Origin of the sequence: Actinomadura craniellae (assembly GCF_003289645.1) — a bacterium.
In the GTDB taxonomy this organism is placed as follows: Bacteria; Actinomycetota; Actinomycetes; order Streptosporangiales; family Streptosporangiaceae; genus Actinomadura_D; species Actinomadura_D craniellae.
Genome location: NZ_QLYX01000020.1, coordinates 1 through 55,170, shown reverse-complemented (window position 1 = coordinate 55,170; position 55,170 = coordinate 1). Strand labels below are relative to the sequence as shown.

Annotated in this window: 53 protein-coding genes and 1 pseudogene (1 of these 54 only partly in view); 22 read left to right on the top strand and 32 right to left on the bottom strand. The window is 73.3% G+C overall.

The genetic code is table 11. The annotated features are described in order from the left end of the window. Positions 1-2,650: the 5' portion of an ATP-binding protein gene (locus DPM19_RS31275; protein ID WP_146779069.1), read on the bottom strand. Its footprint begins 134 nt before the window's first position; the window shows 2,650 of its 2,784 coding nt (coding positions 1-2,650); it begins with the start codon at positions 2,648-2,650; its stop codon lies off the left edge, out of view. Positions 2,651-2,834: 184 nt separating this feature from the next. On the opposite strand from DPM19_RS31275, the gene DPM19_RS31270 reads away from it, so the two are divergent. Further along, a complete protein-coding gene (locus tag DPM19_RS31270) occupies positions 2,835-4,736 on the top strand; it encodes a substrate-binding domain-containing protein (RefSeq protein WP_111871690.1) in 1,902 nt (633 codons plus the stop codon). Positions 4,737-4,862: 126 nt separating this feature from the next. Next, positions 4,863-6,482 carry a long-chain fatty acid--CoA ligase gene (locus DPM19_RS31265; protein ID WP_111871689.1) on the top strand — a complete coding sequence of 540 codons (1,620 nt, stop codon included), beginning with the start codon at positions 4,863-4,865 and terminating at the stop codon, positions 6,480-6,482. Here DPM19_RS31265 and DPM19_RS31260 read toward each other — a convergent pair. The 3 genes from DPM19_RS31260 to DPM19_RS31250 all read right to left on the bottom strand — a co-directional run bounded on the left by DPM19_RS31260 (position 6,466) and on the right by DPM19_RS31250 (position 9,247). Further along, on the bottom strand, positions 6,466-7,389 hold the full coding sequence (locus DPM19_RS31260) for a DMT family transporter (protein ID WP_111871688.1): 924 nt from the start codon (positions 7,387-7,389) through the stop codon (positions 6,466-6,468). The two genes, DPM19_RS31265 and DPM19_RS31260, sit on opposite strands and share 17 nt — an antisense overlap. Positions 7,390-7,636: 247 nt before the next feature. Continuing rightward, positions 7,637-8,908, bottom strand: a complete 1,272-nt coding sequence (locus DPM19_RS31255; RefSeq protein WP_199485378.1) for an acyltransferase family protein — start codon at positions 8,906-8,908, stop codon at positions 7,637-7,639. Between the two features lie 120 nt (positions 8,909-9,028). Continuing rightward, a complete protein-coding gene (locus DPM19_RS31250; RefSeq protein WP_111871687.1) occupies positions 9,029-9,247 on the bottom strand; it encodes an EF-hand domain-containing protein in 219 nt (72 codons plus the stop codon). Between the two features lie 191 nt (positions 9,248-9,438). Here DPM19_RS31250 and DPM19_RS31245 point away from each other — a divergent pair, with 191 nt between their 5' ends. After that, positions 9,439-10,077, top strand: a complete 639-nt coding sequence (locus DPM19_RS31245) for an HD domain-containing protein (protein WP_111871686.1) — start codon at positions 9,439-9,441, stop codon at positions 10,075-10,077. Here the strand turns inward: DPM19_RS31245 and DPM19_RS31240 are convergent. The 4 genes from DPM19_RS31240 to DPM19_RS31225 form a co-directional block, all read right to left on the bottom strand. Beyond that, positions 10,074-10,319, bottom strand: a complete 246-nt coding sequence (locus DPM19_RS31240; protein ID WP_111871685.1) for a hypothetical protein — start codon at positions 10,317-10,319, stop codon at positions 10,074-10,076. The two genes, DPM19_RS31245 and DPM19_RS31240, sit on opposite strands and share 4 nt — an antisense overlap. Positions 10,320-10,471: 152 nt before the next feature. Further along, complete coding sequence (locus DPM19_RS31235; RefSeq protein ID WP_111871684.1) at positions 10,472-11,020, bottom strand: hemerythrin domain-containing protein; 549 nt, start codon at positions 11,018-11,020, stop codon at positions 10,472-10,474. Continuing rightward, positions 11,017-12,231: a hypothetical protein gene (locus DPM19_RS31230; protein WP_111871683.1), complete on the bottom strand. Its 1,215-nt coding sequence runs from the start codon at positions 12,229-12,231 to the stop codon at positions 11,017-11,019. Before DPM19_RS31230 ends, DPM19_RS31235 begins: the two co-directional genes overlap by 4 nt. A 135-nt stretch (positions 12,232-12,366) precedes the next feature. After that, the gene (locus tag DPM19_RS31225) at positions 12,367-13,389 is read right to left on the bottom strand and encodes an aldo/keto reductase (protein ID WP_111871682.1); all 1,023 of its coding nucleotides are present in this window, start codon (positions 13,387-13,389) and stop codon (positions 12,367-12,369) included. Positions 13,390-13,595: 206 nt separating this feature from the next. On the opposite strand from DPM19_RS31225, the gene DPM19_RS31220 reads away from it, so the two are divergent. Continuing rightward, on the top strand, positions 13,596-14,474 hold the full coding sequence (locus tag DPM19_RS31220; protein WP_146779068.1) for a YwqG family protein: 879 nt from the start codon (positions 13,596-13,598) through the stop codon (positions 14,472-14,474). Between the two features lie 9 nt (positions 14,475-14,483). On the opposite strand, the gene DPM19_RS35935 is transcribed toward DPM19_RS31220, so the two are convergent. From DPM19_RS35935 to DPM19_RS31200, 3 genes are all read right to left on the bottom strand, one after another. Then, positions 14,484-15,575 carry a phosphatase domain-containing protein gene (locus DPM19_RS35935; RefSeq protein WP_199485389.1) on the bottom strand — a complete coding sequence of 364 codons (1,092 nt, stop codon included), beginning with the start codon at positions 15,573-15,575 and terminating at the stop codon, positions 14,484-14,486. A gap of 219 nt (positions 15,576-15,794) precedes the next feature. Next, complete coding sequence (locus DPM19_RS31205) at positions 15,795-16,898, bottom strand: helix-turn-helix domain-containing protein (RefSeq protein ID WP_111871680.1); 1,104 nt, start codon at positions 16,896-16,898, stop codon at positions 15,795-15,797. Next, complete coding sequence (locus DPM19_RS31200) at positions 16,895-17,560, bottom strand: hypothetical protein (RefSeq protein ID WP_111871679.1); 666 nt, start codon at positions 17,558-17,560, stop codon at positions 16,895-16,897. The genes DPM19_RS31205 and DPM19_RS31200 overlap by 4 nt, the downstream gene beginning before the upstream one ends. A 99-nt stretch (positions 17,561-17,659) precedes the next feature. On the opposite strand from DPM19_RS31200, the gene DPM19_RS31195 reads away from it, so the two are divergent. Beyond that, positions 17,660-18,166: a YbaK/EbsC family protein gene (locus DPM19_RS31195; protein ID WP_111871678.1), complete on the top strand. Its 507-nt coding sequence runs from the start codon at positions 17,660-17,662 to the stop codon at positions 18,164-18,166. 92 nt (positions 18,167-18,258) lie between these two features. Here DPM19_RS31195 and DPM19_RS31190 read toward each other — a convergent pair whose 3' ends face one another. The 7 genes from DPM19_RS31190 to DPM19_RS31160 all read right to left on the bottom strand — a co-directional run bounded on the left by DPM19_RS31190 (position 18,259) and on the right by DPM19_RS31160 (position 23,714). Continuing rightward, complete coding sequence (locus tag DPM19_RS31190) at positions 18,259-19,146, bottom strand: hypothetical protein (RefSeq protein WP_111871677.1); 888 nt, start codon at positions 19,144-19,146, stop codon at positions 18,259-18,261. A gap of 4 nt (positions 19,147-19,150) precedes the next feature. Then, positions 19,151-19,807 carry a hypothetical protein gene (locus tag DPM19_RS31185; RefSeq protein WP_146779067.1) on the bottom strand — a complete coding sequence of 219 codons (657 nt, stop codon included), beginning with the start codon at positions 19,805-19,807 and terminating at the stop codon, positions 19,151-19,153. Positions 19,808-19,843: 36 nt separating this feature from the next. Then, positions 19,844-20,356, bottom strand: a complete 513-nt coding sequence (locus tag DPM19_RS31180) for a hypothetical protein (protein ID WP_111871675.1) — start codon at positions 20,354-20,356, stop codon at positions 19,844-19,846. A gap of 478 nt (positions 20,357-20,834) precedes the next feature. Then, on the bottom strand, positions 20,835-21,911 hold the full coding sequence (locus DPM19_RS31175; protein ID WP_111871674.1) for a PQQ-dependent sugar dehydrogenase: 1,077 nt from the start codon (positions 21,909-21,911) through the stop codon (positions 20,835-20,837). A 165-nt stretch (positions 21,912-22,076) separates the two neighbouring features. Further along, entirely contained in the window at positions 22,077-22,631 is a 555-nt protein-coding gene (locus tag DPM19_RS36985; protein ID WP_111871673.1) for a Clp protease N-terminal domain-containing protein, read from the bottom strand. A 2-nt stretch (positions 22,632-22,633) separates the two neighbouring features. Next, positions 22,634-22,867, bottom strand: coding sequence for a helix-turn-helix domain-containing protein (locus DPM19_RS31165; RefSeq protein WP_111871672.1), 234 nt, complete (start codon positions 22,865-22,867; stop codon positions 22,634-22,636). Between the two features lie 97 nt (positions 22,868-22,964). Further along, positions 22,965-23,714, bottom strand: coding sequence for an SDR family NAD(P)-dependent oxidoreductase (locus tag DPM19_RS31160; protein WP_199485377.1), 750 nt, complete (start codon positions 23,712-23,714; stop codon positions 22,965-22,967). 123 nt (positions 23,715-23,837) lie between these two features. Between DPM19_RS31160 and DPM19_RS31155 the strand changes: the two genes are divergently transcribed. Beyond that, positions 23,838-24,224: an MmcQ/YjbR family DNA-binding protein gene (locus tag DPM19_RS31155; RefSeq protein ID WP_111871670.1), complete on the top strand. Its 387-nt coding sequence runs from the start codon at positions 23,838-23,840 to the stop codon at positions 24,222-24,224. Positions 24,225-24,231: 7 nt separating this feature from the next. Here the strand turns inward: DPM19_RS31155 and DPM19_RS31150 are convergent, their stop codons facing one another. From DPM19_RS31150 to DPM19_RS31140, 3 genes are all read right to left on the bottom strand, one after another. Next, complete coding sequence (locus tag DPM19_RS31150) at positions 24,232-24,975, bottom strand: VOC family protein (protein WP_111871669.1); 744 nt, start codon at positions 24,973-24,975, stop codon at positions 24,232-24,234. Between the two features lie 17 nt (positions 24,976-24,992). Continuing rightward, positions 24,993-25,535: a GNAT family N-acetyltransferase gene (locus tag DPM19_RS31145; protein WP_199485376.1), complete on the bottom strand. Its 543-nt coding sequence runs from the start codon at positions 25,533-25,535 to the stop codon at positions 24,993-24,995. A gap of 63 nt (positions 25,536-25,598) precedes the next feature. Then, the gene (locus DPM19_RS31140) at positions 25,599-26,198 is read right to left on the bottom strand and encodes a DUF4232 domain-containing protein (RefSeq protein ID WP_199485375.1); all 600 of its coding nucleotides are present in this window, start codon (positions 26,196-26,198) and stop codon (positions 25,599-25,601) included. Between the two features lie 362 nt (positions 26,199-26,560). Between DPM19_RS31140 and DPM19_RS31135 the strand changes: the two genes are divergently transcribed. Genes DPM19_RS31135 through DPM19_RS31125 form a run of 3 tightly spaced genes read left to right on the top strand, consistent with a single transcriptional unit; the run spans position 26,561 to position 28,042 of the window. Then, positions 26,561-26,848 carry a hypothetical protein gene (locus DPM19_RS31135; protein WP_111871667.1) on the top strand — a complete coding sequence of 96 codons (288 nt, stop codon included), beginning with the start codon at positions 26,561-26,563 and terminating at the stop codon, positions 26,846-26,848. A 38-nt stretch (positions 26,849-26,886) separates the two neighbouring features. Next, complete coding sequence (locus DPM19_RS31130; RefSeq protein WP_146779066.1) at positions 26,887-27,492, top strand: hypothetical protein; 606 nt, start codon at positions 26,887-26,889, stop codon at positions 27,490-27,492. 55 nt (positions 27,493-27,547) lie between these two features. Then, positions 27,548-28,042, top strand: a complete 495-nt coding sequence (locus DPM19_RS31125; protein ID WP_111871665.1) for a nucleoside deaminase — start codon at positions 27,548-27,550, stop codon at positions 28,040-28,042. 198 nt (positions 28,043-28,240) lie between these two features. Here the strand turns inward: DPM19_RS31125 and DPM19_RS31120 are convergent, their stop codons facing one another. The 3 genes from DPM19_RS31120 to DPM19_RS31105 form a co-directional block, all read right to left on the bottom strand. Beyond that, positions 28,241-28,831 (bottom strand): GNAT family N-acetyltransferase, encoded by a 591-nt coding sequence (locus DPM19_RS31120; RefSeq protein ID WP_111871664.1) that lies wholly within the window; start codon positions 28,829-28,831, stop codon positions 28,241-28,243. 210 nt (positions 28,832-29,041) lie between these two features. Next, positions 29,042-30,439, bottom strand: coding sequence for an HNH endonuclease signature motif containing protein (locus DPM19_RS31115; RefSeq protein ID WP_111871663.1), 1,398 nt, complete (start codon positions 30,437-30,439; stop codon positions 29,042-29,044). A 748-nt stretch (positions 30,440-31,187) separates the two neighbouring features. Continuing rightward, the gene (locus tag DPM19_RS31105) at positions 31,188-31,874 is read right to left on the bottom strand and encodes a hypothetical protein (protein ID WP_111871661.1); all 687 of its coding nucleotides are present in this window, start codon (positions 31,872-31,874) and stop codon (positions 31,188-31,190) included. On the opposite strand from DPM19_RS31105, the gene DPM19_RS31100 reads away from it, so the two are divergent. Together DPM19_RS31100 and DPM19_RS31095 are read left to right on the top strand one after the other, a co-directional pair. Beyond that, the gene (locus DPM19_RS31100; protein ID WP_407642577.1) at positions 31,863-32,840 is read left to right on the top strand and encodes an SCO6745 family protein; all 978 of its coding nucleotides are present in this window, start codon (positions 31,863-31,865) and stop codon (positions 32,838-32,840) included. The genes DPM19_RS31105 and DPM19_RS31100 overlap by 12 nt on opposite strands. 217 nt (positions 32,841-33,057) lie before the next feature. Beyond that, positions 33,058-33,621, top strand: coding sequence for a dihydrofolate reductase family protein (locus DPM19_RS31095; protein ID WP_111871659.1), 564 nt, complete (start codon positions 33,058-33,060; stop codon positions 33,619-33,621). Here the strand turns inward: DPM19_RS31095 and DPM19_RS31090 are convergent. Next, positions 33,590-34,642, bottom strand: a complete 1,053-nt coding sequence (locus tag DPM19_RS31090) for a GlxA family transcriptional regulator (protein WP_111871658.1) — start codon at positions 34,640-34,642, stop codon at positions 33,590-33,592. The two genes, DPM19_RS31095 and DPM19_RS31090, sit on opposite strands and share 32 nt — an antisense overlap. 52 nt (positions 34,643-34,694) lie before the next feature. On the opposite strand from DPM19_RS31090, the gene DPM19_RS31085 reads away from it, so the two are divergent. The 4 genes from DPM19_RS31085 (at position 34,695) to DPM19_RS31070 (ending at position 37,596) form a co-directional block, all read left to right on the top strand. Then, a complete protein-coding gene (locus tag DPM19_RS31085) occupies positions 34,695-35,120 on the top strand; it encodes a cupin domain-containing protein (RefSeq protein WP_111871657.1) in 426 nt (141 codons plus the stop codon). Between the two features lie 298 nt (positions 35,121-35,418). Next, positions 35,419-36,039 carry an HNH endonuclease family protein gene (locus DPM19_RS31080; RefSeq protein WP_111871656.1) on the top strand — a complete coding sequence of 207 codons (621 nt, stop codon included), beginning with the start codon at positions 35,419-35,421 and terminating at the stop codon, positions 36,037-36,039. 195 nt (positions 36,040-36,234) lie between these two features. Continuing rightward, positions 36,235-36,792: a DUF4240 domain-containing protein gene (locus tag DPM19_RS31075; protein ID WP_111871655.1), complete on the top strand. Its 558-nt coding sequence runs from the start codon at positions 36,235-36,237 to the stop codon at positions 36,790-36,792. Positions 36,793-36,945: 153 nt separating this feature from the next. Next, positions 36,946-37,596 (top strand): alpha/beta fold hydrolase, encoded by a 651-nt coding sequence (locus DPM19_RS31070; protein ID WP_111871654.1) that lies wholly within the window; start codon positions 36,946-36,948, stop codon positions 37,594-37,596. 34 nt (positions 37,597-37,630) lie between these two features. Here DPM19_RS31070 and DPM19_RS31065 read toward each other — a convergent pair whose 3' ends face one another. Further along, a complete protein-coding gene (locus DPM19_RS31065; RefSeq protein ID WP_111871653.1) occupies positions 37,631-38,347 on the bottom strand; it encodes a hypothetical protein in 717 nt (238 codons plus the stop codon). A gap of 246 nt (positions 38,348-38,593) precedes the next feature. Here DPM19_RS31065 and DPM19_RS31060 point away from each other — a divergent pair, with 246 nt between their 5' ends. From DPM19_RS31060 to DPM19_RS31050, 3 genes are all read left to right on the top strand, one after another. After that, positions 38,594-39,280: a YqeB family protein gene (locus DPM19_RS31060; protein WP_111871652.1), complete on the top strand. Its 687-nt coding sequence runs from the start codon at positions 38,594-38,596 to the stop codon at positions 39,278-39,280. Between the two features lie 118 nt (positions 39,281-39,398). Further along, positions 39,399-40,160 carry a class I SAM-dependent methyltransferase gene (locus tag DPM19_RS31055; RefSeq protein WP_111871651.1) on the top strand — a complete coding sequence of 254 codons (762 nt, stop codon included), beginning with the start codon at positions 39,399-39,401 and terminating at the stop codon, positions 40,158-40,160. Positions 40,161-40,284: 124 nt separating this feature from the next. Then, the gene (locus DPM19_RS31050; protein ID WP_158566956.1) at positions 40,285-40,656 is read left to right on the top strand and encodes an STAS domain-containing protein; all 372 of its coding nucleotides are present in this window, start codon (positions 40,285-40,287) and stop codon (positions 40,654-40,656) included. Between the two features lie 276 nt (positions 40,657-40,932). On the opposite strand, the gene DPM19_RS31045 is transcribed toward DPM19_RS31050, so the two are convergent. The 3 genes from DPM19_RS31045 to DPM19_RS31035 all read right to left on the bottom strand — a co-directional run bounded on the left by DPM19_RS31045 (position 40,933) and on the right by DPM19_RS31035 (position 46,422). Then, a complete protein-coding gene (locus tag DPM19_RS31045) occupies positions 40,933-45,303 on the bottom strand; it encodes a cation-translocating P-type ATPase (RefSeq protein ID WP_111871649.1) in 4,371 nt (1,456 codons plus the stop codon). A gap of 18 nt (positions 45,304-45,321) precedes the next feature. Beyond that, positions 45,322-45,714, bottom strand: coding sequence for a hypothetical protein (locus DPM19_RS35930; RefSeq protein ID WP_199485373.1), 393 nt, complete (start codon positions 45,712-45,714; stop codon positions 45,322-45,324). Positions 45,715-45,795: 81 nt separating this feature from the next. Next, the gene (locus tag DPM19_RS31035) at positions 45,796-46,422 is read right to left on the bottom strand and encodes a class F sortase (protein ID WP_233510967.1); all 627 of its coding nucleotides are present in this window, start codon (positions 46,420-46,422) and stop codon (positions 45,796-45,798) included. 183 nt (positions 46,423-46,605) lie between these two features. Here DPM19_RS31035 and DPM19_RS31030 point away from each other — a divergent pair, with 183 nt between their 5' ends. The 4 genes from DPM19_RS31030 (at position 46,606) to DPM19_RS31015 (ending at position 49,971) form a co-directional block, all read left to right on the top strand. After that, positions 46,606-47,169: a carboxymuconolactone decarboxylase family protein gene (locus DPM19_RS31030; protein ID WP_158566955.1), complete on the top strand. Its 564-nt coding sequence runs from the start codon at positions 46,606-46,608 to the stop codon at positions 47,167-47,169. Continuing rightward, on the top strand, positions 47,166-47,969 hold the full coding sequence (locus tag DPM19_RS31025) for an SDR family NAD(P)-dependent oxidoreductase (protein ID WP_111871647.1): 804 nt from the start codon (positions 47,166-47,168) through the stop codon (positions 47,967-47,969). The genes DPM19_RS31030 and DPM19_RS31025 overlap by 4 nt, the downstream gene beginning before the upstream one ends. Before the next feature lie 161 nt (positions 47,970-48,130). Then, complete coding sequence (locus DPM19_RS31020) at positions 48,131-49,126, top strand: ATP-binding cassette domain-containing protein (RefSeq protein ID WP_111871646.1); 996 nt, start codon at positions 48,131-48,133, stop codon at positions 49,124-49,126. Next, positions 49,123-49,971, top strand: coding sequence for an ABC transporter permease (locus tag DPM19_RS31015; protein WP_111871645.1), 849 nt, complete (start codon positions 49,123-49,125; stop codon positions 49,969-49,971). The genes DPM19_RS31020 and DPM19_RS31015 overlap by 4 nt, the downstream gene beginning before the upstream one ends. 2 nt (positions 49,972-49,973) lie before the next feature. On the opposite strand, the gene DPM19_RS31010 is transcribed toward DPM19_RS31015, so the two are convergent. The 3 genes and pseudogenes from DPM19_RS31010 to DPM19_RS31000 all read right to left on the bottom strand — a co-directional run. Beyond that, positions 49,974-53,075: an ATP-binding protein gene (locus DPM19_RS31010; protein ID WP_111871644.1), complete on the bottom strand. Its 3,102-nt coding sequence runs from the start codon at positions 53,073-53,075 to the stop codon at positions 49,974-49,976. A 106-nt stretch (positions 53,076-53,181) separates the two neighbouring features. After that, on the bottom strand, positions 53,182-54,639 hold the full coding sequence (locus DPM19_RS31005) for an MFS transporter (protein ID WP_111871643.1): 1,458 nt from the start codon (positions 54,637-54,639) through the stop codon (positions 53,182-53,184). A 399-nt stretch (positions 54,640-55,038) separates the two neighbouring features. After that, positions 55,039-55,170 (bottom strand): annotated as a pseudogene (locus DPM19_RS31000) (integrase core domain-containing protein); the annotation flags it as partial.

Genomic DNA, 55,170 nt, shown 5'->3' with positions numbered 1-55,170 from the left:
ACACCAGCCGGGAGATCTGCAACTGCTGCGGGGTCAGCGTGTCGAGCGCGGGCTCGGCCTCGCTCTGCACCGACTCGCCGGCCGCGCGCAGTTCGGAGCGGGCCCGGTCGGCCCAGTGGTCGGCGTCGTGCTGCTCGAAGGTGCGCAGCGCGTTGCGCAGGTGGCCGCGGGCGTCCTTGGGCCGCCGGCCGCGGCGCAGCCGGTGGCCGTACAGCAGCTCGGTCTTGGCCAGTTCGAAGGCGGCTTCGGTCCGGTGGTGCAACCGCAGCGCCTCCTGGAAGTGCCGTTCGGCGTCGGTGTCGTCGCCGGCCAGCAGCGCCCGGCACCGCTCCGCCAGCGCCTGCCGGACGAGGCAGCCGGTGCTCCGCGCCCAGCGCTCGTAGATGCGCAGCACGCGGCCGGCCGGCTCCTCCCGGCCGCAGTGCACCGCCGCTTCGACGAAGTGCGGGACGGCCATCATGCCCACCGTCGGGTGGACCTGCCGCACGCCGAGCAGCGGGCGCAGCCGGACGGCGGCGTCGGAATGCCGGTCTTCGATGAGGTCCAGGCAGGCCAGCGCCCAGGCGGAGAGCCCGTCGGCCCGGACCAGGCCGCGCGCCGTCGGCTGGTCGCCGACCGCCCGCAGCCGTAGCAGGGCGGTCTCCCGGTCGCCGAGCATCGCGGCCACCACGGCCAGCCGGGCCAGGTGGTCGATCGCGGAGTTGCGCTGGCCGGCCGCCCGCGCCAGCCGTAGCCCGTCCAGGGAGGTGGCCACGGCCGCCGGGTAGTGGCCCTGCCCGAACTGGACCAGGCTCAGGAAGTCCAGCGCGTTGGGCAGCAGTGCGGGGGAGCCCAGCTCGCGGGCCGCGGTGACCGCCCGGGTGGCGAGGTCCCGCGCCCGGGGGTTGTCGCCCAGCCCCAGCGCGGCGACGCACCCCCAGACCAGGGACGGGCAGTCGTCGAGTTCCCCGGCGAGCTCGATCACCCGCCGGAGCGGGCCGGCCGCCTCGTCGTGCCGTCCCCGGAAACCGGCGCTGAGCCCGGCGAAGTGCTCGAACATCAGCTCCACGGCCGGCGGTTCGGCCGGCCCGCGCAGGGCCAGCACCCGGTCGGCGATCTCGCAGTAGCCGACGTGGTCGCCCGCGGAGCAGGCGGCTTCGCCGGCGCGCGTCAGCGCGGTCAGGGCGAGGGTGCGGTCGCTTTCCAGCAGGTGGCCGGCGGCGGACAGCAGCGCCTGCCGGCCGGCGGCGGGCGTTCCGTCGCGCAGCTCGATCGTGCCGTGGAGCAGGTCGGCCAGCCCGCGCAGCGCCGGGCCGGTGGCCAGCGGCCGGACCTGGCGGAGCAGGGTGCGGGACCGGCGTGGCCGGCCGGCCAGCCAGGCGTCGGTGGCGGCGGCGACCAGCCGCTCGGCCCGGCGCTCGGGTGCGGGGGTCAGCGCCGCGGCCCGCCGCCCGGCCCGGGACGCGTCGGCGTAGTCGCCCGTCCGCCGGGCCCGGGACGCGGCCCGGTCGAGCTCGCCGGCGAGCCCCTCGTCCTCCTCGGCGGTCGCGGACCGGTGCAGCGCCCGGCGCAGCCGGTGCCGTTCGCCGTCCAGGACCAGGGCGAGCAGTTCGTGGGCGGCGCGCCGCTCGGCCAGCGGCGCCTCCGCGTACAGGGAGGAGCGGATCAGCCGGTGGGGGACGGTGACGGCATCGCCGTCCAGGACGATCAGCCCGGCGGTCCGTGCCGCCTCCAGGGCGTCCAGGTCGGCGCCGGTTTCGGCGGCGGCCAGGGTCAGCGTCTCGACGGTGAGCCGCTCGTCGGCCGCCGCCAGCAGCGTCAGCCATCGGGCGTCGGCCGGCAGCCGCCGGTAACGGCGCGCGTACAGGGCCCGCAGCCTGCTCCGCGGCGGCAGTGCCGCGGGCGGGGGGTCCTCGCCGGAGAGCTGGCGGGGGGTCAGCGCCCGGGCGAGGTCGATCAGGGCGAGCGGGTTGCCGCCGGCCAGGTCGGTCAGCTCTCCGGCGGTCTCCTCGGCGACGCCGCCGTCGAGGTGGTCCTCCAGCAGCCGGCGGGCGACCTCGTCGTCGAGACCGGCGGGACGCAGCCGGGGGATCTCGGCCAGCGGATCGCCGCCCAGGTGGCCCACCCGGTCGTCGCGCGCGGCGAACAGCATGACGACCGGTTCGCCGCCGAGCCGCCGGGCGGCGAAGGTCAGCGCCTCCAGGGTGGCCGGGTCGAGGTACTGGACGTCGTCCATCCAGCACAGCACCGGGCGGTCGGCCGCGATGACGGTGAGCATCCGGTGCACGGCGACGTTCACGGCGAAGGCGTCGGTGTCGCGCGGGTCCCCGGTGCCCACGACGGGGGCGAGCGTCACGGCCTGCTGCGAGGTCAGGTCGCCGATGCGCCGGGCCACCGGCTGGAGCAGGCGGTGCAGGCCCGCGAACGGCATCGACCGTTCGGGCGGGTTGCCCCGGGTGCCGAGGACCTCGAAGCCGGAGGCCGTGCGGACGGCGTGTTCCAGCAGCGCGCTCTTGCCCATGCCGGGGCCGCCCACGACGGCCAGCGCGCCGCCCCTGCCGCCGCGGGCCCGGTCGAGCAGGGCGCCTAGCGTCTCCACCTCGTGATCACGGCCCCGCAGCATGACCGCGGAGCCCGCAGTGCCCGGTATGTCCTTTGTTTCCGCGAACACCGGGTCAGTGTTACGCGGTTGTTGCGTAAGGGGAAGGAGAACCGGTGATTTCGCCGATGCGAGACAACGGCGACGCGCAGAGACTTCCGAGACCCCCCATGCCCGTTTACCAGGGGCTATGGGAATCGTGCACTCCGTGCCGCCGCAGGATCTGGGCGCGGGAACAACGAGGATCGAGGAAGCAGTGAGCGGGCGCCACCGTAACGAAGGCCAGGACGACCTGTTCGGGGAGTCCGGCCCCTACCGTCCTCGTCCGGGCCCGCCCGCGGACCCCTACGGCTCGTCCGGCCACCGGCGGGCGTCCGCGCGCTCCTCGCCGCCCGGCGTCTGGGGGGCGCCCCCGCCGCCCCCGCCCGCGGAGGGGCCGCCGAGCGGCGAGGAGTGGCAGAGCCGGAGCCGGCGCCGCCGCGAGCTGTTCCGGCCGCTGGCCGGTGCCGTCGTGCTGGTGGTGCTGCTCGGGGCCGGCGTCTACACCTTCGCCGCCAACTACGGCTGCTCCGGCGAGACGGTCACCTACCAGGTGGCCGTCGCCCCGGACGTCGCCCCGGCGGTCACGGCGGCGGCCACCCGGTTCAACGAGCAGCACAACGAGGTCGGCGGCCACTGCGTGCGCGCCGAGGTGAAGGCCGTCGAGCCCGCGGCGGTGTCGACGCTGCTGTCGGGCCGGGGCGTCTCGCCCGGGGTGGGCGGCCGGCCGGACATCTGGATCCCGGACTCCACCGTGTGGACCACGATGGTCAACGGCTCGGAGGAGGGCACCGGGATCCTCAAGGTCACCGGCACGTCGGTGGCGGTCTCGCCGGTGGTCGTCTCGGTGTCGCAGCAGGTGGCGACCGGTTTCGGCGGCGGCGCGCCGAACTGGAACGCCCTGCTGCAGTCGGCGGGCGCCCTGCCCGGCGGCAAGCCCCGGGGCCGGCTCCAGGTACCCGACCCGAACCGGAACGCCGCGGGTATGAACCAGCTGCTGATCATGTACTCCCTGCTGTCCCCCCAGCCCAAGGGGATGGACCTGTTCGCCGGAGCCGCGCGGGCCGTGCGGGAAGGCATCGGGCCCGACGTCAAGACGCAGCTCGCGGGCGTGGGCCGGGCCGCGGCCGGCCGGTCCCCGATGGTCGTCGCCTCGGAGCAGGCGGTCTGGCGGCACAACCAGAGCAAGCCCGCCACGCCCGCGGTGGCGCTCTACCCGGCCGAGGGGACGCTGAGCCTGGACTACCCGTTCACGGTGGTCGGCGGCGGCGCCGACCGGCTGAAGGCCGCGGAGCTGCTGGAGCGGGCGCTGAAGACGGAGACCACCCAGCGCGAGGTGCGGGCGCTGGGCCTGCGCAGCGCCGACGGCGTGGCGCCACCGTCGTTCGGCGCCGCCACGGGGGTGCGCAAGGACCGGCCGAAGTCGCTGGCCGTGCCCAAGCAGGACCAGGTCGTCGACATCATGCAGGCCTGGTACCGGCTGTCGCTGAGCGCCCGGATGCTCTCCCTGGTCGACGTCTCGGGCTCGATGCTGGAGAAGGTGCCGGGCTCGACCATGACCCGGATGGAGGCGATCGCCCGGGTCTCCGGGGCCGGGCTGGAACTGCAACCCGACGACACCGAGCTCGGGCAGTGGCTGTTCTCGACGAACCTGCAGGGCGACCGGGACTGGCGGCAGACCATCTCGCTCGGCCCCCTCGGCGAGCGCATCGGCTCGACCACCCGGCGGCAGCTCATCCTCAGCTCGCTGGCCTCGATCCGGCCCAAACCGAACGGCGACACGGCCCTGTTCGTCACGCTGCTGGCGGCCTTCCGGCACATGAAGAGCACCTACAAGCCGGAGATGATCAACACGATCCTGCTGCTGACGGACGGGAAGAACGACGACCCCGACGGGCCCACGCTGGCGCAGACGCTGGCGGCCTTCAAGCGGGAGTACGACCCGAAGCGGCCGGTGCAGATCGTCATGATCGGCTTCGGCCCGGGGGTCGACCGCAACGAGCTGCAGCAGCTCGCCAACGTGACCAAGGGGAGCGTCTACGTCGCCCAGACCGTCCCGGACATCGTGAAGATCTTCCAGACGGCGATGGCCCGCCGGATCTGCGCGCCCAACTGCTGATCCGGCCGTCCGAGCAGCCCTGCCCGCGGAGCCCCGCCGCGGGCAGGGCTTCTCTCATGCCGCGCGCCAGCACATCATTACCCGAGGAACCCGAAGGCCCCGCCCGACCCGCTGGAGGCAGCCGCAATGTTGAGCACCATGCAGGACGTCCCGCTGCAGATCCGCCGGATCCTGGACCACGGCTCGACCTTCCACGCCGCGGCCACGGTGTCCACCGCCGTGCCCGGCGGGCTCCGCGTCGGGACGTACGCCGAGGTGGGGGCGAACGCCGCCCGGCTGGCGCACGCGCTCCGCGAACTGGGGGTGGGCGCAGGCGACCGGGTCGGCACCTTCATGTGGAACAACCAGGAGCACCTGGAGACCTACTTCGCGGTGCCCTGCATGGGGGCCGTGCTGCACCCGCTGAACATCCGGCTGCACGGCGACCAGGTGGTGTTCATCGCCAACCACGCCGCCGACGACGTGGTGATCGTCGACAACACCCTGCTGCCGCTGTTCGCGCCCCTGCTGCCCCGGCTCACGACCGTCCGGCACGTGATCGTCAACGGCCCGGGCGAGCTCGCGGCGCCTGAGGGCGTCACCGTGCACGACTACGCCACCCTGCTGGACGGCCGGCCCGGCGCGTACCCCTGGCCCGACGTGGACGAGCGGCAGGCCGCCGCGATGTGCTACACCTCCGGGACCACCGGGGACCCCAAGGGTGTCGTCTACAGCCACCGCTCGATCTACCTGCACGCGATGGCCCTGGGGATGACCGGGACGTTCGCCATGGAGCCCGGCGACAAATTCCTGGCCATCGTGCCGCAGTTCCACGTGCTGGCCTGGTGCGCGCCGTACGGGGCGATGTTCGGCGGCGCGTCGCTGGCCATGCCCGACCGGTTCCTGGCACCCGAGCCGCTGGCCGCGTTCATCGCCGCCGCCCGCCCGAACAAGGGCGCCGGGGTGCCGACCGTCTGGCAGGGGCTGCTCCAGCACGTCCAGGCCGACCCGTCCGCCGACATCTCCTCGCTGCGGGAGTGCGTCGTGGGAGGCTCGGCCTGCCCCGAGTCGCTGATGCGGGCCTACGACGAGATCGGCATCACGCTGCTGCACGCCTGGGGCATGACCGAGATGTCCCCGCTGGGCACCGTCGCCCGGACGCCGGCCGGCCTCGCCCCCGGCCAGGACACCCGGCGCCGGCTCAGCCAGGGCCGGTTCATCCCGACCGTCGAGGCCCGGCTGGTCGGCCCGGACGGCACGGTGCTGCCCAACGACGGCGAGAGCGTCGGTGAGCTGCAGGTCCGCGGGCCCTGGGTCACCGGCTCCTACTACGGGGCGGACGACCCGGAGAAGTTCGACGACGGCTGGCTGCGCACCGGCGACGTCGGCTTCATCACCCCCGACGGGTACCTCACCCTGACCGACCGGGCCAAGGACGTCATCAAGTCGGGCGGCGAGTGGATCTCCTCGGTGGAGCTGGAGAACCACCTGATGGGTCACCCGGCGGTCGCCGAGGCGGCGGTGGTGGGCGTCCCGGACGAGAAGTGGGGCGAGCGCCCGCTGGCCACCGTGGTCGTCCGCGAGGGCCACCAGGTCGCCTTCGCGGAACTGCGCGACTTCCTCGCCGAGCGGGTGGCCAGGTGGCAGTTGCCCGAGCGCTGGACGCTCATCACCGAGGTACCCAAGACCTCGGTCGGCAAGTTCTCGAAGGCGACCTTGCGGCGGCAGGTCGCCGCCGGGGAGTTCGAGATCACGAAGCTGGACTGACCGGGCCGGGGGCGGGCTGGGAACGGTGCCGCCGGGTCAGCGCCGGGTCCTCCTGCCGGGGGAACAGCAGGACGGCCGCGACGGCCGTAGCCAGGGCCAGCACCCGGAGTACGGCCGCCCCGGGGTCCCGCGGCAGGGCCTCGCCGTACAGCAGCGTTCCGGTGAGCAGCAGGTGCCCCTGCGCGATGACCGTCCCGACCGAGATGACCACCGCCATCCGGTAACGCTGCAACGCGACCTGGATCATCATGAAGGCGGTGATCGCGGTGACCAGCAGGGCGTGCGGGTAGGGCGTGGCGGCGATGTCGGCGACGCCCTCGCCGTCGCGGTACAGGTCCGCGATGCCCTTGATCATCAGCTCGGCGGTGCCGTTGAGCACGCCGGTGCCGATGCCGTAGACGACGCCCGCGATCGGCCGGGCGTGCCGCCCTTCGGGGGAGCGGCCGTCGAGGACGAACAGCAGCACCGGGATCGCCACCGCCGGGACGACGACGGCCAGTACCGGCAGGACGGAGACCGACGTGCCGGAGAGCCGGGGGACCTCCTCCACCGACAGCACCACCAGCAGCACCGCCCCGGCGAACAGGCCCAGGCAGAGCCATTCCCGGGAGTTCAGCCGCTCCCCGAAGCCCACCATGGCCAGGATCAGCAGGCAGACGAGGCTGGCCACGAAGATCGGGACTGCCACGGCGAGCGGCAGCGTCCGCAGCGCGGCGATCTGGAGGGCGACCCCGCCGAGGGTGACCATCAGGCCGAGCCACCACCAGGCGCTGGTGACGCCCTGCCAGGCCAGGTGGAAGGGCCTGGTCCCGCGCAGCGGGGGCATCCGCTCGGCCGCGATCTTCCAGATCGCGTAGCTCAGGTAGTAGCAGGCGGTCGCGCAGAAGGCGAGGAGTTCGGCTCTCATGGAGTTCCTTTCCCGCGCGGCTCTCACCGGGTGCCGTGCACGGTAGACCACGCCGGTTCGCGTTGATAGAGAGCCAGATGCAGGCCGGAAGAGCCGAATCCACCAGCGGGAACCGGAGGCCGCACAGTCAAGGTAAAAGTAAGGCAAAGGATTTTGCCGTGATCCGTGAACGCCCGGACCTCCCGGTGCGTCTCATGGAACGAGGCGCGCGATCGCCGCCCCCAAATACCGCTGCGGGGGGCGGCGGTCAGCGTGCCCGTACGGGGCGGGCCGGACCGGGCGCGGGGGACCGGCCCGCTTCACCCGTCCGGCGCCGGGAGGCCCGGGCCGCCCGGCGGCCGAGGTCCTGCATGGGCCGCTCCACCAGGCGGTAGGACGCCGCGCCGACCCCGAGGACGGCGGCGAGCACCACCACCCCCCAGCCCAGCCGCTCCCAGCCCGAGAGCGCCGCCGGATCGCCGATCATCCGCCGGATCACCTGGAGCACCACCTGGTGCAGCAGGTAGACGGAGTAGCTGATCAGCCCCAGCCAGGGCAGCAGCCGGGGCAGGCGCCGCCCGCGCAGCGCCCGGCCGGCCCCGAAGGTCAGCCAGGCCGCGGTGATCGCGGCGCACCAGCCCACCGGGCGGCCGGCCAGCACACCGGCGGCGACCGACAGCACGGGGACCAGCCCGACCGCCCACCAGGCCCACGGGCCGAGCGTCCCGCGCTCGATCCGGTACACGGCCGTCCCCGCGAACATGGTGGCCACGATCGCCAGGCTCTCGGCCGCGCCGATCCGGCTGTTCAGCACCAGCAGCACCAGTGGCACCGCGGCCAGCACCGCCGCGCCGCCCCGCCGCAGCAGCGGGTCGCGGGTGAGCACGGCCGCCAGCCCGGCGACCAGCAGCGCCGCCACGGCGTACACGGTGCCGACGCCGGCGGGCAGGGCCAGCGGGAACAGCGGGGCCAGCGCCACCACCGCGACCGCCCCGGCGCCGAAGCCGAGCGCGGTGTGCGCGCTGGCCCGGTGCACCCCGGCGACGTACATCGCGGTCACCAGCAGGTAGAACGCCATCTCGTAGGAGAGCGTCCAGAACACGTTGAGCACGTTGGGTGTCTGGAGCAGGTCCTGGAGCATCAGCAGGTGCGCCAGCGCGGAGGTCCACGGCCGCTCGGCGAGCCGCTGGTTCAGCCCCCAGTACACCTCGGCCAGCGCGAAGGCCAGGCCGATCGCCGCCGCCACCGCCCAGAGCGGGTAGATGCGGAACAGCCGGCCGATCCAGAATTCGCGCACGCTGCCGCGCCGTTCCAGCGAGGCCGGCACCACGTAGCCGCTGACCAGGAAGAAGACGAAGACGCCGTATCTGCCGAAGTCGAAGGAGGGGCTGACGGCCTGGCGCAGTTCCGGCAGCAGGGCGTCCAGCGAGTGCTCGAACACCACGGCCAGCGCGGCCAGCCCGCGCAGCGCGTCGAGCCAGACCAGCCGGCCCTGGGCAGGGCGAAGCGTTCCGGATGGGCGGGGGGTAACGATGTCCACACTCTCCATCCGGACGCACGGGCAACGTGAGCCCCACCCGCCTCTGGCGGCTGATGGGACTCACTGAGAACGCGGCAGCCTTCATGCCCGTTCCCGGCCGGTAAAACCCGTATGCGCCGGTTAAATCCCGTATGACGCTACGAACTGGGCGAACTCCTCCAGAGAAAGCTTCCCGTCCCGGGAGCGGTCGCCCTCCACGATCACCTCGACCGCCCGGCTGTCGGTGATCTCCTGGCCCAGCGCGCTCATCAGGTTCTTCAGCTCCGCCGCCGAGATGTAGCCGTCGCCGTCGACGTCGACCATCTCGAACGTCGCGCGGTAGTCCTCAACATTCGCCATGCCGCCATACCCTGCCAGGTTCCCGATCCCGGTGTTCTGTCGGTGGCGGATGTGAGGCTCGGCACGGCGGCGAAACGTCCTGTCGGTGCTCCAGGAGTCCTGAGCCGTTTTCGGCCGATCCCGTGCCGACCCGGCATTTCCGGGAAGGGGAACAGCCAGGTCAGAGTGCATCCGGCTGAGGGGGTACGGGCATGGCCGAGACGATCGCGGGTATCGGGGTTCCCGATTCGGCGCTGGCCGCGGAGGCCACCGAACTCGTCCGGGCGGCGGCTTCGCCGCTGCTGTTCCACCACTCCCGCCGGGTGTTCCTCTTCGGCTCGCTGCAGGGCAGGCGGCTCGGCCTGTCGGCCGACCCCGAACTGCTCTACGTCGGCGCGATGTTCCACGACCTGGGGCTGACCGAGACCTACCGGCGCACCGACCAGCGGTTCGAGATCGACGGGGCCGACGAGGCACGGCGGTTCCTGACCGCGCACGGCCTGCCGGAATCCGCCGTCCGGCTGGTGTGGGAGGGGATCGCGCTGCACACCACCCCGGAGATCCCGTACCGGCTGGAGCCGGAGGTGGCGCTGGTCACGGCGGGGGTGGAGACCGACGTGCTCGGCATCGGCTACCGCGACCTGAACCCCGACGACATCGCCGCCGTCACCGCCGCGCACCCGCGCCCCGACTTCAAGCGCCAGATCCTCGCCGCCTTCACCGAGGGCTTCAAGGACCGCCCCGACACCACCTTCGGGACGGTCAACGCCGACGTCCTCGAACACTTCGTGCCCGGCTTCCGGCACATCGACTTCGTCGAGGTGATCCAGGGGTCGGACTGGCCCGCCTAGGGGCCCTGGTCGTCGAGGGCGCCGCCCTCGCCGTCCTCCTCCACGGCCGGCGGCGGCGCCTGGTGCGGGATGCTGGGCAGGCCGAGCGACCCCGCGGCGCCGTCCTCGGCCAGGGCGAGGTCGAGCAACTGCTCGATCAGCCACTCGGGCGACCGCTCGTACAGCCGGCCCCGGACGCGGTCGCGCAACTCCGCGGCCAGTTCCGCGCGCACCGCCGCCACAATGTGCAGGACCTCGCTCATCCGCTACTCGCTCCCGCTCGACAGAACCGGCACCACCGGACGGCGCCGCACCTTCGGTGACGATGCTATGACCGTGAGTGACGTCCGGGGTGGTGAACGGGAAATCCCGGCCGGGCGGGCCCGCGCGTCGCACGGGCCCGCGGCGGATCGGTTCAGGAGTTGCGGATGGCGTCGCGAAGCCGGTCGACGAGAGCGACCAGCGGCCCCGCGGCGAGGTTCTTCTTCGCGCTCTCCGTCCCGGGGTGCGGGTGGGTGGGCGCGGTGGCCTCGGCGGCCTTGAGCGCGGCGGCCATGCCGCGGCGCTGGGTCTCGCTGAACGTGCCGCGCAGCCGGTAGAACTCGTACCGCTCCTCGGCGCGGGCGTGGTCGAGCACCGCGACGCGCAGCTCGTTGAGCTTGGGCATGAACTCCGGGTCGTCGGTGTCCATGCCGTCGAGTTCGGCGAGCATGTGCTTGGCGTCGCGCTCCTCGCGCAACCGGTCGGCGATCAGCCCCTCGCCGCCGACCAGGGTGCGCCGCGCGATCGGGTGGACGATCTCCTCCTCGGCGGTCTCGTGCACGGCGAGCAGCCGGGTGAGCCGCTGGAACGCGGTCCGGCGGCCCTCCCCGGAGCTCGACTCGACCTCGCTGAAGAGGTCGCGGATCCGGGCGTGCTGCTCGATCAGCAGATCGACGATGTCGAGTTCCTGTTTGGTCTTCATCGTGCACTCCCCACCGGCTCGCGCAGGCTCCTGATCGGGTGCGGTCCCTCGGTCTGCAGCCGGTACTCGTCGGAGAACATGTCGCGGTGCTCGTCGATGACCCGCTCGCTGGACGGCTTCTCGCCGGCGTTCAGGCGCTCCTGCATCTTCTCGAAGCGCTCGTGCGCCTCCCGGACGTAGCCGGCGCCCAGCGTCGTCAGGTCGATCTGGGTGGCGAGCAGGTTCCGCACGTACTCCTTGTTGGGTTCGAAGGTGACCGGAGTCGGCAGTTCGGGCGCGAGGATGCTCTCCGGGTCGCGGCCGTCGTGCCGGCGCATCAGCTCGCAGGCGATGCGCAGGTGCTCCAGTTCCATGTTCAGGTGCAGCTCCCAGATCGCCTTGACCCGGCGGTCCGACTCGGTCTGCATCATGGAGTGGTACATGTAGCACTCGTTGTACTCGTGGTTGACGAGCCGTTCCCACCAGGTCTCGCCCGGGTCGAGCAGCGACTCGTAGTGCGTGACGTGTTCCTCCTCGACGAGCCCGATCTCCTGGTAGAGCTGCCGGGCGATCGGCTCCATGTACTCCGGGCCGACGTTCATGTAGAAGTTCATGGTCTGCTGCTCGGCGGCCATGACCGTCAGCGCGTGCAGCTTGGAGATCGGCGCGGCCTTGGTGCGGTCGTAGGGGTCCCGGACGTTGTCGTAGGGGTGCCGGTGGTGCAGCTTGGTGGGCCGCCCCGGCATGACCTCGGTGACCTGGTCGACGACCTTCTCCGCCTTGCGGTGCTCGATCATCTCGTAGAGGTTGGCGTACCGGTACAGGTGGTCGAAGTCCTCCAGCACGCCGAACTCGTACGCCTGGGTGAGGTACGGGTCGGGCTCCATCCGGGCGACCCAGGCGGTGAGGTCCACCGCGACCTGCTCGTAGGAGAGCGTCGTCTCCAGCACCGACGCCTGGCCGGGAAGCAGCCAGTTGACGGTCTTCTGCTGCTGTTGCTCGATGTACCGGACTTCGGCCAGTTGCCGCCGCACGTCCATGTCGGGGCAGAACCGGCTGAAGTGGTGGCTGAAGAAGATGGCCTCGGTCTCGATGCCGTTCATCGTGATGATGCGGCACTTGGTGTAGGAGTCGGTGTGGTCGGGATCGACGGGCGTGACGTCCAGCTCACGCCAGCTGCGCACCTGGTCCTCCAGCGGGATCCCGCGATGCTCCAGCGGGTTGAACGACATAGGGCGAACCTCCTTGTGGATGCGGGATCGCCCTGCCCGTGAGCTGCCGCGGTTCACCACGAGGGCCAACCTTTTGCGCAAATCGCACACCGGCCGGGTGAACGCCGACAGCCCGGCCGTACCGTTCGTCTGGCCTCAGCGGCGGCGGTTGTACGGGAGGAGGCCCGGCGGCGCGTAGCTGTTGTCGGCCTGGCTGAGGGTGGTGCCCGGTGGGACGATCTCGTCGATCTTGTCCAGCAGCTCCGCGGACAGCGTGACGTCCGGCGCGCTGAGCTGGGACTCCAGCTGCTCCATGGTGCGCGGGCCGATGATCGCCGAGGTGACGGCCGGATGGTTGAGGACGAAGGCCAGCGCCATCTCGATCACGGTCAGGTCGTGCGCCTCGGCCAGCTCGCCCAGCTCCTCGGCGGCGGCCCGCTTGGCGTCCTGCCCGGGCCCGGCGGCGTCACGCCCGGTCGCGCGGTTGATCATGTCGCGGTGGGTCGGCTCGGGCTCGACGCCCTTGCGGAACCGGCCCGACAGGTAGCCCCCCGCCAGCGGGCTCCACGGGATCACACCCATCCCGTACCTGCGCGCGACGGGCAGCATGTCGGCCTCGATCCCCCGGCTCAGGATGGAGTACGGGGGCTGCTCGCAGACGAACCGCACCGTGGTGCGCCGCTCGGCCGCCCACTGCGCCTCGACGATCTCGTGCGCGGGGAACGTGGAGCTGCCCACGTACAGCACCTTGCCCGCACGGACGAGGTCGTCCAGCGCCGCCAGGGTCTCCTCGACGTCGCACCGCGGGTCGGGCCGGTGCGCCTGGTACAGGTCGATGCGGTCGGTGCCGAGCCGGCGCAGGCTCTCCTCCACCGCGGTGACGATCCAGCGGCGCGAGCTGCCCTGCCGGTTGGGGTCCTCGCCCATCGGCACGTGGAACTTGGTGGCGAGCACGACCTCGTCGCGCCGGCCCTTGATCGCCGCGCCGACGATCTCCTCGGACTCCCCGCCGGAGTAGACGTCGGCGGTGTCGATGAAGTTGATGCCCGCGTCCAGCGCCCGGTGGATGATCCGCGCGCAGTCGTCATGGTCGCGGTTGCCCCAGGCGCCGAACATCATCGCGCCCAGGCAGAGGGGGCTGACTCGCACTCCGGTACGGCCGAGGGTCCGGTACTTCATGACTTCGCCCTTCCTCGTTATGGCACGGGGTGCCGAGATTACACCGGGCATCCCGCTCCGGAATGTGCGGTGAGTTGACAAACAGTCACCCCCGGAGGCCGGGAAATGTGCCGCATTGGGCGCCGCGACCAGCGGCGGAGGTGGACCTGCACATGTTTCACCTCGGGGTCTGGGGAACGGGCTCCGGGTGCCGTGAGAATGGCGCGGTGATCCGTACGACGAAGACCTCACCGGTGGACGTGGCCCGGGAGGTCCCGGGGATGGGGGCGTACGCGCGGACCGTGGTGCGCCTGCACCCGCGGCCCGGCTCGCCAGGAGTCCGCGACAGCCATATCGGCGGACCGTTCCTGTGGCCCGCCGGCGAGGAGTGGCCGCACTGCGCCGAGCCCAAATACGCGGTGGGCTCCGGCCGGAACGTGGCACCCGAGCGGCCGGTGGCGATGACCGCGGTCGCCCAGCTGTACGCGGCGGACCTCCCGGAACTGGCCTTCCCGCCCGGCAAGGACCTGTTCCAGCTGCTGTGGTGCCCCGGCCACCACCCCGCGACGTCGTACAACCCGGCGTTCCGCCTGATCTGGCGGCGCGCGGACGAGGTCACGGAGGTGCTGGCGGAGCCACCCGTCCCGCACCTGGTGGCCGACACCAGCTACGTCCCCCGGCCGTGCGCGCTCCACCCCGAGCGGGTGACCGAGTACCCCTGGCACGAGGAACTGCCCCCCGAGCTCCAGGTGCGGCTGAAGGGGTGGGACGCGGGCGAGCCCCTCTACCAGGACTGGCTGTCGGTGGTGCCCGGCTGCAAGGTCGGCGGTGGCATGTCGTGGGAGGTCACCGACATGCCACCGACCGAGTGCGGGACCTGCGGGGCGCCGGCCGGGCTGCTGCTCCAGCTCGACAGCACCGAGTGGTACGGCCGCCCGGGCGAGACCCGCTGGCAGCCCCTGGAGGAGGAACACCTGGCACCGGGCACCGCCGAGTACCGCGACGCCCACGAGCCCACCGGACTGAAGATCAGCCAGTTCAGCCACGGCGGCTTCTTCCAGTGCACGGCCTCCTTCGACCACCCGCCGTTCTACCTGGCCCAGTAGGGCGGGGGATCAGAAGTCGCCCTCGGCCACCTGGAGGACGGTCAGGCCGAGGGCCCGCCACATGGCGACGACCTTCGCACGGTCGTCCAGCACGGCGGTGACCTCGTGCACCGGGGCCACCCAGCGCTCGTACAGCTCGCGCTTGACCACCTCGTCGGGCCGGTTGTCGCGGGCCCGCCGCATGTACAGGGCCTCGCCCGGGACGCCGATGTGCTGGGCGATCCACACGCCCGTCGCCGCCCGGCACTCCTCGGAGCGGCCCGACATGTAGATGATCCGGTGGCCCGCCGCGGCCAGCGCCCGGACCACCGAGACGACCGGGACGTTCGGCGCGTCCTCGCCGACCCGGTGCCACTCGAACGGGCTGCGGTCGTCCATCAGCGCCACGGTGCCGTCGATGTCGACCAGGAACACCTCGCCGGTCGGCGGGCGCTCGTAGTGGGCGGAGCGGACCTTGCGCAGCCAGCGTTCGACCGCCGGCTCGTCCGGTCGGTCCGGCAGCGGGGTGTGGATCCGGGCGAAGTCCGCCTCGACCGCCGCGAGCATCTCCCGGGCGACGTCGAGGTTCCCGGCGGCGACCTTCTCGCCGAAGTCGTGGAACCACTGCGGGTCGGCCAGCCGGACCGTCAGCTCGCCGGTGGCGTACAGGTCGCGGCCCTGGTGGACGAGCCGGGCCAGGTGCCGGGCGTGCTTGGCGGTGCGCCTGCGGGTGTCGGCGGAGAACGAGCCGTCGCCGCGGGCCGCCAGCCGGTTGAACTGCTGGGTGGCGTAGCCGAGGTAGGCGTCCCGTACCCGCCGCGCCGACAGGAACGCCCGGCGCAGCTCGATCAGCTCGTCGCCGAGCGGGGAACCGACCTCGTACAGTTCCTCGGGCAGCCAGACCAGCTCCGTCACGGTGGGGTTGCAGGCCAATGCCAGCGAGCACCACTTGCCCACCTCGTGGATGGTCCGGTCCGGCGCGGTGGTGACGATCGACTGCTGCGGCGGGTGCAGCCCGTGCAGTTCGGCCGTGGGCGCGGCGAACACCCCCAGCCGGTCGATGTCCGAGCCGGTCGTGGCCAGCCCGTAGGCGGTGGATCCCACGATTCCGGACAGCAGCATGCGCACCCGCCCAGTGTTCCGCGTGCCGGCGGGGAAGTCGCCCGGTTTTCGTCGGGTCCGGTCGGGTGCAGCCGGGCTCAGTCCAGTACCGGTCGGGTGCAGCCGGGTGCAGCCGAGTGCGGCCGGGTCCAGCCGGATGCGGCCGAGCTCAGTCCAGTACCGGTCGGGTGCAGCCGAGTGCGGTCGCGTGCGGCCGGGTTCGGTCGGGCGCGGTCGAGCTCAGTCCAGTACCGGTCGGGTGCGGTCGGGCACCAGCAGGTCCAGGTCGCCGCGCGTCACCCGGGCGCGCTCGGCGATCGCGTCGCGGTCGGTGCCGGTCACGGCGGCGAGCTCGCACGCCCGGGCGAGCATCGAGGGCGTCTCCAGCGCGCGGGCGGGGCCGGGCTCCCGGCGCCGCCAGCCGCGCGAGCTCATGGCCGCCATCGCGTTGCGGTAGGTGACCTCTTTCATGACGCCCAGGGTGCGGGCCCGGTACAGCAGCGCCGCCATGCTGACCCCCCACTCGGCCTTGAGCGCGGCCAGCCGAGACCAGTCGGCGGTGCGGGGGAGCCGGTCGGCGACCTCGGCCTCCGGCAGCAGGAACTCGGCGGCGAACCGGTGCGCCTGGTCTTCGACCACCTTGGCGCCGGGCTCCGCGTCCGCGTGCATGACCAGGTGCCCCAGCTCGTGGGCGGCGTCGAACCGGTTGCGCCAGTAGTCGCCCTTGGCCGGGTTGAACAGCACCATCGGGCGGGGGTGGGCGCCGACGCTGAACGCGTCCACCCGTTCGGTGCACGGCGGCAGCACGATGACGACGACGCCGTGCGTCTCCAGCAGGCGCACCAGGTGCGGGACCGGCCCGGGCGCCGCGGCCAGCGCCCGCCGGGCCAGCCGGGCCGCCGCCACCGGCCCCGGCCCGGCGATCTCGTCGGGCGGCACGGGGTGCTCGGGCACGGCGACGGGCGGGAACTCGACCAGGCCCTCCAGGACGGCCGCGATGTCGGCGGCGATCCGGCCGTACGCCAGGGCCTGGTCGCGTTCGATCTGGGTGGTGGAGCGCAGCGACCGAAAGTGCGCGTCGCCGGGTGCCGGGGCGCCGTGCCCGGCGTGGAAGAACTCCACCGGGACGCCCAGCGCCAGGGCCAGCCGGGCCAGCGTCCGCTCCGACGGGCGGTGCACGCCGGCCTCGTACTGGCCGATCGCGGTCGGCGTGGTGCCCACCGCCTCGGCGAGCTGGTTCTTGCGCAGCCCGCGCAGCCGGCGGGCCAGGGTCAGCCGCCCGCAGTCGAACAGCAGCCGGGCCTCGGCCACCCGTCCGGAGGCCGGCTCGTCACCGTCGTTCACGCTGTTTCCGCGCTCCCGGCCGCGCGGTCGCGCAGCCGCAGCGGGACGGGGATCTCCTCGTCGCTCCACAGCGGCTCGGTGGGTTCGACGGCGCGCCGCGGGTCGGGGCCGAGGGCGGCGCGGTCGACCTGCGACCGCCAGTGCCACGGCCGGCCGCCGTCGTCGTTGAACCGGGGACGGCCCAGGAACAGCTCCAGCTCCAGTGGCTCCTCGCTGGCGCTGTGCGCGAGCACCAGCGTGACCGGGTCGGGCGTGGCGGGGCGCAGCGGGGTGCCCAGGTCCAGCGCGAGCTGCGGGTCCTCGGCGAACTGCTGTTTGGCGACGGCCTGCTTGGTCGGGCTGGCCTTGTCCCACCGGATCTCGTCGATCGCGCCGAGGTCGTAGCGCCGCAGCAGGAGGCGGTACGGCCCGTGCCGCCACCCCGGCGACCCGTTCAGGTCGTCGCGGACCGCCAGCGGCTCGGCCGTCCCCACCCCGAACACCTGGTCGAGCCGGGACTCCAGCACGTCGAAGGCGGTGTAGCCGAACGACCGCTCCTTGAACCCCTCGGCCCGGCTCAGCGCACCGAACACGGTGCGGGTCGTCGCCTCGTGCGCCTCCCACACGGCGTGCAGGATTCCCGCCGCGTGCAGCGTGTTCCATGCTTCCCGGGCCTCGATCATTGGGGAACTCTAGCCGTCCCCAGCATCTCCCGCGCCGAAATGAAGTCCGTGTCGCGGGTCCGGTGAAAGTGGTGCGCACGGGTCTCTACGATCGGCGGCATGGACCTGAACTGGGTGCCGGCTGCGGACCGGCCCGACCTGGTGGCGGAGCCGGTGCGGCCCGCGCTGCGCGACGACGTCCGGGTGGCGGAGATCGATCCGGCGCTGGCGGACACGGCGGAGTTCTGCGAGCGCTACGGGATGCCCCTGGACACCAGCGCCAACTGCGTGATCGTCGCGGCGAAGCGGGGCGGCGAGGTCCGGTACGCGGCGTGCATGGTGCTCGCCACCTCCCGGGCGGACGTGAACGGGGTGGTGCGGCGGCACCTGGAGGCGCGCAAGGCGTCGTTCGCGCCGATGGACCAGGCGACCTCGCTGACCGGCATGGAGTACGGCGGCATCACGCCGCTCGGCCTGCCGGCGGGCTGGCCGATCCTGGTGGACGCGGCGGTGATCGAGCGGTCCGAGGTGGTGGTCGGCTCCGGCCTGCGCCGCTCCAAGCTGCTGCTCCCCGGCAAGGCCCTGGCCGAGTTGCCCGGCGCCGAGGTGCTGCCGCTCGCGCAGTAGCCCGTCGCCCCGTGGTCGAGGGCGCCGTCCAGGAGTGGATCATCGCCGAGCTCGCCGCCTTCGTCCAGTCCCTTCAAGCCGGCGGCTGAGGCTCAGGGGGCCAGGTCCACCCGGATGTCGCGCTGCGCGTCGGGCAGCATCACGACCGACGCCCCGTTGTGCCTCGTCCAGCCGGCCGGCAGCAGGAACCAGTGGTCCCTGGTGTGCACGAGTGTGCGCAGGCCGTTGTACCGGTAGCGGAAGGCCGAATCCCGGCCACCGACCTCGGTGCGCACCACCCCCGGGCCGGCGATCTGCAGGCGGTCGCGGCTGTACACGATCGCCTGCGACCGGATGGGCAGCGTCACCTCGACCGCGCGGGCGGACTCGATCCCGTGCCGGTGCGCGATGGTGGCGGTGGCCCAGAAGGCGGCGATCAGGGCGAGACCGACGGACAGGGCGCGGCGGACGTTCCGGGTCGAGGTGAGGATCGCCGCCCACCTCTCGGGGACCGCCTCGTGGGTCCGTGCGCTCTCCGTGACGTACTCCAGCAGCAGGGCGCCGCCGCCGAGCGCCGTCGCCGCGACGAGGGCGTCCCCGAGCAGGGGGGTGGGGACCACCTGTCCGCGGTGCCGCAGCCCGACCACTCCGGCCACCAGCAGGACGAGTGCCAGCACGGCGAGGGACACCCACACGGTCCGCCGCCAGGTGGCGCTCAGCTGGTCCAGCAGGAAGGCGAGCAGGTGGTGGGCGATGACGGCCAGCGATCCGGCGACGACCACCGTCGCCAGCGGGGAGAACAGCGAACCGGCACCGCGCAGCAGGTAGTCCGTTGTCGAGAAGCCGATGCTGCCGAGGTCCACGCCGAAGTACTCGAAGAACTGCTTCTCGTGCAGGTAGCCGAAGTAGTACAGGACCGCCGTCAGGACGCCGGTCGGCGCCAGCACGTGGCCGGCGAAGCCGACCAGCCGGTCCAGGCCGCTCTGACCGTCGCCGGGCACGCGCTCAGGGACTCGCCGGATTCGTCGGTTCCCCGTCCGGGGGGCTCTCCGGCCCCTCGTCCGGAGGTTCCTCGTCCGGCGGCTCCTCGGGTTCGGTCACCGGCGCGCTCGGCGCGGGGGCCGGCTCCGTGGTCCGGGCCGGCGGGGTCCCGTTCCGGGGTGCCGAAGGCCGTGCCGGTGCGGTGATCTGTTCGAGCACCTTCCGGTTCTTCCACCCGACTCGGATGCACACGCGACCGGGTCCCGAGTCGCACTGCGACTCGCCCCCCGGCCGCTCGTCGACGACCTCGAAGTAGCCGGGCGGGCCCGGGCTCCCCTTTGGGCTGGTGTAGAACTTCAAGCACACGTCGGATGGCCCGCACGGCTGCTTGCCCGATGAGTCCAGGGTCTTCTGGACGGTGCGCGCGCAGGTGTCCTGGCTCGCGTTGGTGATCTCCACCGTTCTGCCGCACGCCTCGGATATCTCCTGCAGCTGTTGCTCGGTGAGGCGGGTCTCGGTCACGTCCGTGGCCCGGGCCCGGGCGTCACCGCCGATGGGCAGGCCACTCGACTGCAAGGGCAGGGGCACGCTTTTCGAGGGCGGGTCCTCGCCGCCCCCGCACGACGTGGTGAAGAGGACGGAGGCCCCGATCATGAGCACGACCAGCAATCGAAGATCCATGGTTCGCCCCCTCCCAGGTCGTTGCCGGGCACGCGCTCAGGTGTTCGCCGGAGGCGCCGGTTCTCCGCCTTCATCCTCGTCCGGTTCCCCGCTCGGGTCGCCGTTCGGCTCCTCGCTCGGGTCGCCGTCCGGGCCCTCGCTCGGGTCGCCGCTCGGGTCGCCGTTCGGCGGCGTTTCGGGGCCGTTGCTCGGGGTGGCCGGCGGCGATCCGGTCGGTGAGGCGGTCGGCGGCGGGGCGGTGGTCGGCGGTTTCGGTACGGGAGTCGGGTCCGGTGGCCGGACCGGCGAGCCACTGGCGGACCGGACCGCTTCGGTGATCTTCTGGAGCGCTCCCGTGGTCTTCAGCCCGATCCGCATGCACACGTGGTCGGGTCCCGAACCGCACCGTGACTCGCCCTCCGGCCGGCTGTCGGTGATCTCTACGTATCCGGCCTGGCCCACGCCCAGGCCGGCGGCGTTGTAGATCTTCAGGCACGGGGCGGACGGCCTGCACCGCCAGGCGCCGGGAGCGGTCGTGCTCGTGGGACCGGGCTGGGGGAACGAGCGCATGACCCGCTCGATGGAGCGCGCGCAGGAGCCCCGGTCCGCACTGGTGATTTCGACTGTTCGCCCGCAGGCCTTGGCTATTTCCTGCAGTTGTTGCAAGGTGATTTGGGTTTCGGCCACGTCCGTGGCCTGGGACCGGGCGGCACCGCCGACGGGCAGCCCGCTCGACTGCAGGGGCAGTGAGACGCTCCTGGTCAGCTGGGTTTTCTCGCCTCCGCCGCAGGATGCGGCGAAGAGGAGGGCGAGTCCGACCGCAAGTATGCTCAGCCGCCGGAAATTCATGCTTCGCCCCCCTGACCGCCATTATGGATGCCCCAAGACGATTGCTAGATATCCGCTGCGCTTGATCGGAAACTTCCGGGGTGCTGATCCGTGTCCTAATTGGGGGTATTTGCCGGGGCAGGGCAATTAATGTGAATGCTAATTATTCATCCAGGGAGGCTTGTCCCCGATCGGGGCGAATCGTCGACCCGGCGCGCGGCTACGGGGCGACCGGGGAGTACCGGACGACGCGGTCGTCGCCGGTCGCCGGGGTGCCGCGGCCGTCGCGGTTGCTCGACGTCACCCACAGCCGGCCCGCCGGGTCGACGGCGACCGTGCGCAGCCGGCCGAAGGCACCCTGGAGGACCGCCGTGGGGGCGCCGGCGGTGCCGCCCGCGCCGTCGAGCGGGACCGTCCACAGCCGCCGGCCGCGCAGCCCGGCCGCGTAGAGGGTGTCGCCCGCGACGGCGATGCCGCTCGGGGACGCCTCCGCGGGAGTCCACGTGACGATGGGGTCGCGGTACTGGGGCGCGCCGCCGGTGCCCTCGACCTGGGGCCAGCCGTAGTTCCCGCCGGGCACGATGTGGTTGATCTCGTCCCAGGTGTTCTGGCCGAACTCGGCGGCGTACAGGTTCCCCGCCGCGTCCCAGGCCAGACCCTGCACGTTGCGGTGGCCCAGGGAGTAGACCCGGGAGCCCGGGGTGGGGTTGCCCGGGGCGGGGGCCCCGGTCGGGGTCATCCGCAGGATCTTCCCGCCCAGGCTCTGCGGGTTCTGCGCGTTGCCGCCCGTGGAGGCGTCGCCGGTGGCGGCATAGAGCATCCCGTCCGGGCCGAAATGGATGCGGCCGCCGTTGTGGATGGAGGACTTCGGGATGCCCGAAACGACGACCGTGCGCAGCCCGGGGCTGGACAGCCTGAACCGCACGATCCGGTTGTCGAAGGTGGCGGTGTAGTAGGCGTAGACGTACTGGTCGGTGGCGTAGTCGGGGGAGACGGCCAGCCCCAGCAGGCCGCCCTCCCCGGACGCCCGGACACCGGTCAGCCGGGCCGCCTGCACCGGGGCCGCGCCGGGGCGCAGCCGCATGATCCGGCCGCTGTTCCGTTCCGCCGCCAGGGCGTCGCCGCCTGGCAGGAAGGCCAGCCCCCAGGGCACCTCCAGCCCGGTGGCGACGGTCTCGGGCCGGGTGAAGTCGAACTCGGGGGTGGCGGCGTGCGCCGGCGCCGTGCCGGACCACGCCAGGACGGCGGCGAGGGCGGGCGCGGCGACGCGGCGGGCTCTTCGTGCGGCGGGGGTCATGGTCTTCTCCGGGGGGTGGGGGACGGCCGGGTGCCCGGGTCCTTCCCGCGGCCGTCCCGGACGAACGGGGGGAGGGGTTCATCGCCCGAAACGTGGATCCGGCCCCATGCCCGGACCGGGAAAGGATGTTCGCCCGCCCAGTGTCCCCGGGCGCCGGGCCCCGGGTTACGCGGCCTCGGTGAGCAGGCGGGTGACGTCGGCGCGGAGGGTGTCGGGCTCCACGCCGGAGTCCCGCAGCAGGCGGGTCACCAGGGCGTTGTCCACCTGGAGGAGGCCGAGCAGGAGGTGGCCGGAGTCGATGCTCCGGTGCTTGAGCCGGATCGCCTGCCGGAGGGACAGTTCGAGCACCTTCTTAGCCTCCCGGCTGAACGGGAGGTGCCCCTTGCGGTCGCGTGGGGCGGCGCGCGGCCCGTCCAGCGCGCCCGCGCCGAAGCTCTCTTCGGTGATGCGGCGCACCTCGTCCAGGTCGATGCCGAGGGTGGCCAGCGCCCCGGGGTCGAGGGGGTCCAGGGAGGGGTCGGTGAGCCAGGAGACCCGGCTGCGCAGCCCGGTCACGTCGAGCCCGCGGTTGTGCAACGCCCGGGGGCCCGGGCCGGTGTCGAGGGAGGCCAGTGCGAGCAGCAGGTGCTCGCTGCCGATGTGGTCCCGGCGCAGCGCGCGGGCCTCCTGCTGGGCGAGGACGACCGCCTGCCGCGCGTCGTGGTGGAATCGCTCGAACACCGTTACCGCTCCTTCCTGATGATGCGCCGGCTCGCGCTGTGCTTCTTGTGGACGGCCTGCCTGCTCACGCCCAGGCAGGCCGCGATGTCCTGCCAGGACCAGCCCAGCTCCCGGGCGTTGTCCACCTGGAGGGCTTCCAGCCGCTCGGACAGTTCGCGCAGTGCCCGCACCGCCCGCAGCCCCACCGCGGGGTCTCTGCTGCTCGCCTCCTGGGCGAGCTGTACTCCGTCGCTCATGTTGTCAAACTAGGTTGACAACGGGGTGTTTGTCAACCCTGGTTTACACAAGGGGCGGGGCCCGTCCACATCCTGTGGACGGGCCCCGGTTCGGCGGTCAGACCGTGAAACCGCCGTCGACGTGGATCGTCGCGCCGGTGATGTACCGGCCGCCGGCCCCGGCGAGATGGGCGACGGTGGCGGCGATCTCCTCCGGCTCGGCATAGCGGCCCAGGGCGGTGAAGCTCCGGATCATGTCGGCGTTCGGGCCGTCGGCGGGATTCATGTCCGTGTCCGTCGGCCCGGGGCTGACCAGGTTGGCGGTGATGCCACGCGGCCCCAGCTCGCGAGCCAACCCCTTGGTCATCCCGATCAGCGCGGTCTTGCTCAGCGCGTACAGGGTGAACCCGGGGAAGGCCGTCCGCTCGGCGATGTTGCTGCCCACGCTGATGATCCGGCCGCCGCCGGTCATGTGCCGCGCCGCCGCCCGGGCCGCCGTGTAGGGTGCCCGGACGTTCACCGCCAGGGTGCGATCGACCTCCGCGGGCCCCAGATCCTCGATCGGCGCGACATGGAAGACCGCCGCGTTGTTCACCAGGATGTCGAGCCGGCCGAACGCCGCGACGGCCTCGTCCACCGCACCGGTCACCGCGTCGGTGTCGGCGCTGTCGGCCCGGATCGCCAGCGCCTTCCGGCCGAGTGCCTCGATCCGGTCGGTCACCGAACGGGCCCGCTCGGCGTCACGCTCGTAGGTCAGCACCACCTGGGCCCCGCCCGCGGCCAGCCGCACCGCGACCGCCGCACCGATGCCCCGGCCGCCGCCGGTCACCAGGGCCACCTTGTCCTCGAAGTCCTCGAATTCGTTCATGAAGTCGAGCATCGCGGTCCGCCGGCGGCCGGTCCGGCGGGAATCCGACCTGGCGTTCGGCCGCCGACCGGCCGTTCCGGCACGGCATGGCGGCCGGCGGACCTGGCCGCCTAGGGTGACGGGATGGCGAACTGGGACGCGGCCGACGCCGAGCGGGCCGGGGAACGGCTGGCGGAGCTCGCGGCCGGGCTGCCCGGCCTGGTGATCGAGGAGTCCGGCGGTCACACCGGCTACCTGCTGCGCGGGCGGCGGATCGCCTGGCTGCTGGTCGACCACCACGGCGACGACCGGCTGGGGCTCTGCGTGAAGGCGCCGCCGGGGGAACAGGAGACGCTGATCGCCGCCGGCCCCGGCCGCTACTACTCACCCGCCTACCTCGGCGCCAAAGGCTGGGTGGGCGTCGACCTCTCCGGCGGGCCCGACTGGGACCAGATCACCGGCCTTCTGGAGCAGGCCTGGCGGATGTCGGCCACCAAGCGAGCCCTCGCCGCCTACGACGCCGCGCGCTGAGCGCCGTTCAGCCGGCCGGTGAGCCGGCTTGCGGCTTGCGGGCCGTCAGGCAGTAGGTGCCGCCGGCCGGGTCCCGCATGACGGTCCAGTTCGGCCACCGGCCGACGAACCGGGCGCCGTGCTCCTCGTGCAGAGCCTGCAACGCCGCCACGTCTGAGCAGGCCAGGTCGAGGTGGGCGGACACGGGCCGGTCCTCGCCGAGCCGTTGCAGCAGGAGGTGGACGGGCAACTCCGGGGGCGGCAGCAGCCGGTGGAACTCCGGCCGGCTGGTGGGGCGCGGCTCCCAGCCGGTCAGCGCCGTCCAGAACGCCACCTCGGTCTCGTGCGCGGCGGGCCCGATGTCGATGCACACCTGGTCGGCCCGGCTGGCGGCGCCGCCCGGATGCGCCGTCACGGGCGGCCGTTCGGTGTTCCCCTCCCAGGGCCGCAGGCAGAAGGGCTGGCCGCCCGGCGACCGCAGCACGGCCAGGTCCGGGTCCTCGGCGACGACCGCGGCGCCCAGGTCGCGGGCCCGCCGCACGGCCGCCGGGAAGTCATCGACGTCCAGGTCCAGGTGGATCCCGCCCGGGCCGTCGAGCACGCCCTGGAGCTTCAGGCACGGGTCGCCCGTCTTCGGCAGCAGCGTGGCGAACTCCCCGGCGTCGCCGCGCCGGGCCGACAGGTGCGTTCCGGTCACCGCGGTCCAGAACCGCGCGCCCTCCTCGAACCGTTCCAGCGGACGGTCGATGAACGCCCATGCCCAGCGGATCAACGCTGCCTCCTTCGCGCCTACCAGACGTCGCCGTCCCGCCAGTCGCAGATGATCTCGCCGGACGTGTCCAGCGAGGCTGCCACCGGCAGGACGAAGATGCAATCGTCGTCCTCCTCCGTCCGCTCGACCCCGCCCGGCGCGAGCACCGAGGACGGCCCCCGCCACGGCAGCCAGCCGCGCGCCGCGTAGAAGCCCATCGCGCTCTCGCTGGACGCCAGCGCCCCCACCTCGTACGCGTTGCGCACCACCCGTTCCAGGGCGTCCATCAGGGCCGCGCCGTACCCGGACCCCTGGCGGTCCGCCCGCACCGCGACGGCCTCGACATAGCCCGCCCGCAGCGCCCGTCCCCCGTGCAGCAGCCGCCGTTGCACCACGGACGCGTGCCCGATCAGCTCCGCGTTCTCCCACGCCAGCGCGTGCACCCCGCCCAGCGCGTGCTCCCAGTCGTGGTCGCCGAAGTCGCCCTCGAACACCTCGTGCAGCAGCTTCCGCGCCGTCCCGAGCGTGGCGGCGTCCAACTCGGCGGTGTGCGCGGTGCGTATGTCCACCATGCCGGCCATACTGCCCGTCCGCCGGCCTCGGGACGTACCTCGCCGTGCCCGTGTTCCGGCGCCGATCCGAGGTCAGCGGGGCGGGCGGACGCTCCACGCGGTGACGCCCAGCCTTCCGGTGCTCCCCAGGTCGAGGCCGCCGTCCACGCGCACGGTCTGTGACTTCGCCCCGGCGGCCGGCGCGACCGCCAGGTACGGGGCCCGGACCGCCGGGACGTCCGTGCGGGTCACCGTGTTGCGCCAGGACAGGACCGACCGGGCGGTGTCGCCGGGCCGCAGCGTCAGGGGCCGGGGCCCCGGGTCCTTGTCTCCGAACGTGAACCCGCGATCGAGCCTGATGCCGCCGAGGGGTTCGAAGTCCTCGTCCAGCACGCGGATCGCCGGGTAGCCGTTCACCCGGTGGGTCCGCCCGTCGCAGCTGACCATCGTGATTTCCATGGCGCGGATGCCCATGGCGGCGTCGGCGATCCCCGACTTGATGGAGACGCCCTCCTCGGGGCAGGCGGGCGGGACGCTGACCTGGGACGACGGCGTGGCCGAGTCCGGCGCGGGCCGCTGCCCGGTCCGCGCGGACCCGACGGCCTGGGCGGACCCGCACGCCGCCGAAGCCGCTAGGACCACCAGGCCGAGCCCGCCCATCCCCAACCGGCGCACCACACCGCCGTCACCCATCGCCGCCCCCAGCCATGCCGTATAACCCCAAAGTGGAATGAAACGGTAAATCAAACCCGCGGCGAGCCTATCCCCCCTCCGGCGGGAAGCCCTTCTCCACGTCGACCCTTCAGCTTTCGGGGTGCTCTGGCGCACCGGATGCTGAACGGCCAGCCGGTGAAAGCGCATGCTTAGGCTTCCGCGGCGTTGTGGGGCTGCTGCTAAATCCTTGGGTGCCGGGTGCCGGGTGCCGGGTGCCGGGTGCCGGGTGCCGGGTGCCGGGTGCGGACCCTGAAGATCAGCCGTGTGCGGATGCGGGCCGGAGCGTCGGTTCGGTGTGATGCCGGCTGTTCGGGTGGCTTCGGGCGCGGGAGAATCGCGCCATGACGGAGCGGCTGGAGCGACGGGTTCGGCGGGACTTCTCCGAGCCGGGGTCGGCAGAGGAGGTCCTCCGGACCCTTGCCGAGCTGCCGGGGCGGGCCGGGTACGACGCGGCGCACTTCGCGAGCGAGCGCGTCCAGGCCGCGGTCGTCCTGCTGGCCGGTGGTGACTTCCGGCGGTTGCGCGCGGCGCTCGACCTGGCCGTGACGGACTGGCGGGACGTGCTCGTCGCCGCCGAACTGGCCGAGGGGGACTGGCCGGCCAGGCTGGACGAGCGGCTCGGTCCCTAGCGCGCCGGGCCGTCACCGGGCGCTGGCATCCTCTCGGCATGGGTTTGTTCCTCGCAGTCTCCGCGTTCCAGGTTGAATCGTCCGAAACGGTGGAGGCCGCATTGCGGAAGCACGCGGCGCCGGCCGGGGAGCCGGGCGAGGACGCCGAGATCTACGCGGCGGTGAACGGCTGGTCGGTGGTGCTCTGGCCGGTGTACTTCTTCGGGGTCGGTGCCGCGACGCGCAACCTCGCCACCGAGATCGGCGGGCTGGCCGGCGCGGTCTTCGTCCACGACGACGACTACTGGCTGCACGCCCTGACCCGCGGCGGTGAGGTCATCGACCGGTCGTGCTCGGTGCCGGAGGCCATGTTCGAGTACCTGGAGCCGCCCGGCTGGTGTGCGGGTGATCCGGCCGCGCTCGCCGCCGCCGTCGGCGCCGACCCGGAGGTGGTCGGCCGCTACCTGGCGGTCGGCGAGGAGCGGAACCGTAAGGCGCATCCGGACGACGATCACGAGCTGTGGGAGTGCCGGGTCTTCATCGACTTCTGGCGGCGCCTGGGCATCACCTGGCCCGCCCGCGCGAGCGACCCCGCCGCGACGGTGCCGATGGCTGCGGGCTGGACGAAGGACCTGCCGTTCGGTGACCCCTGGACGGTGGGCTGACCGGGCCCGTCCCCGGGGCTAGCATGCGCTGAAGATCGCACCTGGGGAGGTCCCGATGGTGGATGACGCCGAACTGCGCCACCTGCGCCGCTGCGTGGAACTGGCGACCGAGGCCCTGGCGGCGGGCGAGGAACCGTTCGGCTCCGTGCTCGTCGCCGCGGACGGGACCGTCCTCGGCGAGGACCACAACCGGGTGGTCTCCGGCGACGAGACCCGGCACCCGGAATTCGAACTGGCGCGCTGGGCCGCGATGAACATGACCCCCGAGGCGCGGGCGGCGGCGACCGTCTACACCTCGGGCGAGCACTGCCCGATGTGCGCCGCCGCACACGGCTGGGCCGGGCTGGGCCGCATCGTCTACGTGAGCTCCGCCGCGCAGACGGCGGCCTGGCGCGCCGAACTCGGCGCCCCACCGGCCCCGGTACGCGGCCTGCCGGTCCAGGAGATCGTCCCCGGTGTGGTGGTGGAGGGCCCGATCCCGGACCTTGCCGAGCAGGTCCGCGACCTGCACCAGCGCTTCCACGCCAGGGCCGGAGGGGCCTCTTCCTGACGGCGTGGCTTTCTGCTGAGCGTGGCTTTCTGAGGAGCACGGTTTCTGGAGGACGCGGTTTCCTAATGTGCACGGCTTTCGGCTGGGCACGGTCTTCGGCCGGGCACGGCTTTCTGAGGAGCCTTTCTGAGGAGCAAGGTTTTCTGGGAAGTACGGTTTCCTGACGGGTATGGCATGTACCCAGCCGGTCGGGTCGCATCATCGGCCAGTCGGCGTCTCGGGCTCGACGATGGTTTGGTGATCGGCCAGGGCCCGCCACCGACCGGCGGTGATCCGCCACAGGACGTGCCGGCGCAGCGGGCTGTCCACGGGCACCTGCGGGTGGTCGAAGTCGCCGGATTCGTCGCGCGCCATGTGGATGCGACGCATCACGGCCTGGGAGCGGACGTTCGCGGGGGTGGTGAAGGAGACGATCTCGTCCAGTCCCAGTCGGGTGAACCCGATCTCCAGCGCGGCGCGAGCCGCCTCGGTGGCGTAACCCCGGCCCCAGGCGGCCCGGGAGAGCCGCCAGCCGATCTCGACCGCCGGGGTGAAGTGCGCCTGGAATCTCGGGACCGACAAGCCCGTGAACCCGATGAACTCCCCGGTGCCCGCCATTTCCAGCGCGTAGAGGCCGAACCCGCGCGTCTCGATGTCCGCCTCGATCCGCTCGATCAAGGCGTTGCTCTCGTCGCGCGTCAACGGGGCCGGGAAGTGCTTCATCACCTCCGGATCGGCGTTCATCGCCGCGAACGGCGCGCGGTCGGAGTCGTGCCAGCGGCGCAGCAACAGCCGAGGGGTCCGGAACATGCTCCCAGTGTCCTTCCACTGAGGTGTCCTTCCACCTAGGTGTATTCCACCGAGCCGTGCCCCGGTGCCTTCATCAGACCGGAAGAACAGACGCCTTCACCAGGCAGGGAGGATCCACCTAGGCAGGAAGGATCCACCAAGGGGAGGAATTCGCCAAAGGTAGGAATTCACCAAGGTGGGAGGAGCCGGCATCATCCACCGGCCGGTGGATCAAGGGGGCCGATCAGCCTGGTCGGCAAGCCGCTGTTCAGCCGGGGAGAGATCGATGGGCCGGGTGATGGCCTCGGGCGGTTTGCGATAGGTGCGGCCCAGCGGGCTCACCCAGAGGGTGTTCCCTCGCGGATCGCGGCTGGTCCGCCACCCGCCGTCCTTCAGATCATGGCATCGGGTGCACTTGGCATCGGCGTTGGACGGCGTGCTGGGCCCACCCTGGGCATGCGGGATGATGTGGTCGATCTCGGCCCGGCGGGCCGGTACCCGGCAACCGGGCCCGCGGCAGGTGCGGTCGCGGGCGATGACGTGGGCGCGGTCGCTCGGGGTGAGGAAGCGGCGCGGATCGCGCCGATCGGCGCCGGACGGCTCGGGAAGGCTCGGGCGGAGCGTGCGCCCGTGGTACAGCAGCCGCCCGGTGACCGGCTCGGTGACCGAGTACCGCCAGATCGTGTCGCCGGCCCCGGCCTCCCGGCGGACGACCTGTCGGGCGATGTCGCCGATGACCGGCCCCCACCCGTCCAACTCGGCCGGGTTCTCGGCCAGGCCGAGCAGGGTGGGCAGATCGACGGTCAATTCCACCACCCCGCGCCGGTGCACCGGCGCGGGGCCGTCCCAGGACCCGTTCAGCAGGCCGAGGAGGACGTCGGCGCGGATCTGGTCCATCGACCGGTCGTCTCCCGCCCGCTTGGCCGCCCGGGCCATCGCGTCCACCCGCTCGTACGCGGCGGCCGCCGACGCGACGGGCAGCGCGTGCCCGGCCAGGTAGGCGGTGCCGTCGGGGTTGGTGGCGTGGATGACCCGCCGCTCGGCCACCCCGAGTTCGTAGTTCGCGCGGGCGGCCCCGGGGTCGGCCTCCAGCACCAGCCGGCGCAGGCGGTGGGCCAGTTGCCCCGTGGTCAGCTCGGGAGCCCGGGAGAGCAGCCGGTCGGCGACGCCCCGGGCGAGGGGCATGGTCAGCGCCCGGGTCTCGGCCACGAAGACCCTCGCCCGGGGCAGGTCGATCGCCCCTTCGCGCAGCGCCCGCCAGACCGCCGGCAGGCGCCCGGTCAGCAGCCAGGCGTCCTCCAGCGCGTTGCCCGCGGCCCGCCTCGTCAGCGCCAGGGCGGCGGCGATCTCGGCGGTGGCGAGCTTGGGGATGTCGCTGTCCCACACCGTGGACATGTTCGCGGTCTCGTCCCGTACCCGGTCGGCGACCGCGACCATGTCGGCGCACAGTTCGGCCTGGTCGTACGCGATCTGCCGGGCCCGGGCCCGCAGCACCGTCACCGTGTCGTACCCCGACAACCGTGACCGGTCGATCCCGGCCAGCACGGCCGCCAGCTCGGGCCCCGGCGGCATCTCCTCCAGCCCCTCGGGCAGGCGGGTGCCCCCCTCCGGAACAGCCTCCGACAGCATGGACCCACCCCCAAAATTCGAACTCCAGTTCGAATAGTAATCGAACCTTCACGCAGGGTCAACGGCGAGGTTTGGCTCGGCCACCCAGAAAGATCATCTTTATATGGTTCGGAGAGGGCGTGCTGACAGCCCGCGAGGGCGGAACGCCGATGCCCGCCAGGAGCCTGGCCACCGTCTTCGGCTGAAGCCCTCGGCATCGCGGCCCGGGCCCACCCTGTGGAGATGCCCTGACCGTCAACGACCACGCCGATGGCCAGCGGGGGCTTGGGATATTTTCACGTGGTGGGCCGTGCCTCCCGGATGCCCGCGGGGATGTACGCCGTCGGCACCTTTGCTCGTGTGAACGGCCCCAGTAGCAGGGTGGTTCCCCTAGGGCAACGCCTACTCGGTTAAGCCGTTGCCACCCTGCCGGTGCCCGCTGCGGTGCTCGCGGCTCATGGTTTTCACCAGGTGAGGCCGTGGACACGCGGCGACCGCATCGGCCAGGCTCGGATGCTCCCCGCTCAACCGAGTGACATCGCCCCGTAGGCGTTCTCGCGCGGACGATCCCAGGGCCATCGCGGCACGGCGCGGGGCGGACGACGTCGTCCCCGCGTAGCGTTCGTTCCCGCTTGCGTGGACGGGGTCCGGGAGCACCATCTCGGACAGGTGGCCCCGCGTAACGTTCTTGCTTGCGCGGATGGCCTCGGGAACGGCATCCACGTGCACCCCGGACTGCCGCAGCGCCACCCGCCCTACCGCGGTGTCCTCACCGGGCCAGGACGGGGAAGAACCGCACCCACCCGTCCCGGAGCCGGTTGGGGACGCGCAGCGGGTGGTGCGCGCCCGCATCCGGTTCGGCCGGCCGCCCCTCCAGCGTCCCGTACGGGCTGCGCGGCAGGTAGCCGTCGAACAGGAAAGCGCCACTGAAGGCCTGGTCGAGCACCGCCGCGCAGCTCGCCACCGGGTCGACGGACCGGGACTCCACGATCTCGAACCGGCCCCTGTCCAGCGAGTACGCGCGCTTGCCGAAGTGGTCGATCCCGCTCGCCGCGACCAGCCGCCCGCGCACGAAGGCCGCGGCGAACTCCCGATCGAGCACGCCCCCGAAGGTGTGGTCGTCCACGATCACCACGCCCGCCGGCGTCGCCAGGCTGAGCAGCGAGGCCAGCCGGACGGTGTCGTCGTGGAACACGTCCTCGAAGGCCGGGTCGCCCGGCGCCCCGCAGGCGGCCCGCCACTCGTCCGCGCGCTCCGCCGCGAACCAGACCGGGACCTCCTGGACGGTCCCGTCACCGAGCCACTGGATCATGTCCGGCCAGGGCAGGACCCAGCCCGGCGGCAGGCCCTGCCCCCGGGCGCGCACCGCCAGCCGGGCCGCGCCGGGCACCACCCTGTCGTACAGGGTCAGCACGGCGCCGTCGATCGTGAAGAGCCCGTCCAGATGGAAACCCACAACGCCTCTCCCGGCGGGTTCAGGTCGGTGCGATGGCATCACCCCGCCCGGAGTGCCGGGGCCCCGGTGTTCCCTTCGCCTACCAGATCGTGCATCCTGCCAGGGCGGACAAAGGAGGGCGAATTGCACTCGGCACGCAGGATGTGGATGTTGTTCGAGCCGATCCACGCGATGACCTACTTCTCTCCTGAGGGCCTGCAGGCCTATACGGACGCGGGACTCCGCGGCTTCTGGCGCGGCTACTTCGCCGGCCGGGCGGCCCCCTTCGGCGCGGTGGACGCCCCCGTCGTCGTCGCGTCCTTCTTCGGCTTCGCCCCCGCGTTCGTCGCCCGCGCCCTGCCGGCGGTGTGGGATCTCATCACCCCCGAGCAGGTGCTGCGCGTCCGGGCCGCGGGCGCGGCGAACGCGATCGAGCGCCTGGCGGCCAACCTGGGCACCGACCTGGCCGCGACCGCCGACGCCCTCGAATCCGTGGCCCGCGACCTGGACATCGCCGGCCGCTCCCTCGGCGCCGTCAACGCGGCCGTCCCCCCGCCGGACCGCCCCGCCGAACGCCTGTGGCAGGCCGCCACCACCCTGCGCGAGCACCGCGGCGACGGCCACGTGGCCGCCCTGGTCGCCGCCGGCATCGACGGCTGCGAGTCCCTCGTCCTCCGCGCTGGCCTGGACTCCTCCCGCCGGCTCCTCCAGCCCATCCGCGGCTGGACGGACGAGCAGTGGGACGCCGCGCACGCCCGCCTCCAGGCCCGCGACCTGATCACCACCGAGGGAAAGGCCACCCCGGACGGCACGGCCCTCCTCCAGGAGGCCGAGGACGCCACCGACCGCGCCGCCGCCCGCCCCTGGACGTCGCTCGACCCGGCCGAACTGGAGCGCGTCACCACCCTCCTGACCCCGATCGGGGACGCCTGCCTGGCGGCCATGCCCACCCCGAACCCCATCGGCCTGGCCCGCGCGAAGCCCTAGCGGAACGCGGCCGGACGTGCTCCCCTCCGCTGGATTGTATTCAGACTTGATTGGAGCGCGAGGAAGGGTTGGGGCAAGGTAAAAATGCCCTTTTTCGCATGGGTCAGTGAGGTTCCGTAACGCAATGATCTCGTGCGGCGGCTCGGTCAGGGGATTTCGTGAGCCGCGATGCGTCCTGCGGTCATATTGTCGAACCGGTTACCGAGGAGGGCTTCTGATGCGCAGCGTGATCTATTCGATGGGAGTCTCACTTGACGGCTACACCGTCGGGCCGGACGGCGGGTTCGGCTGGTCGACGCCCGACGAGGAGGTCTTCGCCTTCGCCACCGACGAGATACGGCAGGTTGGCGCCCACCTGATGGGACGACGGCTGTACGAGACGATGCTGTACTGGGAGACCGCCGACCAGGATCCATCGCTGGACGACGCGACGCTCGAGTGGACCGCGCTTTGGAAGCCGCTCCCCAAGGTGGTGTTCTCCACCACGCTGTCGGCGGTGCAGGGCAACGCCCGCCTGGCCTCCGGCGGCCTGGCTGAGGAGATCGAGCGGTTGCGAGCCGAGCCGGGGGAGGGCGACATCGCGATCGGCGGCGCGACTCTCGCCGCCGAGGCGTCCGCGCTGGGTCTGATCGACGAGTACCGGGCCAGGGTCCACCCGGTGCTGGTCGGCGGCGGCATTCCGTTCTTTCCCCGGCGCGAGAGCCGGGTGGATCTCGAACTCGTCGAGACCCGCATTTTCAGCTCAAAAGTCATCTACCTCCGCTACCGCGTGGCGCGCTAGGTCGACGCGGCCATTCCGATGCCGCTTCCTGGCCCGGCCCCGGACCGAAGCGGTGCCGGTACGCCTGCGGGCTGAGCCCGGTCTCGCGGCGCATCACCGCGCGCAGGTTGGCGGTGGTGCCGAGCCCGCTGCGCCGCGCGACCGTTTCGAGGTGCGGTTCACCCCGCTCGATCAGCCGGCACGCCAGGGTGAGTCGTTCCCGGGTGAGCCAGGCCAGCGGTGTCGTGCCCAGCTGGGCGCGGAAGCGGCGGTGCAGGGTCGCCGGGCTGACCGAGGCGCGTGCCGCGAGGTCGGCCACCGTGAGCGGGGCGTCCAGCCGCTCCTGGGCCCAGGCCAGGACGGGCGTCAGGGACTCGTCCGGCGGGTCGGGCACGGGGCGTTCCACGAACTGTCGCTGCCCGCCGTCCCGGTGCGCCGCGAAGACCAGCCGCCGGCTCACGGAGTTGGCGATCTCGGCGCCGTGGTCGCGGCGGACGATGTACAGCCCGAGGTCGAGGGCAGCCGCGCTCCCCGCGGCGGTGAGGATGTCGCCGTCGTCGACGAACAACACGTTCTCTTCGAGGTGGACGGAGGGGAAGCGGGCCCGGAAGGCGTCCGCCCACTGCCAGTGCGCGGTGGCCCGGCGCCCGTCGAGGACCCCGGCTTCGGCCAGGGTGAAGGCGCCGCTGCAGAAGCCGACCAGGCGCGCACCGCGTGCGTGCGCGCGCCGCACGGCGTCGAGTACGGCCAGGCGGCGGGGCACGTCGACGTCGGGCCGGTTGGGAACGATCAAGGTGTGTGCCGAGTCGGCCGCCGCCAGGCCGGCCACTCCCGTGAGCGTGAAGAAGCCGTCCCGCATCAGCGTGCGGGGCTCGGGTGAGCAGAGGCGGAAGTCGTAGAGGTCGCGTCCGATCTCGGGCCTGCGCAGGCCGAAGATCTCGATCGCGCAGCCGAGTTCGAAGGGATTGGAGTTCTCGTCCACGATCACGACGACCCGGTGCGGCCCCGCTCCCTCGGCAACGTGTGAGGAATCTTGCGACATATGCGATTCCTAGCACTCACGCTGGTTACGCTCAACCGGCGAGGATCTGCTCATGAGCAACGAACCCATCGCCCTCGGCGAGGCCCTGGCCTCCTTCGACGCCCTGTGGAGCCCCCGCATCGTCACGCGCGTCAACGACTACGACGTGCGCATCGCCAAGGTCGAGGGCGAACACCTCTGGCACGTCCACGACGACACCGACGAGTTCTTCCTGGTACTCGACGGTGAGCTGTGCATCTCCTTGCGCGGACCCGCCGGGGAGCGCACGGTCCGGCTTCCCCGGGGGTCGGTCTTCACCGTCCCCCAGGGCACGGAGCACAAGCCGTACGCCCCCACCGGCGCGGCGATCCTCCTCTTCGAGCCCGCCGGGACGCTGACGGTCGGCGACCGCCACGACGAGATCCCCGACCACGTCGATGCGACGACGGGACACGCGCTCGGCTCCGCGGGCACGGGGGCCCGGGCAACGGAGCGCTGACGCCGGAGCCACCGGTCGAAGGCGTCCGGAACCCGCCACGGCCGGTTGATCACTGGGTGCGGTCCTGGCAGCCGGGAGCTCCACGATCATGATGGGCACGGGCGCGACGTGGCACAGCGCCCGGGTGAGCTTGCTCGTGGGGTCGAAATCTGCGCGGTTATTTTGAGCCGGTTTACAGCGATTTACCGGGATTTATTGCACAGGACATCGCGCGGGGTGATGTTCGGTCTGCCGCCCTCCCCGGTCCGCTCGGGGACCCCCTCCCCGACCGCGGCGGGTGGCAGAAGGGTCCCCGCCGATGCGACGACTGCCCCTCGCAGCCGCCCTCGCCACGGTCCTCCTCCTCGCCCTCGCCCAGCCGGCGTTCGCGACGCCGCCGAACATCCCGTCCGCCTCGACCGCAGCCTCCCGCCTCGCTGCCCTGACGGTGCGGGCCGAGTCCAACCACTCCTCCTACAACCGCGACCTGTTCCCGCACTGGATCACCGTCTCGGGCGCGTGCAACACCCGGGAGACCGTCCTCAAGCGGGACGGGTCCGGCGTCGTCACCGACTCCAGCTGCGCCGCGACGTCCGGCTCCTGGTACTCCCCCTACGACGGCGCCACCTGGTACGCGGCGTCCGACGTGGACATCGACCACATGGTGCCGCTGGCCGAGGCGTGGTCGTCCGGCGCCTACGCGTGGACGACGTCCAAGCGGCAGAGCTACGCCAACGACCTGGGCGGACCCGAGCTCTGGGCCGTCACCGACAACGTCAACCAGGCCAAGGGCGACAAGGACCCGGCCCAGTGGCAGCCGCCGCGCGCCGCGTTCCGCTGCACCTACGCCCGCGCCTGGATCCAGGTGAAGTGGTACTGGGGCCTCAGCGTGGACAGCGCCGAGAAGAGCACCCTCACCTCGATGCTCAACACCTGCTGACCGGCGCCGCCGGGCCGGGCGGAACCCCGCCCGGCCCGGCGGGCTCGGCTCCGTGACGGTGGGAGCGAGCCGGTCGCGCCCGGGAGACGTACCAGTGCGGCGAATACGGGCGATGCCGGATATCGCGGAGCCTTTCCTCCCATGATCAGGCAGAATCCCGCTGGATGAGCGGGACCGCGAGCGGAGGAGAGACCGGTGGAGATCGACGAGTGGTGGGGCCTGATCGAGCAGGCGCGGGCCGCGGTGGGGGACCGGGCCGACGACCGGAACTCGCCGGACGACCCGCTGCCGGACGCCCTGATGGAGCTGCTCGTCGCGCGGGAGCCCGCCGAGATCATCGGGTTCGAGCAGCGGTTCACCCAGGTGTGGGGGTCGGCGTACCGGTATCCGCTGTGGAACGCGGCCTACCTCATCGAGGGCGGGTGCGGGGACGACGGGTTCATGGACTTCCGGGCGGGGCTGGTCCTGCTCGGCCGCGAGACGTTCACCCGGGCGGTGGACGACCCCGACTCGCTGGCGGACCTGCCCGTGGTGCGGCGGATGGCCCAGGAGGACGGCGGCTGGATCGGGTGCGAGGGCATGAACTACCTGCCGCGCGACGCGTACGCCAAGCGAGTGGGGGAGACCGACACCTTCGACGCGGCGATCGGCCAGCCGGACCTGCCCGAGCGGCCGGCGGGCGAGGACTGGGACGCCGAGGACGACGAGGAGATGCGCCGGCGGCTGCCCCGCCTCGCCGCGCTGTTCCTGTGACACGGGCCGGCGAGCGATCCCGAAGGAGGCGGGGGAACGGCCCGCCGCACCGGGATCGCCTGCCGGTTCCAGCGCGCCCGCGGTGATCCGCACCCAGGACGGACGGGGCGGCGCGGGCCGTAATGTCGGTGGCGCCGGGGACAATCCCGAACCATGGCGACCTACGTGCTGATCCCCGGCGCCGGCTGCGACCCCTGGTACTGGAACCCGACGGCCGCCGCGCTGCACGCCCGCGGGCACGAGACGGTCGCGGTGGACCTGCCCTGCGAGGACGACTCGGCCGGGCTGGCCGAGTACGCCGACACGGTGGTCGAGGCCGCCGGCGACCGTACCGGCCTGGTCCTGGTGGCGCACTCGTTCGGCGGGTTCACCGCGCCGCTGGTCTGTGACCGCCTGCCGGTCGACCTGGTGGTGCTGCTCACGGCGATGATCCCCGCCCCGGGCGAGCCGCCGGGCGACTGGTGGGTGAACACCGGCCACGACCGGATCGACCGCCCGCCCGCCGATCTGGCCGCGGCCTTCTTCCACGACGTTCCCCCGGATCTGGCGGCCGAGGCGCTCCGGCGGGACCGGGACCAGTCCGGTGCCCCGTTCGGGGAGCCGTGGCCGCTGACGGGGTGGCCGGACGTGCCGACCCGGTTCCTGCTCTGCCGCGACGACCGCTTCTTCCCGCCTGGCTTCATGCGCGGGGTCGTCCGTGACCGGCTGGGCGTCGTCCCGGACGAGATGCCGGGCGGGCACTGCGTCATGCTCAGCCGGCCGGACGAGCTCGCCGACCGCCTGGTGGCGTACTCGGAGGGGTGACGGGCCGGGGCGGGCGCGCCCCGGCCCGCGCGGGTCACGAGGTGACGTAGAGCTTCTGGCCGAAGGAGCCCGGAATGCCGATCTCCGGGCGGCCGCGCACCTGGAAGACGGCCTGGAGTTGCCCGGACGGGGGGCAGAACGTGCCGCTGCCCGGCAGGAGGGTCAGCGCGAGGCCCCGGGTCGACACCTGGGTCTCGTCGGCGGGGTCCGGGCGGCCGGGGTTGTCCCGGTTGTAGAGGGGCAGGGAGTGCGGCCGGACGGTGACCGGTGTCCCGTAGTTGCAGAACCGCGGGGCGATCGTCCCCATCGCGATGCTGATCTGGAAGTGCGAGATCATCAGTTCGCCGTCGGGAGAGCCGGGGATCGGGCCGGGCGAGAACGGGGCGTAGGTCACCCGGGCCTTGTACGGCAGGCCGCGGACGGTCACCTGGACGCCGCCGGCGCGGTCCTCGCACTTGTCCACCACGCCCGTGTCGAGCGCGGCCTCGCCGCCGGAGTCGACCTTCCCGCCGAGCGTGGCTCCGGCGCACTTCACGGTGAGCCCGGGGGAGATGAACCCCGAAGTGGTGAACCCGGGGGAGACGAAGGCGAAGCCGTTCAGGGTGGACAGGCGCCATTCGCCGGAGTACGGGTCTCCCTTGGGGCCGTCCCGGCGGACGGTGGTGGTGGCGGCCTGCGCGCCGGAGGGCAGGAGCGTGACCGCGGCGCAGACGGTGAGCGCGGACACGCCGAGTCTGGTCAGGGCATGCATGGGGTTCTCCTCGGTGAAAGGGGTGGGGTCGGATCCCGGATGCGCGCTGCGGGTACCGGCCGGGGGTGGGGCGGCGCAGCCCCTGAATTCCCCCACCTTCCGGTAGGGCGGTCAAGACGTTTCGGACGGCCGGATAGGGCCAGTCGACTTTGGTCGTCCCGGTGCCGACCAAGGAACGATGCGCCGCCCCGGCCCGGCTCGTAGCGTGATCCGCGTCGAAGCACGGTCCGAGCGGGGGGAGAGGTGATGACCGCGGTGAAATCCGCCGGCGTGACAGGGCTCGCGCCGCCGGCGTGGTGGCGGCTGCTGGTGTGGCTCGTCCTGCCGCTGGTCGGCGCGGGGCTCGGCTGGGCGGTCAGGCCGGTGGCGCGCTGGGCCGTGGACCTCGACTGGCTGCCCCTCCCGGGGCCGGTCGGGCTGGTCGCCTCGCTGCCGCAGCAGGCGACGATCGCCCTGGTGGCCCTCGGTGTGCTCGCCGGGCTGGCCCTCGCCGGCGTGGTCCAGTACGAGGAACTCGGCGGCACGGTCGCCGACGGCGAGGTGGTCCTGCGCCGGAAGGGGGCCGAGCAGCGTTTCGCCCGGGCGGAGGTGGGCGCGGTCTTCGCCGAGCGCGGGCGGGTCGTCCTGCTCGGCACGGACACCCGCGAGCTCGCCGACCACGAGTACACCTTCAAGGGCCGGGTCGCCGCGGCGTTCCGCGCGCACGGCTACCCCTGGACCGAGGGCGACCCGCACCGGGACGAGTTCCGCCGGTGGGTGCCCGGCCTGCCGGATCTGCCCGCCGGGGCGGACCCCCTGTTCGCGGCCCGCGAGGCGGTGCTGAAGTCGCAGCGGGACGCCGCCGAGCTGCGCGCCGAGCTCTCCCGGCTGGGCGTCGTCGTCCGGGACCGTGACGGCCGCCAGTACTGGCGGCGGATCCCGCCCGCCGGCTGAGCCCGCGGCCTATCCCACCAGCGGACACTCACATCCGCTCACCCTGCGGGTAACGGTGTACGAGGGCTTGCCGGAACGCGGGGTGCGGGTTGGTCCGCGCGGCGGGTAAGGGCAGGTCATGGCGACGAAGAACCGGGCCGGGCTGGGCCACAAGATCCGGTACGCGCGGCGGTATCCGACCCGCCTCCCCCAGCTCGCCCGGCGGGTGGCCCGCGACGCGTGGTTCCGGCTGACGACGCACGACCATGTGAGCTACTACCAGGCGGTGATGCGGTCGGACGCCGCCCGCGACCCCGACCGGGCCGTGGGCAGCCAGGACCGCGGGCGGTGGCTGGCGCTCGGGCAGATGCAGTTCGACTACCTGATCGGCCACGGCCTCCAGCCGGAGGACCGGATGCTGGAGATCGGCTGCGGGAACCTGCGGGCCGGCTGGCGGTTCATCGACTACCTCGACGCCGGTAACTACTACGGGATCGACATCTCGCCGGAGATCCTGCTCGCCGCGCAGCGGACGGTCGGGCACCAGGGGCTCCAGGGCAAGCTCCCGTACCTGACGCCCGTGCGGGACCTCACCTTCGACTTCCTGCCCGCCGGGCAGTTCACCGTGATCCACGCGCACAGCGTGTTCTCCCACTCGCCGATCGAGGTGATCGAGGAGTGCCTGGCGCACGTGGGCCGGGTGCTGGCCCGCGGCGGGTTCTTCGACTTCACCTTCGGCCGTACGGAGCGGGCCGAGCACCACGTGCTGCGGGAGGACTTCTACTATCGGACGGAGACCCTGGCGTCCCTCGCCGGACGGCATGGTCTGACCGCCCGTTTCATGGACGACTGGGAGAGGTTGCCGCACAAGCAGTCCAAGCTGCGGCTCACCCATGACTGACCGGCCATGCCGGACCAGTCGGTATATGAAATAGGGACAGTGCCCCTAGGGCGGCTGGACACTGTCCGCAATCTCTTGCACCATTTTCAGAGAAGCCCAGTACGGATCGCGGGGAGTGAGGGCCGTGAAACACCAGCCATCGACCGTCAAGCCGGAGCTCACCGTGCATCTCGGTCTGCATGGCAGGTCCGTCGTCGTCAGAATCGGTGGCGAGCTCGACCTCGCCACCGCGGCCACCCTCGACGACGCGGTCGGTCAGGCGGTCTCCCTGGTCGAGCCGCCCAACGTCATCATCGACCTCGGTGATCTGACCTTCTGCGATTCGACCGGCCTGGACGCGTTCATCCGGGCCGCACGGTCCGTCGAGGCGCTGGGCGGCCGGATGATCCTCACCGACGTTCCGCCGGTCTGCACCAAGATCCTCCGGATCACCGGCCTGGACAGGTTCTTCACCATCCGGGCCGGCACCGCCGAGGCCCTCGACGAACTGCCCTGACCGTCGCCGGCCAGGGCGATTCGTTCGCTTGGTCGAGGTGGCGCGCTCGCGCGGTTCAGGCGAGGGCCTGCCGGTAGTACGACGTGCGCATGAACTGGACCACCAGCCGGGTCAGCAGCGCCTCGACGAGCATGACGAGCGCCTTGGCAAGGATCGTGGAGACGAAGTCGGGCATGGCACACCTCCCGGCGGGACGAGTTTTGGTCTGTCCCATTTATACCGGTTTAGGGTGTCCGGTGCGGAACTTCGGCTTATCAGTTGGTTAACACTGGGTTTTCACCGCCCCATCGTCACCCCAGGCCGCAGCCGGGTGAACAGCACCGCGGCCACGGCGAACGCGGTGGCCGAGCCGAGCGCCACCGCCCAGCAGTGCGGCAGCAGCGGCCGGTTGCCGAAGAAGTGACTGATCCCGGGCACCTGCACGATCACCCCGAGCGCGGCCAGCGAGAACAGCCCCGCGGCCAGGACCACCGGATCCCGCCCGCCCGCCGCCACCGTCTGGATCAGCTGGGTGGCCACCAGTGCGACCAGGCCGGTGGTCGCCGCCTGGCCCCGGGTGCCGCTGAGCCGGCCGGCCAGCCAGGCCACCTGCGCCGCCCCGGCCGTGGCGCCGGCCCGCACGGCGATGTCCCTGGTCAGCGCCGCGCCCAGGGAACGGTCCGGACCCTCCGCCAGCAATTCCTCCCGGGTCACGTCCGAGGGCGCGCGCACCGCGAGCGCGATTGCCGGGAGCATGTCGGTGAGCAGGTTGACCAGCAGCAGCTGCCGCACGTTCAGCGGGCTGCTCCCGGCGACCACCCCGGTGCCGACGGTGAAGCCGATCTCACCGAGGTTGCCGCCGAGCAGCACCGCCAGCGCGTCCCGGGTGGACCGCCACATCGCCCGGCAGTCGGCGATCGCATCGGTGATCGTCTCGATCCGGTCGTCGACCACCACGACGTCGGAGGTCTCCCGGGCGGCCGGGGTGGCGCGCTCGCCCAGCGCGATCCCCACATCGGCCAGCCTGATCGCCGGGGCGTCGTTGGCGCCGTCCCCGGTGACCGCCACCACCCGGCCGGCGGCGCGCAGCGCCCGGACGATCCGGGCCTTGTGCGTCGGGCTCATCCGGGCGAACACCGACACCCCGGCGATCCGCTCCGCCAACTCGGCGTCGTCCAGGCCGTCGAGCTCATCCAGGTCGGAGCCGACCATGACCTTGCCGTTCGGCACGTCCAGCTCCGCCGCGATGGCCTCCGCGGTACTGGGGTGGTCACCGGTGATCATGGCGATGTCCACGCCCGCCAGGCGCAGCCGCGCGACGGCCCTGGCGGCCGTCGGCCGCACCGGGTCGGCGATGCACAGCAGGCCCCGGAAGCACAACCGGTCGACCCGGGACTCGGTGAGGTCCTGCCGGCCCGAGGCGTTCCGCTCGGCGACCGCCAGCACCCGGTAGCCGAGCAGGGCCAGCCGCTCCACCTCCCGGTCCACCCGGTGCCGGGCCGCGTGGTTGAACGGCAGGAGCTCGCCCTCCCGGCACCAGGTCTCGCAGCGGTCCAGCAGGATCTCCGGCGCCCCCTTCACGCTGAGCAGCTGCCGGCCGGCGTCGGTGCGGCCGAGCACCGCGTGGAAACCGCGGGCCGGCTCGAACGGCATCTCGTCCACCCGGGTCCAGCCGTCCAGCCCGTGCTCGGGCGGCAGCTCCAACCGCCGGGTCACCCGCAGCACCGCCCGGTCGGTCGGGTGCGGCAGATGGCCCTCGTCGGCCGGGGTGGCGCGCAGCGCGGTGGCCAGGATCTCCCGGGGGCCCGGCGGCAGGTCCCGCACCGGGTAGGAGGTGACGCCGTCGGAGATCTGCCGCAGCCGCAGCCGGCCCTCGGTCAGGGTGCCGGTCTTGTCGAAGCACAGGACGTCCACCCGGCCCAGCGCCTCGATGGTCCCCGGATTGCGGACCAGCGCGCCCCGGCGGTACAGCCGGCGCGCGGTGGCCAGCTCGGCGGCGGTGGCGACGAACGGCAACCCCTCGGGGACCGCCGCGACGGCGAGGCTGACCGCCGAGCCCAACGCCCGCGGCAGCGGCTGGCCCCGCAGCAGGCTCGACGCGAACAGCACACCCCCCGCCCCCAGCGAGATCGGCAGGGTCACCTCGGTGAGCCGCCGCAGCCGGGTCTCCACCCCGCCCGGCCGCCGCTCGGCGGCCGCCGCGGCGGCGCCCGCCGCCCGGCCGAACTCGGTGTCGGACCCGGTGGCCACCACGACCGCGACCGCCTCGCCCGCGGCCACGACCGTCCCCTCGTACAGCATGGAGTGCCGGTCGGCCACGTCCCGCGCCATGCTCGGCGCGGGGTCCTTGGTGACGAGCTGTGACTCGCCGGTCAGGCTCGACTCGTCCACCTCCAGGCTCTCCGCCGACAGCAACCGGGCGTCGGCCGGGACGGCGTCGCCGGCCACCAGGCTGATCACGTCGCCGGGCACCAGCCGGTCCGCCCCGGTCGTCGCCGGCTCCTCCTGGCCGGGACGTTGCAGCCGGACCGGGATCGCGTTGAGGTCGACCAGCTGTTGCAGCGCCCGGTCCGCGCCGACCCGTTGCAGGCCCGACATGACGGCGTTCACCGCCAGCACGGCGCCGATCAGGGTGGCGTCGGTGACCGAGCCGACCAGGGCGGAGATCCCCGCCCCGGCGGCCAGCGCCGGGGTCAGCGGGTTGTTCAGCTCCTCGGCCGTGACCTGCGCCAGCCCGGGCGGGCCGGCCTCGTGCGGCCCGCCGTCGGCGTGCCGCCGCTCGGCCTCCTCAGCGGGGAGCCCCGCCGCGGAGGAGCCCAGCCGGTTCAGGACGGCCGCGACGGGCCACGCGTGCCAGGGGGTGCGGTCGGCGGCGACCGGTGCGGGCCGGCGGGCCAACGCCAGCCCCGCCCAGGTGCCGAGCGCGAGCGAGGCCGCCGCGGCGGAGTCGACCGTCAGCTGCACCCGCCGGGCCGCCCGCCGGGAGGGGCTGATCAGGGCCACCAACCCGCCCGCGGCCGAGCCCGCGGCGGCGATCCGGGCGCTGCGCCCGCTCGCCTCGCGGGCCGGGCCGAGGGCGCCGAGGACGAAACACGCGGCGGCGAGCCCGGGCCCGCAGAGCAGGTGCGCCCCCCACGGCGGGCGGTCGGCGCGGCCCAGCAGGCCGACGCCCAGGTCGGCGGCGGCGAGCGCGGCGCCGTTGTGCGCGGAGACCAGCGCGACCACCCGGCCCTCCCGCTGGAGTTCCCGGACGGACTCGGCCAGCCGGTTCCCGCCGGGGGCCGAGCCGTCCGCGGCGAGACGGCGGGCCAGCTCGCGCCGGTTCGCCCCGGTGATCGTCACCGGGCCCGCCGTGCGGGCGGCGGCGATCAGGGCGTCGGCCAGCGGGTCGAGCTCGGGCACCACCGACACCAGCGCGACCGGCTCGCCGTCCCGGGCGAGCGCCAGCACCGACGCGCCGCGCCGGCGCGGCTCGGCCGACCGTTCCCGCAGCTCGCCCCGGGCGGAGCGGGCCAGCGGGGCGACCGTCCAGCCGCCGTCGGTGCCGGGGGTCTTCGGCGCGGCCAGGTCGACCAGGGAGTGCGCCCGCTTGTACAGCTCCTCCGGCTCGACCTGCTCCGACAGCGGGATGACCTCGTCGATGAGCATCCTGCCGGTGCGCAGCGCGGACGAGTCCACCAGCACCCGGTCGACGCGGTCGAGCCGGACCAGCGGGCCGCGGTCACAGCACAGGACGCCGCGTTCGGCGGCCACCCGGCCCAACTGCACCGCGAACGCCGCCCGGCCCAGCCGGGCCGCCCGCGGCACCCCGGCCGCGAGGATCCCCTGGGTGCGCCCGACGTCCCGGGTGAGGGCGTAGGCGCCCGCGGCGGCGGCCAGCCCGGCGGGCGCGCTCCAAGCCGCCCGCTCGACCGGCCCGTCCGGCAGCGGCACCGGCCGGTCAGCCGGGGGCAGCGGGTCGGCCAGGAACGCACCGGGGCCGCTGTCCAGGTCGATGATCCGGCGTTCCCAGGTCCGGCCGTGCGCGCGCAGTTCCACGATCCGGGTCATCCGGTGCGCCGAGTCGAGCACCAGGCTCAGGGGCTGCAGGGCCAGCGCGTTGGTGACGGCCGTGCCGAGGCCGAAGGCCAGGTCGGTCGGGGCCCGCCCGAGGTGCCGGCTGAGCCTGTCCCGCAGCCGGGGAGTCGCCTCGGCCAGCGCCAGCGCGCTCGCCACGCCGGGCGGCAGCGACACGGAGTGCGTCAGCCGGCCCACCAGCGCGACGCCGGCACCGGCCAGGTCCACCCCGGCCAGGACGCCCTCGCGCAGCACCTCGTGACCGCGCGCCGGGTGGGAGGCGGGGGCGAACGCCGCGCCGTCCCGGCCGTGGTCGCGCTCGACCTCCTCGGTGAGGCCGACGAGTTCGGTGGTGGAGACGGTGCCGTCGTGCGCCACCAGGACATGGCCGGACCGCCCGTTGACCTCGGCCCGGGTCACCCCGGTCACACCGAGCAGCGCCCGGCTCAGCGCCTGGGCCATGTCGCCGGAGCCCGGCAGGTGGGCGCCGCGGACGGCGATGACGCAGCGCCCGGAGAAGTCGTGGGCCCGGCGGGGCTCCAGCGCCGCCGAGATGGTGTGAAACACGGAACCGGGCGCCGCCACGGCGGCGCCCAGCAGTCGTCCGATCATCCGGTCCCCCGCCCGGCGTCAGGTGGTCGCGGCGTGCTCGGACCGTTGCGGCTTCCGCCGCTCCGATCCCCGGGCCCGGCGGGCGACCACGGTGCCGATGCCGATCGCGGCGGCCACCGGCCAGTCGAGGACGCCGGCCACGGCGGCGGCGCCGAGCCCGCCGTAGAACGCGATCCGGCCGGGCGCGGGCAGGTGGGACGCCGCCGAACGCCCGGCGTCCACCGCCCCGCGCACCGGCGCGGTCGACAGGTGGACGTTGTAGACCTTCAGCCGCGGTGTGACCACGGGGATGGGGAGGGTCGCCCCCTCACCCCTGGCCGCGGTGTCCTTCTTCTTACCGGTCCTTTTCGCGACCTCCTGGCGGCCGGTGTCGCGGCCGGCAGGGGTTCGGGTCTTCTCCGCTGTCTTCACCTTTCCCCACCTACCCCCGCACTTTCACGGTCGGGTCAGGAGTGGGGCAGTGTCGTTTTGCCCGTTCGTCATTACGCGGGATCAGACGAGGTGCGCGTAGGCGATGATGTTGTCGACGTAGCGCCCGTCGCCGGAGTCGAAGCGGCCGCCGCAGGTGATCAGCCGCAGTCCCGGGTACGGCAGCGGCCCGTAGACCCGCTGGGTGGGGAAGCGGTCCTTGCTCACCCGCTCCACCGAGTCGATCCGGAAGACGGCGACGCTCCCACCCGCGCGGACCACCCGGACGGTGTTGCCCGGCCGCAGGTCGCCGAGCCGGTGGAAGACGGCCGGCCCGCGCCGCGAGTCGACATGCCCGACGATCACCGCGGGGCCGGTGGAGCCCGGGGCGGGCCCCGGCCGGTACCAGCCGGCCCGGTCGGCGCGGGCCGGCACCTCGATCGTCCCGTCGGAGTTCTTGGCGAGTGTCACCAGCGGGGTGCGGACGCCGATCTCCGGGATCTCCAGCCGCACCGGCCGGGCGGGCGGCAGTGCCCGGACCGGCCGGGGGGTGACCGGATCAGGGTGGGCGGCGGAGCGCGGTGGCAGCGGCGGCCCGGCGGGTGCCTGCCAGACGGTCAGCGCTGCGACGATCGCTGCCCCGGCGAGCGCCACGTCGACCATCAGACCGCCGGCTCGCCGCGAGAACCGTGATTCGCCCCGCTCGCCCACCCGATCTCCCCCCACCGGGGATATCGCGGCGGGCGGGCGGAACGTGACGCCGGAGCGGCAGATGACCTGAACCGAGTTCCCTTTCCGGCGTGACCGGAACGGATGCCGCTGGGCGGGGGCCCATTGCCGGGGACGGCCCGGCAGCGAAGAATGATCGGACGATCGCCACACGGAAGGGGCCCCATGTCACCGCGCGAGGAGCCCGCCCCCGGACGGCCGCCCCGGCTGCCCCTGACCACGGAGGCCGACTGGGACGACGAGACCCGCCGGCGGATCGAGGTCCTGAACCGGCAGAACATCTTCACCGCGCTGGCCAACCACCCGGACCTGCTGCGGCGGTGGCTGGTGTTCGGCGGGCACGTGCTGCGGAAGTCGACGCTGCCGGCCCGCGAGCGCGAACTGGTCATCCTGCGGGTCGGCTGGCGGTGCGGATCGGCCTACGAGTTCGGCCAGCACCGGATCATCGGCCGTGAGGCGGGCCTGACCGACACCGAGATCGACCGCCTCGCCGGCGACATCGCCGCCGCCGAGTGGACGGAGGCCGACCGCACGCTGCTGCGCGCCGCCGACCAGCTCGTCGACACCCGGCGCGTCGACGACGCGACCTGGGCCGAACTGGCCGCCGGCTGGTCCACTCAGCAGGTGATGGACCTGGTGTTCACCGTCGGGCAGTACGTCCTCACCTGCATGGCGCTCAACACCTTCGAGATCCCGCTGGACGAGGGACTGGAGGGGTTCCCGTCATGACGGAGGGCCGGCTGGCGGGGAAGGCCGCCGTGGTGGTGGGCGCCGGGCAGACCCCGGGGGAGACCATCGGCAACGGCCGGGCCACCGCGCTGCTGTTCGCCCGGGAGGGCGCCCGGGTGCTGGTGGTCGACCGCGACGGGGACTCCGCCGCCGAGACCTGCCAGATGATCGCCGACGAGGGCGGTACGGCGGTGCCGCTGCGGGCCGACATCACCGACCCGGAGCAGTGCGCGGCGCTCGCCGCCGCGGCGGTCGAGCGGTGGGGGAGCATCGACGTCCTGCACAACAACGTGGGTATCGGGACCGGCGACGCCGACGCGCTCTCCCTCACCCCGGCGGCCTGGGACCGGATCCACGACGTCAACCTCAAGGCCATGTGGACCGTGTGCCGGGAGGTGATCCCGCACCTGCGGCAGGCCGGCGGGGGCTCGATCGTCAACGTGTCGTCGATCGCCTCGGTGTGCGCGACCCCGCTGTTCGCCTACAAGATCAGTAAGGCCGGGGTGAACGCCCTCACCCACGCGCTGGCCATGGAGAACGTCAAGTACGGCATCCGGGTGAACGCCATCCTGCCCGGCCTGATCGACACGCCCATGGCGATCCGGGGCCACTCGGCGGCCCGCGGGATCGACCCCGACGAGCTGCGCGTGGCCCGGGACCGGCTGGTCCCGCTGCGGCGCCGCCAGGGCACGGCGTGGGACGTCGCCTACGCGGCCCTGTACCTGGCCTCCGACGAGGCGGGCTTCGTCACCGCCGTGGCGCTCCCGGTGGACGGCGGGCAGAGCGCCCGGATCGGCTGAGCGTCGCCCTGTCATGTCGCGCGGCCACGTTCTACCGTGGCAGTGGCCGCCGCCCGCCGGGCGTCGCGAGATCCGATCTAGCGGGTGCCCGGCCGCTTCTCGCGCCTTCCCGGTGAAGGGCCGGATGCGGGGCCCGCTCCCCGCCGAAGGAAAGGCAGATCATGACAGTAAGCACCGCCGCCCCGGCGATCGAGACGTCGGGGCTGGTCAAGGTGTTCGGTGAGACCAGGGCGGTGGACGGCATCGACCTCACCGTGCCCGCGGGCACGGTGTACGGGGTGCTCGGGCCCAACGGGGCCGGCAAGACCACCGCCGTCCGGATGCTCGCGACGCTGCTGCGCCCCGACGCGGGCGAGGCCCGGGTGTTCGGGCACGACGTGCTGCGCGAGGCCGACGCCGTGCGCTCCCGGGTCAGCCTGACCGGGCAGTACGCCTCGGTGGACGAAGACCTCACCGGTACCGAGAACCTCGTCCTGCTGGCCCGGCTGGTCGGCCATCGCAAGCCCGCGGCACGGGAGCGCGCGGCGAACCTGCTGGCCGCGTTCGGGCTGACCGAGGCCGCCGACCGCCAGGTCAAGAACTACTCGGGCGGCATGCGCCGCCGGCTGGACATCGCCGCGAGCATCCTGCACACCCCCGACCTGCTGTTCCTGGACGAGCCCACCACCGGGCTCGACCCGCGCAGCCGCAACCAGGTGTGGGAGATCGTGCGGGCCGTCGTCGCGCACGGCACGACGGTGCTGCTGACCACCCAGTACCTGGAGGAGGCCGACCGGCTGGCGAGCCGGATCGCGGTCATCGACCGCGGCAAGGTCATCGCCGAGGGCACCCCCGGCCAGCTGAAGTCCTCGGTCGGCGCGGGCGCGGTGCACGTCCGGCTGCGGGACGCCGCGCAGCGGCCCGACGCCGAGCGGGTGCTGTCCCGGACGCTGGGCGTCCCGGTGGAGCAGGACGCCGACCCGGTGGCGCTGACCGCCCGCCTCTCGGGCGTCGAGACGGAGGCCGGGGCCGCCGAGCAGGCATCCCGGGCGCTCGCGGAACTGGCCCACGAGGGCATCACCGTCGACGACTTCTCCCTCGGCCAGCCCAGCCTGGACGAGGTCTTCCTCGCCCTCACCGACCACCCCGCCACCACCGAGAAGGAGACCGCGGCGTGAGCACTGCGACGGCCCCCGAAGCCACCACTCCCTACGTCCCCTCGGCCGAGACCTTGGGCGCGGTGCTCGCGCCCAGCGAGCAGCCCGCCCGGCCCGGCGCGTTCGCGGTGTCGATGGCGTTCGGCTGGCGGGCGATGCTGAAGATCAAGCACGTGCCCGAGCAACTGTTCGACGTCACCGCGTTCCCGATCATCATGACGCTGATGTTCACCTACCTGTTCGGCGGCGCGCTCGCCGGATCGACCGGTGAGTACCTGCAGTTCCTGCTGCCGGGGATCATGGTGATGAGCGTGATCATGACCACCATGTACACCGGCGTCTCGGTCAACACCGACATCGAGAAGGGGGTGTTCGACCGGTTCCGCACCCTGCCGATCTGGCGGCCCGCCCCGATGGTCGGGTACCTGCTCGGCGACATGTTCCGCTACACGACGGCCTCCGTGGTGATCCTCGTGCTCGGGCTGATCCTGGGCTTCCGGCCGGACGGCGGGGTCGTCGGGGTGGTGGCCGGGGTCGGGCTGCTGGTGGCGTTCTCGTTCGCCTTCTCCTGGATCTGGACGATGTTCGGCCTGATGCTGCGCTCGGAGAAGTCAGTGATGGGCGTCAGCATGCTCGTGATGTTCCCGATGACCTTCCTCAGCAACATCCTGGTCCGGCCGGAGACCATGCCGGGCTGGCTGCAGGTGTTCGTGGACGTCAACCCGATCACCCACCTGGTGGCCGCCGTGCGGAGCCTGATGTCCGGCAGCACGGACATGGGGGAGATCGTCTGGGTGCTGGGCTCCGGCGCGGCGTTCATCGTGGTCTTCGGGACCCTCACCATGCGGATGTACAACCGCAAGTGAGCTCAGAGCCACCAGGCGGTCTCGGCGCCGGGACGGTAGGCGCACGTCGCGCCGGTGGAGACGGAGGAGCGCAGGTGGGCGGCGAGTTCGGGGTGCCGCAGATCGAGTTTGCGGAGGGTGTCGCGGATGCGCGCGGTGACCGTCTTGCGGGCTCGCTCGGCCTCGTCGCCCAGCCTGCGGTCGCGGCCGGCCAGCCCGGTCGCCGCGCGCAGCTCGTCCAGCAGCGCCGCCCGCTCCCGGTCGTACTCGGCGGCCCGGCCGTCGTCGCCCCGGGAGACCGCCTGTTCGATCTCCTCGTCCAGCCGGGCCAGCCGGCGCTTGTACCGGATCCGGGCCTCCTCGTCGAGGACGTCGTCGCCGCCCATCCCCCGGGCGGCGACGACGAGCTCGCCGCCCGCGGGGTCGGCCAGCCGGACGGCGGGAACGTCCGTGCCGGGCGCGCCGAGCAGGACCCGCAGGTCGCGCAGGCCCTTGGCGTCGGGCATATGTACGGTGCGGCCGGCGAACCCCAGCGTCCAGACCGAGCCGTCGAACCGGAACACGTTGGCGGCCGGTTCGCGCCCGGCGAGGTGCCGCATTCCGGTCTCGGCCGCGAAACGCTCCACCTCGGCCCGCAGGTCTGCGGCGGTGCCGGCGTCTCCGGGGGCGTTCCGGGCGAGCAGCGCCTCGACGAGCCGGCTCCCGGCCTCGGCCGCCCAGGGCAGCGAGCGCAGCCGGACGGCCGACTCGTAGGCCGTGGTGAACCGCTCCACCGCGGCGTCCTGCCGGCCCTGGGCGGCGTCGAGCCCGCCCAGCCAGAGGTCCATGGGCCCGCTGACCTCACACCCGAACAGCGACACCGCCCACTGGCCGGCGTGCGGCAGGAGGGCGGCCCGCGCCCGCTCGCACCGCTCCGGGTCGCCCGAGAGCGCCGCGGCCTGGGCCTGAAAGCGCAGCAGCAGCGCGGCGTACATCCGGGCGGGCGGCGCGGCCTCGACCTCCGCCAGGTGGTGCAGCGCCACCGCGGCATCGCCCCGGTGCGCCGCGGTGACGCCCCGTAGCAGCGCCTGGACCGGGTGACCGGCCTCGGCCGCCCGCTCGGTCACGACCAGGGCCTCCTCGAACCGGCCCTGCGCCAGCAGGATCGCCCAGTGCAGGTGCCCGGCCATGAACCCGAAGTACGCCATGCCGTCGCGGAAGTCGTCGGCCGCCTCGGCGAGCAGGCTCTCGGCCTCGCCGAACCGGCCGGCGACGGTGGCGATGATGCACCGGTCGATCAGGGCGGAGAGCGCGGTGCGCGGATCTTCGCCGCCGGCCAGGTCGACGAACTCGTCGAACCGGTCGAGGTAGCGGGGGTCGCCCTGCTCCAGCAGCGTCACCCAGCGGAACGACGCCGCGAAGATCTCCATGTCGGAGCTGCCGGTGCGGCGCGCGACGTCGATCAGCTCGTCGATGAGCGACATGCGCTCGGCCGCGGTGCCCGGCCCCCAGATCGCGTCGTGCCGGGCCCACAACCCGACCATCAGGGCGTCGTCGTCGTCATCGTGCCGGACCAGCGCGGCGACGTGGGCGCTCAGCTCCTGCACCAGCCGGTCGGGGGAGGCCGTGGCGCCGGGCTCGGCGGCGCCGCGCACCAGCCGCTCGTACGCCTCGCCCAGCAGCTCGGTGCGCCGCTCGCCGGCACCGCGGTGCTCGCCGTACCGGTAGAGGTTGAGCGCGACCATCGCCAGCAGTTCGGGGTGGTCGGACCGGCGGGCCTCGTCGACGGCCTGGTCGTAGGCCTGCCGGCCGGCCTCCGGCTCGGCGAGGTGGGACAGCGCCCCGCCGAGGTCGAGCAGGGTCAGCACCCGCCTGCGCGGGTTGCTCACGGGCTGCTCCAGCGCCCGGCGGTAGTGCACCACGGCCTCCTCGAAGGCCATCCGGTGGGCGGCGTCCCGGGCGGCGGCGAGCAGGTGGCCGACCGCCGTCGGGGGGGTGAGCTCGGGGCCGGCCAGGTGGGCGTGCCGGGCCAGTTCCGCGGGCAGGACCTGGCCGTCGAGGTCGGCGGAGCCGCCGACGGCCCGGACCACCGCGGCGTGCCACCGCCGCGCCCCGGCCGCGTCGAGCGTTTCCAGCAGCGTCTCGCGGACCAGGTCGTGGACGAACGCGAACCGGTCGGCGTCGCGGGCCACCACCAGCCGGGCGGCCACCGCCCGGTCGAGCAGCCGGTCGGCCTCCGCGGCGGGGATCTCCGCGGCGGCGGCGAGCACCCGGCGGGGGAACTCGCGGCCGAGCACCGCCGCGCCGGTGAGCAGCCGGACGGCCGGGGCGGGCAGCGGCGCGAGCCGGCGGCGCAGGGTGTCGCGCACCCCCGGGGCGATCGCGGTGACCGGGCCGCCGCCGTGCCACAGCCGGGCCGTCTGCTCCACGAAGAACGGGTTGCCGCCGGTGCGCCGGTGCACCTCGGCGACCAGGCCGGCGGGCGGTTCCCGGCCGGCGGTGCGGGCGAGCAGGGCGCCCACACCGGCGCGGTCCAGGCCCGTCAGCGTGACCGCGGTCGCCTTCGCCACCAGCGGCAGCAGCAGCGGGCGCAGCGGGTGCTCGGCCCACTCGACCTCGGCGTCGCGGTAGGTGCCCACCAGCAGCAGCCGCTCGGACCAGGTGTGCCGGGCCGCGAACTCCAGCAGCCGCAGCGACGCGGTGTCGGCCCAGTGCAGGTCGTCGAGCACGACCACCACCGGGCGGTGCTGCGCGACCGCGACCAGGGCGCTGGTTACCGCGTCGTACAGCCGGAAACCCTCGGCGGCCTCGCCGTCCGGGCCCTCGCCCAGCAGCACCGCCAGACCGCCGCCGGCGGCGTCCTCGGCCGCCGCCCACTCGGCGGGGCCGGCCGCGCGGCGCAGCCCCCGGACGACCTGCACCCACGGCCAGTAGCCGGGGGCGCTCTCGGAGTCCCAGCACGTGCCGCCGAGCACCAGCGCCCCCTGCCGCCGGGCCTCACCGACGGCGTCGGTGACCAGGGAGGTCTTGCCGATGCCGGCCTCGCCGGTGACCAGAACCAGCCCGCCCCGGCCGTCGACGGTCCGCGCGATCTCGGCCCGCAGAACTCCGGCGGGATGCTCCCGCCCGATGAGCGCAGGTGTCATATCGGGCCGTCTCTTCCGGGTAAACGCATGGGCCGTTCGAACGCTACCCGCAGGGACCGACATTCCGCCTATCCGGCGGGAACGGGTCGCGTTCGGCCTGGCCGGGTCAACGGTCGGAGCCCGGACCGGCCGCGGGGGTGTGGATGCCCGCGCCCTCCCGGGGGGCGGCGCGGCGGGTCAGCGCCAGGTCGGTGAGCGCCGCGAGCAGCGCGGCCAGCACGAAGGCGCAGACGACCGTCAGCGCGTGCCGGAACCCCAGCGCCCAGTCCCCGCGGGTGCCGGCGACGGCGGCGAACAGCATGGCGCCGGACGTGGCGATGCCCAGCGCCGCGCCCAGCCGCTGCCCGGTCTGCATGGTGGCCGCGGCGCTGCCGCCCTCCCGCGGCGGTACCTGCGACAGCGTCAGCGTCTGGTTGGGCGAGATCACCATGCCGCTGCCGAGGCCGGCGACGAGCAGCGGCAGGGCCGTCCACCAGGTGACCCCGGGGCCGGACGCCAGCGCGACGACGGTGTAGAGGGCGGCGAGCCCGGCCAGCACCACCACCAGCCCCGCGGCGACCAGCCGGCGCCCCACCCGGGTGACCACCCGCCCGGACAGCGCGGCCGAGATGCCCGACCCGATCGCGAACGGGATGATCGAGACCCCGGCCGCCAGCGCGCTGTACCCCAGCCCGATCTGGAGGTACAGGGTGAAGACGAAGAAGATCGAGGTGAACCCGGAGAAGTACAGGACCGCGATGGCCACGCCCAGCGAGTACGAGCGGAACCGGTACAGGTTCAGGTCGACCAGCGGCTCGGCGCGCCGGGCGTGGTGCAGCTCCCAGAGGACGAACAGCGCGAGGAACGCCAGCGCCACGGGCACCAGCAGCCACTTGCCGGAGCCCTGCCACTGCCGTTCCAGGGTGAGCGGCAGCAGCAGCGAGACGATCCCCGCCGCCAGCAGCAGCACGCCCACCGGGTCCAGGCTCTCCTTGCGCCGCCCGGGCGGCGGTCCGGGGATCAGCCGCCAGGCCAGCACCAGCCCCGCCAGGCCGACGGGCACGTTCACGTAGAACACCCAGCGCCAGCCGTGCTCCGGACCGGCCAGCGCGATCAGCGCCCCGCCCGCCAGCGGGCCGACGGCGGTGGCCACGCCGACGACGGTGCCCAGGGCGCCGAACGCCCGCCCCCGCTCGGCACCCCGGAAGAGCTGCTGGATCAGTCCCGCCACCTGCGGTTGCATCACCCCGCTGCCCACGCCCTGGACCAGCCGGGCCGCGACCAGCCAGCCGATGCTCTGCGCCGCCCCCGCCGCCATGCTGGCCAGCGTGAACAGCGCCAGGCCCCACATGAACATCACCCGGCGGCCGCGCGCGTCCCCGAGCCGCCCGGCCGGCACCAGCACCAGGCCGAACATCAGCGCGTACCCGGAGACGACCCACTGGAGGCCGCTCTCCGGGGCGTCCAGCCCCTGCCTGATGGACGGCAGCGCCACGTTGACGATGCTGACGTCAAGCAACGTCATGAACGTCGCCACCAGGCTCACTGCCAGGATTTTCCACCGGTTCGGGTGACCCTCGGTCATGTCCCCGGCGCTACCCGGGCGGGGCCCGCCTTACCCGCTCCGGGCCGGGGGCGTTGGGTCTGCCGCAGGGCCCCCTTTTTGGGTCCGGGGTCCCTGTCCGGACCGGCCGAAAACAGTGATCATTGGTCAGCGCCGGTACCGCACCGGCGAAGGACATGTGGGGCGGTTGACCTGGGATCGTGGCGAGGGGGCGACCCCCGGCCTCGGCTCGATCCTCCCGGTCTCCGCCGTCCTGGCCGCCACCCTCACGATCGGGCTGATGGGCGCGTGAGGGAACGCCGGGCGCCGTGCGCGATTGCGGCGACCGCACGGCGCGGCGGGCGGCCCACCCCGCGGCGGAGCCGGCGATGGCGACCGGACCGGCTCCGCCGCGGAGCGTTCACCCGCCGATCCCCTTGGCTAGCTGTTCTGTCCTGACAGGTTGGTGACGCGGCTGGCGGGTGGTTGGCCGTCCAGGGCGGTGTGGCCGCGGTGGTGGTTGTAGGTGTGGAGCCAGGTGGGGAGTGCTTGGCGGCGTTGGGTTTCTGAGGT

What these genes read in the sequence shown, in the direction of transcription:
- DPM19_RS31265 (WP_111871689.1), top strand. Translation starts at nt 4,863, where the DNA reads ATGTTGAGCACCATGCAGGACGTCCCGCTGCAGATCCGCCGGATCCTG.
- DPM19_RS31260 (WP_111871688.1), bottom strand. Translation starts at nt 7,389, where the DNA reads ATGAGAGCCGAACTCCTCGCCTTCTGCGCGACCGCCTGCTACTACCTG.
- DPM19_RS31250 (WP_111871687.1), bottom strand. Translation starts at nt 9,247, where the DNA reads ATGGCGAATGTTGAGGACTACCGCGCGACGTTCGAGATGGTCGACGTC.
- DPM19_RS31245 (WP_111871686.1), top strand. Translation starts at nt 9,439, where the DNA reads ATGGCCGAGACGATCGCGGGTATCGGGGTTCCCGATTCGGCGCTGGCC.
- DPM19_RS31240 (WP_111871685.1), bottom strand. Translation starts at nt 10,319, where the DNA reads ATGAGCGAGGTCCTGCACATTGTGGCGGCGGTGCGCGCGGAACTGGCC.
- DPM19_RS31235 (WP_111871684.1), bottom strand. Translation starts at nt 11,020, where the DNA reads ATGAAGACCAAACAGGAACTCGACATCGTCGATCTGCTGATCGAGCAG.
- DPM19_RS31230 (WP_111871683.1), bottom strand. Translation starts at nt 12,231, where the DNA reads ATGTCGTTCAACCCGCTGGAGCATCGCGGGATCCCGCTGGAGGACCAG.
- DPM19_RS31225 (WP_111871682.1), bottom strand. Translation starts at nt 13,389, where the DNA reads ATGAAGTACCGGACCCTCGGCCGTACCGGAGTGCGAGTCAGCCCCCTC.
- DPM19_RS35935 (WP_199485389.1), bottom strand. Translation starts at nt 15,575, where the DNA reads ATGCTGCTGTCCGGAATCGTGGGATCCACCGCCTACGGGCTGGCCACG.
- DPM19_RS31200 (WP_111871679.1), bottom strand. Translation starts at nt 17,560, where the DNA reads ATGATCGAGGCCCGGGAAGCATGGAACACGCTGCACGCGGCGGGAATC.
- DPM19_RS31195 (WP_111871678.1), top strand. Translation starts at nt 17,660, where the DNA reads ATGGACCTGAACTGGGTGCCGGCTGCGGACCGGCCCGACCTGGTGGCG.
- DPM19_RS31185 (WP_146779067.1), bottom strand. Translation starts at nt 19,807, where the DNA reads ATGGATCTTCGATTGCTGGTCGTGCTCATGATCGGGGCCTCCGTCCTC.
- DPM19_RS31180 (WP_111871675.1), bottom strand. Translation starts at nt 20,356, where the DNA reads ATGCGCTCGTTCCCCCAGCCCGGTCCCACGAGCACGACCGCTCCCGGC.
- DPM19_RS31175 (WP_111871674.1), bottom strand. Translation starts at nt 21,911, where the DNA reads ATGACCCCCGCCGCACGAAGAGCCCGCCGCGTCGCCGCGCCCGCCCTC.
- DPM19_RS31165 (WP_111871672.1), bottom strand. Translation starts at nt 22,867, where the DNA reads ATGAGCGACGGAGTACAGCTCGCCCAGGAGGCGAGCAGCAGAGACCCC.
- DPM19_RS31160 (WP_199485377.1), bottom strand. Translation starts at nt 23,714, where the DNA reads ATGAACGAATTCGAGGACTTCGAGGACAAGGTGGCCCTGGTGACCGGC.
- DPM19_RS31155 (WP_111871670.1), top strand. Translation starts at nt 23,838, where the DNA reads ATGGCGAACTGGGACGCGGCCGACGCCGAGCGGGCCGGGGAACGGCTG.
- DPM19_RS31145 (WP_199485376.1), bottom strand. Translation starts at nt 25,535, where the DNA reads ATGGCCGGCATGGTGGACATACGCACCGCGCACACCGCCGAGTTGGAC.
- DPM19_RS31140 (WP_199485375.1), bottom strand. Translation starts at nt 26,198, where the DNA reads ATGGGTGACGGCGGTGTGGTGCGCCGGTTGGGGATGGGCGGGCTCGGC.
- DPM19_RS31135 (WP_111871667.1), top strand. Translation starts at nt 26,561, where the DNA reads ATGACGGAGCGGCTGGAGCGACGGGTTCGGCGGGACTTCTCCGAGCCG.
- DPM19_RS31130 (WP_146779066.1), top strand. Translation starts at nt 26,887, where the DNA reads ATGGGTTTGTTCCTCGCAGTCTCCGCGTTCCAGGTTGAATCGTCCGAA.
- DPM19_RS31125 (WP_111871665.1), top strand. Translation starts at nt 27,548, where the DNA reads ATGGTGGATGACGCCGAACTGCGCCACCTGCGCCGCTGCGTGGAACTG.
- DPM19_RS31120 (WP_111871664.1), bottom strand. Translation starts at nt 28,831, where the DNA reads ATGTTCCGGACCCCTCGGCTGTTGCTGCGCCGCTGGCACGACTCCGAC.
- DPM19_RS31115 (WP_111871663.1), bottom strand. Translation starts at nt 30,439, where the DNA reads ATGCTGTCGGAGGCTGTTCCGGAGGGGGGCACCCGCCTGCCCGAGGGG.
- DPM19_RS31100 (WP_407642577.1), top strand. Translation starts at nt 31,863, where the DNA reads ATGGAAACCCACAACGCCTCTCCCGGCGGGTTCAGGTCGGTGCGATGG.
- DPM19_RS31095 (WP_111871659.1), top strand. Translation starts at nt 33,058, where the DNA reads ATGCGCAGCGTGATCTATTCGATGGGAGTCTCACTTGACGGCTACACC.
- DPM19_RS31090 (WP_111871658.1), bottom strand. Translation starts at nt 34,642, where the DNA reads ATGTCGCAAGATTCCTCACACGTTGCCGAGGGAGCGGGGCCGCACCGG.
- DPM19_RS31085 (WP_111871657.1), top strand. Translation starts at nt 34,695, where the DNA reads ATGAGCAACGAACCCATCGCCCTCGGCGAGGCCCTGGCCTCCTTCGAC.
- DPM19_RS31080 (WP_111871656.1), top strand. Translation starts at nt 35,419, where the DNA reads ATGCGACGACTGCCCCTCGCAGCCGCCCTCGCCACGGTCCTCCTCCTC.
- DPM19_RS31070 (WP_111871654.1), top strand. Translation starts at nt 36,946, where the DNA reads ATGGCGACCTACGTGCTGATCCCCGGCGCCGGCTGCGACCCCTGGTAC.
- DPM19_RS31065 (WP_111871653.1), bottom strand. Translation starts at nt 38,347, where the DNA reads ATGCATGCCCTGACCAGACTCGGCGTGTCCGCGCTCACCGTCTGCGCC.
- DPM19_RS31060 (WP_111871652.1), top strand. Translation starts at nt 38,594, where the DNA reads ATGACCGCGGTGAAATCCGCCGGCGTGACAGGGCTCGCGCCGCCGGCG.
- DPM19_RS31055 (WP_111871651.1), top strand. Translation starts at nt 39,399, where the DNA reads ATGGCGACGAAGAACCGGGCCGGGCTGGGCCACAAGATCCGGTACGCG.
- DPM19_RS31045 (WP_111871649.1), bottom strand. Translation starts at nt 45,303, where the DNA reads ATGATCGGACGACTGCTGGGCGCCGCCGTGGCGGCGCCCGGTTCCGTG.
- DPM19_RS31030 (WP_158566955.1), top strand. Translation starts at nt 46,606, where the DNA reads ATGTCACCGCGCGAGGAGCCCGCCCCCGGACGGCCGCCCCGGCTGCCC.
- DPM19_RS31025 (WP_111871647.1), top strand. Translation starts at nt 47,166, where the DNA reads ATGACGGAGGGCCGGCTGGCGGGGAAGGCCGCCGTGGTGGTGGGCGCC.
- DPM19_RS31020 (WP_111871646.1), top strand. Translation starts at nt 48,131, where the DNA reads ATGACAGTAAGCACCGCCGCCCCGGCGATCGAGACGTCGGGGCTGGTC.
- DPM19_RS31010 (WP_111871644.1), bottom strand. Translation starts at nt 53,075, where the DNA reads ATGACACCTGCGCTCATCGGGCGGGAGCATCCCGCCGGAGTTCTGCGG.
- DPM19_RS31005 (WP_111871643.1), bottom strand. Translation starts at nt 54,639, where the DNA reads ATGACCGAGGGTCACCCGAACCGGTGGAAAATCCTGGCAGTGAGCCTG.